Below are 56,553 nucleotides of genomic sequence, written 5' to 3'. Positions count from 1 at the left end.
CATGAGGTCACGTACCAATCTTGGGATGGTATTGATGCAGAAACATTAAAAGAAAACAGAACATACAACCCGGTTGGTGCTTACAAAGATGAAAATGGTGTTACTCAGTTTTATGCTAACGAAAATGATGATTACAAGCAAGATCATTTTCAATTATTGTGGAACGAGCAAATTTCTGATATTTGGTCTACTAACTTGGCGGTACACTATACAAAAGGACGTGGTTTTTTTGAGCAATACAAAGAAGATGAAGATCCTGCAGATTATAATGGTATTGTAGCTGGTTTTAACGGAACAGATGTTACAGATTTAATTAGAAGAAGGTGGTTAGATAATGATTTTTATGGGACTACTTTTTCTGCTAACTATAAAGAAAACGGAGTAAACTTTATTATAGGTGGTGGCTATAATAAATATAAAGGAGACCATTTTGGAGAAGTAATTTGGGCACAGCAATTTACAGCTAATAGTAGTTATGAAGACCGTTATTATGATGATAACTCTACTAAAACCGACTTTAATATCTACACTAAATTAAATTATAATGTAGATGAGAAATGGAGCCTTTTTGGAGATGTACAATTCAGAAGAGTTGGTTATAAGGCTAACGGAGAAGATACAGGTTTGGTAAATGATAGGTTTAATTTTATAAATCCAAAAGCTGGGGTAACTTTTAACTTAAATAAAAATAATAATTTTTATGCTTCTTATGCTGTGGCAAACAGAGAGCCTAACAGAAATGATTATGAAAGCGGTAGTCCTAAGCCAGAAAAATTAAATGATTATGAGTTAGGTTGGCGCTATGTAACTTCTGCCGTACAAGTAAACACAAACTTATACTATATGGGTTATAAAGATCAACTGGTTGTTACGGGTGAGTTAAATGATGTAGGAGCTCCGCTTAGAGAAAATGTTGGAGATAGTTACCGTTTTGGTTTAGAAGTAGATGCAAATATTGTTTTTAATGATCAGCTCTCTACCAGACCAAACATTGCCGTAAGTAGTAATAAAAATAAAGATTTTTTCACGGATAGAGATGGAGATATACAAGACTTAGGAGATACAAATATTGCGTATTCGCCAAACGTTGTTGCCGGAAATATTTTTACTTATGCGCCAAAAGAGAACATAAAATTATCTTTTTTATCTAAATTTGTAGGCGAACAATACTTAAGTAACACAGATACAGAAGACTCTAAATTAGATAGCTATTTTGTAAACGATTTTAATGTGGCTTACGAGATAAAATTTAATAAAATATTTAAGTCAGTTGTCTTAACCGGATTAGTAAATAATGTTTTTAATGAAAAATATGTATCTAACGGATATACATATTTAAATAGTTGGGACACTCCTGGCACTACTTTTGAAGTACAAGGTTATTACCCACAAGCAGGAACAAACTTTTTAGTGGGTGCAACATTTAATTTTTAAGATTTGAACACTAACCATGTTTACAAAGGGTGGGCCTTATTTTAGGTTTGCCCTTTTTTTAATTTCTAACAGTAACTATATTACCGTTTATAGATGAGCTGTAAAAAAGCATGTCATGATATCTATTGTCATCATCTGGCCTATTTAAAAATTGACCCGTAAATAAATTGTATTTATAGTCTTCGCATGGGCAAGTAACATTTTGCTTATCATCATCTAAAACCATAGTAGAGCAAGAGCTAGGCTCGTGGTTTGGGCAGCTAGCTTCAAAAGCCATAAAACTATCAAACCCTGTATTTATAACAAAAATACCTTTAGTGCCAACACCTTGACTGCCAACGTAAACGGCATTTCCAGTGTTTTTTAAGGCACTATATGATGGTAAGTTTAGGTTTAAATCTATTCTAAAACTAATCTCTTGTAGGTAAGGATTTCTGTTAGTTCTGCCGCTATCACAAGAAAGTAATAGAAAAACGGCTAAAAATGTAAAAAGTGTTTTCATAATATGTTTTCTTAGTACTAATACAACAGCAAATGTGAACAAAAATTATGTATATTTGTATAAAATCCTCTAGAAATAAGAGGATTTTCTTATTTATAAAATGATCATGTTATGAGTAACGTATCTTATTATACCGCAGAAGGTTTAAAAAAGTTAAAAGATGAGCTTAATCAGCTTAAAGACATAGAGCGCCCAAAGGCGTCACAAGCTATTGCAGAGGCTAGGGATAAAGGAGATTTATCTGAGAATGCAGAGTACGATGCAGCCAAAGAAGCACAAGGTTTATTAGAGCTTAAAATTTCTAAGTTAGAAGAAATTGTTGCTGGAGCCAGAATTATTGATGAGTCTCAGTTAGATACATCTAAGGTACTAGTTTTATCTACGGTTAAACTAAAAAACCAGTCTAACGGTATGGAAATGAAATATACCTTAGTTGCAGAAAGTGAAGCCGATTTAAAAACAGGGAAAATATCTGTAAACTCTCCAATAGGTAAAGGTTTGCTAGGTAAAAGTGTTGGTGACGAAGCAGAAATTGCTGTGCCTAACGGAAAAATTAAACTTACAATTTTAGAAATAACTAGAGCATAATGGCATCTATTTTCACTAAAATAATTAATGGCGAAATACCTTGTTATAAGGTGGCAGAAGATGCTAACTATTTTGCTTTTTTAGATATTAGCCCTAACGCAAAAGGGCATACGCTTTGTGTGCCCAAAAAAGAGGTAGATAAAATTCTAGATTTAGACGAAGAAACTTATATGGGGTTAATGGCTTTTTCAAGAAAAGTGGGCAAAGCTATTGAAGCTGTTATTCCTTGCAACCGTGTAGGTATGTCTGTTATTGGTTTAGAAGTGCCACACGTGCACGTGCATTTAATACCTCTAAATTCTATGGCAGATGCTTCATTTAAAAAGAAAGAGGAAGTTACTACAGAAGAGTTTACGGCTTTAGCAGTAAAAATAGCAGCTAAAATTCAATAATTTTTTGGGTAAAAATGTAAACTGCTATACCAACTATGGCAATTAGTATAAGCATAATTATATAAAATAAAGATGTAAATTTTACACTTGTTTTGTGCGGTATAGCTAACTTTTGGTAGTAGTTAAAAGAGCGCTCTATGTCATCTGTCCAGTTTACTGGGTATATTGTGCAGTGGCATCTTAGGCATTTTATATCATTACTTACCTCACTGGTAGTTTTGTGTATAAATTTGCCAAATTTTTGCTTTTGATAAAAAGTAACCATAAGCTCGTTATGAAAACATTCTGGACAGTTATTTTTTATGTTAGCCTCTTTTAGTACTACTAATTTCTCCTTAGACATAGTTAAATTTTTGTTTTTAACGAAATCTGCATTACAGTGCCATCTTTACTCGAAGATAACACTTTTACTTTACCGTTATGGTATTCTTCTACAATTCTTTTAACTAAAGACAGCCCTAAACCCCAGCCACGACGCTTAGATGTGTGCCCTGGATTAAAAATAGAAGCATAGTTTCCTTTAGGTATTCCATGGCCAGTATCAGACACTAAAATGTTTACAAAGCTTCCTGCAGGGATAATTTCTATGGCAATATGTCCTTTACCTCGCATAGCATCAATACCATTTTTAACTAAGTTTTCAATGGTCCAGTTGTACAAGGGTTTGTTAAGCATAACTGGCAGTTCATCTACTTTACTATCAAAAGAAAACTGAATTAATTTAGAGCTTCTTCGTTTTAAATAATCAAAAGCACTTTTAGTTTCGACAACAATATCTTTTTCTTCAAGCTTAGGTAAAGACCCAATGTTAGAAAACCTGTCTGTAATAGTTTGTAGCCTACAAATATCTTTTTCAATTTCTACAGATATTTCTGGATTTATGTTTTCATCTTTTAACAACTCATTCCACCCCAAAAGAGAGGTAAGCGGAGTGCCAATTTGGTGTGCCGTTTCTTTAGCCATACCAGCCCAAAGTTTACTTTGTTCAGATGCTTTATTGGTTTTAAAGAAAAAGAAAATTACAGCACCAAATAAAAATATAATTAGTAATAGCGCTAAAGGGTAATATTTTAAATTATTTAAAACTTCAGAATTACCATAATAAAGGGTAGCAATTAGTTCTCCTTTATGGGTCATTAAAATAGGTGTATTTTCTTTTTTAAAATCCTCTATCTTTTGTTTTATAAAAGCAGTGTCTTTCTTTTTGTTGCCTTCTATGTTTTTTGCGTTAAAAGTGCCGCTTTTGTTCACCAAAATCATTGGTGTAGAGGTATTGTTTTGAAAAATCTTTAAATGTAAATCTCCTAAATCTTCCGTTTGTGAAGAGTTACGAAACTCGGTTTGGGCTGTGGCCCATATTTCCATTTTGTGTCTTTCTTCTTTCTTAAATTGCTCAAAAAAACTATTTGTATTCCATAAAATAAGGCTCACAATAAAGAAAGCGCCAACCATTAAGGAAATGTTTATAGTTTTGTTTTTTGGATTAAAATTCATTGTTCCAATTCTTGGGTTTAAAGATAACGTAATTTAATGCACATTTGGTATTTCTATCTTGCCATCTTGTTTTAAATAGCGGACAAATTATGTACCTTTGCATTCTATGAAAAAAACAATTTCTATAGTACCAAACGAGGTTACAACGGCTAAATTGCACGGATATCTTTTAGGTGCTGTTGGCCCTAGACCTATTGCATTTGCTAGCACAGTAGATAAAGATGGTAACCCTAACTTATCTCCTTTTAGTTTTTTTAATGTATTTAGTGCAAACCCGCCAATACTAATTTTTTCTCCTGCTAGGCGTGTTAGAAATAATACAACAAAACACACCTTAGAAAATGTATTAGAGACTAAGGAAGTTGTGGTAAATATTGTAAATTATGCAATAGTACAGCAAATGTCTTTGTCTAGTACAGAGTATGCAGAAGGGGTAAATGAGTTTAAAAAGGCTGGTTTAACAATGTTAAAGTCTGATGTGGTCACCCCTTTTAGGGTAGCAGAATCTCCAGTGCAGTTTGAGTGCAAAGTTACTAAAGTAGAGGCTTTAGGTGATGAAGGTGGTGCCGGTAATTTGGTGTTTTGCGAAGTTGTTAAGGTGCACGTAGATTCTTCAGTTTTAGATGAAAACGGAAGTATAGACCAACATAAAATAGATTTGGTTGCCCGTATGGGAGGTAATTGGTATAGCAGAGCTAAAGAAGGTATGTTTGAGGTTCCAAAACCGTTATCTACCTTAGGAATAGGTATAGATAGTTTGCCAGACAAAATAAAAAACAGTAAGTTGTTATCTGGTAATGATTTAGGGTTGTTAGGTAATATAGAAGTTTTACCAACAGCCAAAAGTGTACAACAATTTGTTAATGAAAATGAAGATGCACAAGCAACACTAGCAACTAATGATAGTGTACAGCTGCAATTAAAGGCTAAAGAATATATTTTTAATAACAACCCATTGGGAGCATTAAAATTATTGTTAGCAGGTATAGATATAATAGAATAAGAACTAAATTAATAAACACGCATAAGAAACTAATTTAAGATGGAAGTACAAGGAAAAGTGAAAATGGTTGGGGAAACTCAGACTTTTGGAAGTAACGGATTTAGAAAAAGAGAAATAGTTGTTACAACAGAGGAGCAGTATCCACAGCATATAATGGTAGAGTTTGTTCAGGATAAATGCGATTTGTTAAACGGTTATAGTGTTGGGCAACCAGTAAAAATTAGCATAAACCTTAGAGGTAGAGAATGGGTTAACCCACAAGGAGAAACTAAGTACTTTAACTCTATACAGGGTTGGAGAATAGAAAACTTACAACAAGCTGCTCCAAGCGGAGATGCAGGAATACCACCAGCTGCGCCAGCACAAGCTTTTGAGCCTGCTGATAATTTAAATGAAGAAGATCACGATGATTTGCCTTTCTAGGTTAAATGGTGAATCCAATATATTATTTAACAGATAAGTTAGAGTTTCCTCCAGTACATACAGCTAATGAAGAAGGTTTGTTAGCGGCTGGAGGAGATTTATCTGTAGAACGATTACAACTTGCCTATAAAAGCGGAATTTTTCCTTGGTTTGATGATGATAGATTGCCACTTTGGTGGAGTCCAGACCCAAGAATGGTATTGTTTCCGCAAGAATTAAAAGTTTCTAAAAGTATGCGTAAGCTTTTACGCGATGAAGCTTTTACTGTTACAAAAAATAAAAATTTTGAAGAAGTAATTCACCGTTGTGCTACTGTACCAAGAGATGGGCAGCCAGGCACGTGGATTACCCAAAATATGCAAAACGCATATATAGAATTGCATAAAAAAGGCTTTGCACACTCTTACGAGGTTTGGTTAGATAACCAATTGGTGGGTGGTTTGTATGGCATAGATTTAGGTACTGTGTTTTGTGGAGAAAGTATGTTTAGTGATGTTAGCAACGCATCTAAATACGGTTTTATAACAATGGTACAAGAAATGCAAGCTAACAATTACAAACTTATAGATTGCCAAGTCTATACACAGCACCTAGAGAGTTTAGGTGCCAGAGAAATAGATAGGGATTATTTTATGGAGTTTATTGAGTAGCGTTTAGTTCATATATTTGCCAATCAAGTTTATCTTCTATTGATATAGTTTTGAAAATTTGAAAGGCATAACTAGAAATATATTCTATTGTTTTAAAGAACTTTAAGTAATCTAGTTGTATTAATATTTCTTCTTCGTTAATATAGGAGTAATTAAACAGCATTTCAAAAACTTTAAAATGAGTTTGTGATTTGTTAATTTTACTCTTTTTTATTTGGCATTGAGTATGTGTTATAGCGTGTCTGGTTTCTGAAATTATAGTCCAAAATTCATAATATCCAGTCTTTATAATATTACTTTTTGAGTATTCTTTAAATGTATCTTTACCTGCTTCTTTTAGTAAACTATATAGATTTTTTCCAGTCGGAATATTTTCTCGATTGAAAATAAGCCCTTTTTTTAGCTTTTTGATTACTTTCTGTTTAAAAACGTCATCTTTATTGGATTTAATATAAATAATATCCTTGAGAAAAGTTTCTAAAGCCTCGAAAGATTGAGAGTATAGAAGGCAAAATTTTAGTGATAATACTTTTTCTATTTCATCACTATAAGTTTCTCTGGTTATTAGTTTAAAAGAGTTTGTTGAAATTCGGGCAGCTCTTTTTTTGTCACTCCAATCAACTATTAATAAAGAATTACTAAGACTAAGTGAAGCTTTGTTTTTATTATATTTTTCAACATCTGATTTTAGAACGTCATTTATTCTAAAAGATATTTGTCTATATACTAATAATCTATCATATAAAATATCTAGAGGTTTCTTGTAGGAATTTTTCATTTAATTCTACTTTAAACTACTTGCTGTATGTGGGTTACTTAACAACTCTTTAAAAACTGCCCAACGTTTTTCTGGTTGGTCTACAGTACCTCCTTTAGCTTTTACATAGTCTGCAACTAGGTCTTTACCTAAATTATAATTTATAACATAGCTACGGTACTGGTCTATAAAACGTGTGCGTTGCAATGCTCTATCTGGTGCGTAAAACAAATATTTTTCTAGCCATTTGGCAGCTTCTTCTCTAGAGATTTCTCCGTTTAAATATTGCCTTGCAGCTTCATTACCTGCGTAATTTAGCTTACCTATTAGTCCTAGAATTTTATAGTATTTATCGGCCTTGCTAGCATCTAAACCTGCAATAGGGAAAAGTACTTCTTTTTCAAAAGCAACACGTTCATCTCCTGGGAAAGCTACGTCTATACCATAGTTTGCACTACCTTCTGCTATTAAAGATTGCGGAGAAAATAATGGATATACTGAAAATTCTTTCCATCCTTTAGCATCAACTAAATTTTGTTCTAATAGCGCATTAAATACGTGGTGACCAGGGTAACCTTCGTGGCAAGCTAAGTCTATTGCACGTTGTATAAAAATTGGAAAATCGGTATTTATCTGTATTAAACTTTTGCTTTTTCCTTGGTAGTAATTGTAACCAGACCAGCTTTTATCATTTACATATTCTAACACAAAATCTTCATTCTGTGGTAATTTAAAATGGTGATTAGTTCTTTTTCTTGCTTCTGTAATAGCAACTCTAAAAACAGTATCTAGCTTATCTTTTGGTATTATAAATTGTTTTTCAAAAGCAGCATATCTAGTAGCTAAATCTTCATCTCCTGGTAGCTCTTCTTCTAAAGCAGCAATAAGTTTGTTAAAGTGCTCTTCTGTAAAATGCGGTGGTTCTGCATCATATAAAAGTTTAGCTTCTTCATCAAAACTATAGGTTTTACCTGCTAGCATCTCTAACTTGGTTTTTACAGCAGTTAGTTGCTTTTTAAACATTGTATGTCTTGCTTTGTCAATACCAGAAAAAGTAGTTGTATCTACTAAATTAGCGCTATTTATTAATGTGTTGGCTCTGGCTATAAAATCTGAAGCTGGTATAGTATCTAATTTAGCTGAGGTTGGTTTCCATTCTTCTGGGCCATAATAAGCATCAACAAAATCACTATTATATTGTCCTACTTCTAAAACCAGTTTTACGTAATCTTCTGCTAAAGCATTCATTTTAGGCTTTTCTGGTGGTTTACTACAAGATCCTAATGCTATTACAGCAAATAAGGCTGCTATTTTATTCTTCATAAATGTTATTCTTTAGTGGTAATGTTTAAAAGACTCTCATTAAACAAATTAAAAATACGTGTATATTCATCTGTCCAGCTACTAGGCTCTACAAAACCGTGACGCTCTACAGGATAAACAGCCATTTCCCAGTTCTTTTTTTCTAACTCTATTAAACGCTGAGATAAACGTACCATATCTTGAAAATGCACATTATCATCTACCATACCGTGTAGAATTAATAAATCTCCTTTTAAGCCATCTGCATAATAAATAGGAGAGCTTTTTCTGTAAGCAATGCTATCTGTAACCGGAGTATTTAAAATACGTGCAGTATAACCGTGGTTGTAAGCAGCCCAATCACCTACAGAACGTATTGCAGCACCAGCTTTAAAAGTGTCTGGAGCATTAAACATTCCCATTAATGTTATAAATCCGCCATAAGAACCGCCATAAATTCCGACTTTATCTTTGTCTATACCATATTTATCTACTAATAATTTTGCGCCATCTACTTGGTCCGATAAATCTTTACCACCCATATGGCGGTAAATCCCGGTTCGCCACTTGCTGCCATAACCAGCACTACCTCTATAATCTATGTCTAACACAGTATACCCATTATCTACCAATATGTTATGAAACATATACTCTCTGTAGTAAGAGCTCCACCATTTGTGTGCATTTTGTAAATAGCCAGCTCCGTGTACAAAAATTACAGCAGCTTTGTTTTTTGTTGCTGTTTTAGGTTGATATAACCTTGCGTATACCTCGGCTCCGTCCTCAGCTTTAAAGGTAATAACCTCAGGATCTTTCCAGGTGTATTTTTTAAAACTGTCTGTAAGTGAATTTGTAATTTGTTTTGGAGCTGTTTTAGATCTGTTTTTTATTGGGTTAGGTTGTATGTATAACTCTGTTGGTTTGTTGCTGTACGAATGTAAAATAGCCATTTGGCGCTCATCTGGAGATAAAGTAACCTCGTTATTACCAACCATTGTGGTTAACTGAGTTAATTTACCACCTTTTAAAGGCATTGTATAAAATTGTCTGTCTCCAGGATGATTTTTATTAGCTGTAAAATACCAACGTTTTTTGTCTGTAGAAATGGTTGGTTCATAAATTTCAAAATTACCAGAGGTAAGTGCTTTTGTTTTTTTAGTTAACACATTAGTGGTGTACAAATGAGAATAACCTGTTTTTTCAGACTGGTACCAAATACTATTGTCATCTGGTAACCAACCTAAATTACCCCAACCAATTCCTGGGCCGGCAATCCAAGCTTTATCGTGTTGGTGGTCTAAATTGGTAACGGTACCATCAGCAAGATTTAAAAGAACTATCCAACGGTCTTTATAATCGTTAGAGCTAATGTCTAAAACGGCTTTTTTACCATCTGCACTCCAAATAGGACCAACTATGTAGCCAATTCTGTTGTCGTTTTTATACGTTTTGTTTGGGTAGTCTTTAGTGTACTCAGGCACATAATCTAAACCTTCTAAATTATCTAAAGATACAGGGTATGTTTTTTTGTTTTTAATATCATAAATATGAAGCTCATAGCTGCTTGGCTTGTCACCAACCTTAGAGCGTGTATTTTCATTTTCTACATAGCCAGATTCTGTTACAAAATGCGGCATAGTAGTACGCTTGTTACTTGCATAAGTGGCAGCAATGTAGGTTACATAACTACCATCTGTACTAATACTTTGGCTGCTAATAGACTTACCTTCTGTGTATATAGAAAATAGCTCTTTTTCTTTGTAGCGTTCCATTGCTTTTTTGCGAGCGTCTTCTTTGGCTTTGCGTTCTCTTAAAACATCAAAAAGAGCAAGTTGGTCATTACGTAACCATTCATCTTTATCGCTTAAGTGCTTTTCTTTATCTTTTTTGTCTGTAAAATTTGTGATTTGCGCAGTTGCACCAGTTTTTATATTCCAAGTATAAATATTTTGTCCTTTTTGATATGCAATTTTACTGCCGTTTTCTATAAATTTTGCATTTCTTTCGCGGTCTGTAGTTTGGGTAACCTGTATGGTTTTATTGGTAGTAATATCTGTATAAAAAATATCGCCACGTTTTATATATACATTTTTTGTTCGTTTAGAATTAAAAGTTGGGGTAGAAGGTAGGTTGTATTCGGTTTCAAAATCTACTTTACTAATATTGCCATTAGTGCTGTTGTAAACGTAAAGAGAGTCGCTATATGCATTTTCTGTATTCCAGTTAAAATAAATGCTTTTACTGTCTTGAGACCATTTAGCACTAGAAGGTAAGTGGCCAATAAAGTCACTACCCTGCATAATTTGTTTAATGCTTAAAACCGATTTGTTATTTTCTTGAGCGTAGATTGATAGTGAGCAAAGCAGAATGCTTATGCTAAAAAGGAACTTTTTTTTCATTTTCTTTTGGTTCTTTCTGATGATTTTTGGCTAAGTCAGTGTCAGTATTTTGTTTAATGCACTAAAGTTAGCATTATTTCCAATTCTATGGTAATATATTCCAAGTATCTGTTTGGTCTGTAAACGAGTGGCTGTAGAATGTAAAACTTAATTTAATTAATAATAAAATAGCTAAAATGGATTGTCAATTTAAAAAAAAGAAATAAAAAAAAGGCTGGTAAAAACCAGCCTTACTAATATTATGAGTGATGTAAACTTAATTTACAACCAATACAAAATAATTCTTTTTGCCACGTTGTAATAATACAAATTTGTTGTTAATTAAGTCTTTGCTTGTAATAACGTAATCTTCTTTTACTTTTTCTTTGTTTACAGAAATTGCATTTTGTTTAAGTTCTCTACGTGCAGCACCATTAGAGTCTAAAAACTGAGTTTTAGCAGCTAAGGCACCAATCATATCCAAACCTTCTTCAATATCTGTTTTAGTTACTTCTGCTTGTGGTACACCTTCAAAAATATCTAAAAAAGTTTTTTCGTCTAAGGTTTTTAAATCTTCAGAAGTAGATTTTCCAAATAAAATATTACTTGCTTTTATTGCGTTATCTAAATCTTGTTTAGAGTGTACACTAATTGTAATTTCTTCTGCTAATTTTTTCTGTAAAGCACGCATATGTGGCGCTTCTTTATGCTCTGCAATTAATGCATCAATTTCTTCTTTAGTTAAAAAAGTAAAGATTTTTATAAATTTTTCAGCATCCTCATCAGATGTGTTTAGCCAGTATTGGTAAAACTTGTAAGGAGAAGTACGTTCTGCATCTAACCAAATGTTACCACCTTCAGTTTTTCCAAACTTAGTACCATCTGCTTTTGTAATTAATGGGCAGGTAAGTGCATAGCCTTTACCGCCACCAATTCTACGTATCATTTCTGTGCCCGTAGTAATATTTCCCCATTGGTCACTGCCACCCATTTGTAAGGTACAGTTGTGTTCTTTAAACAAGTGGAAAAAATCATACCCTTGCACTAATTGGTATGTAAACTCTGTAAAAGACATTCCTTCTTTGGCTTCAGAAGTTAAACGCTTTTTTACAGAATCTTTAGCCATCATGTAGTTAACGGTAATATGTTTACCAACATCACGAATAAATTCTAGAAATGAAAATTCTTTCATCCAATCGTAATTATTAACTAAAACAGCAGCATTTTCTTCGTCACTTTTAAAATCTAAAAAGCGAGATAGCTGGTCTTTTATAGCATTTTGGTTGTGTCTAAGTGTTTTTTCATCTAGCAAATTACGTTCTGCAGATTTTCCAGACGGATCACCAATCATACCTGTAGCTCCACCAATTAACGCATATGGTTTGTGACCTGCTAGTTGAAAATGACGTAGCATCATTACACTAACCAAATGGCCAATATGTAAAGAGTCTGCTGTTGGGTCTATACCCACATAAGCAGCACGCATTTGTTCTAGTAAGTGTTCCTCTGTTTCGGGCATAACATCATGTATCATACCCCTCCATTTTAATTCTGCGACAAAATTAGAAGCCATTGTATTTTATGTTTTGTAATAGTAGATGCAAATATAAAAGAAATAGAGAGCTTTGGCAGTAGTCTACAGTAAATTAAATTGCTAAATTTGAACTATGATATTGGTAACAGGAGGCACAGGATTAGTAGGCGCGCATCTTTTATTGCAGCTGCTTAAAACAGAGGGCGCAGTAAAGGCTATACATAGGCCAAGCAGTAACTTGGAGCAGGTAAAAAAAGTATTTTCTTATTATGTAGACAATGCAGATGAGTTATTTACAAAAATTAATTGGGTTGTTGCAGATGTTACAGATATACCTTCTTTAGAAGATGCATTTATTAACGTTACGCACGTTTACCATTGCGCAGCTTTAATTTCTTTTGACCCTAATGATTATTTTAAATTAAGACACGTAAATACAAAAGGCACTGCCAATATTGTAAATATTTGTTTGGCTAATAATGTGCAAAAGTTAACTTACGTAAGTTCTATTGCTACTTTGGGTAAAAATGAAGCAACACCAATTGTTACTGAAGAAACAGAATGGAATGATGCAGATGTAAATGTTTATGCACTTACAAAATATGCAGCAGAAATGGAAGTTTGGCGAGGTACACAAGAAGGTTTAGATGCTGTTATTGTTAACCCAGGTGTTATTTTAGGGCCTGGATATTGGGACTCTGGAAGTGGACAATTTTTTAGTAAAATAGCAAATGGTTTAAAATACTACCCACCAAGTGGTAGCGGATTTGTAGGTGTTGCAGATGTTGCAGATATGTGTATTAAGCTAATGAAATCTGACTTAAAAAACGAACGCTATATTGCTGTAACCAAAAATGCTACGTTTAAAGAGGTTTTAGATAAAATAGCAAAAGAAATTAACAAGCCAAAACCAACTAAGGCTTTAAAAATATGGCAGTTAAATATTTTGTATAAGTTAGACTGGTTGGTGCATTTATTTACCAGAAGAGGTCGTAAGCTGTCTAAAATGCAAGTACACGGCTTAAAAAGTCAAGATATGTACCAAAACGCAAAAATTAAAGAAGCTATAAACTTTAAGTTTACAGATTTAGATACCGTTATTAAAACTACTTCTTCCCTGCTTTTACAGGAGCAACTTTAAGTTTTTCTGGATTCTTTTTTCTGCTAGCAGCAATACTATCTGCTTTTAATTCTCTTTTGCGGTCTAATTGAGTTCTTATGGTGTCTAATTTACGCTGTATTTCTTTATAAAAACCTTCATAAACAACAGGGTTAGCAGCATAATAAATATCGCTATCTGCAAACTGTGTACTATCTATATTGTATTTTTTATAGATATATGGCATTGTTTTTACATTGTTTTCTACCAATACATTGGAGTTGGTATTTTTTGCAGCTGTAATAAGTGCTAAATCATACAAAATATCTACCATTTCCTCTTCACTAATAAGATTATCTGGTTTTTTAATAGCACTCTCTGCACAAGAAGCAACTGTAGCAATCACTAAAAGTAACGTTAAAAACTTTTTCATTTTTTATATGTGTTAATGGTGTAACGCTAATTCTTTAATTACCTGTTAAAGGTTAATCTATGTGCATTTTTTTGTTCAGAAACTACGCCGTTTTCATATGCTAAATGTCCATTAACAAAGGTATGAGAAATTTTAGATTTAAATGTGTAGTCTTCAAACGGAGACCAACCACATTTGTATAAAATGTTAGACTTGCTTACTTGCCAAGGACTATTGGTGTCTACAATAACTAAATCTGCAAAGTACCCTTCTTTAATATATCCTCTTTTTTCAATTTGAAATAAAATAGCAGGGTTATGACACATTTTTTCTACCATACGTTCTATAGTAATTGTGCCATCTAAAACTTTCTCTAGCATAGCAGGTAAAACGTGTTGTACTAACGGTCCTCCAGATGGTGCTTTTGTGTAAACGTTATCTTTTTCTTCAAAAGTATGTGGTGCATGGTCTGTTGCAATAACATCAATACGGTCATCTAAAAGAGCGTCCCACAGCATAGACCTGTCTTCTGCAGTTTTAACAGCAGGATTCCATTTTATAAGTGTTCCTTTTTCTTTGTAATCTTCATCAGAAAACCACAAGTGATGAACACAAACCTCTGCTGTAATTTTTTTGTCTTTTAAAGGAATATCGTTTCTAAAAAGACTTGTTTCTTTTCCTGTAGATAAATGAAAAACGTGTAGTCTGGCACCCGTTTTTTCTGCCAGAGCAATAGCCTTAGAAGAAGACAAATAACACGCCTCTGTACTTCTAATAATTGGGTGATATTCTATAGGGATGTTGTCTCCGTACTTTTCTTTATACGTAGCCATATTTTTACGAATAGTAGTTTCGTCTTCGCAATGAGCCGATATAACCATTTCTGTATTGCTAAATATTTTCTCAATAACCACTTCGTTATCTACCAACATATTTCCGGTAGAAGAACCTAAAAATAGTTTAACACCAGAACAAGCGTTTTTATCTAGTTTTTTTAACTCCTCTAAATTGTCATTAGTACCACCAAACAAAAACGAATAGTTAGCGTAAGAGCTCTCTTTTGCCACAGCAAATTTTTCTTCTAACTTTTCTATTGTTGTTGTCTGCGGATTTGTATTTGGTTGCTCCATAAACGTTGTAATACCACCTGCAACAGCAGCTTTACTTTCTGTAGCAATATTTCCTTTGTGCGTAAGTCCTGGTTCTCTAAAATGTACTTGGTCATCTATAATGCCAGGTAATACGTAATTGCCTTTAGCGTCTATAACCGTAGCATTAGCATCACTAATAGAACTACTTATTTTTTCTATATAATTACCGTTTAAAAGAATATCACAATTGGTAATTGTGCCTTCATTTACAACCTTAGCGTTTTTTATTAGTGTCTTTTTCATTTTAAAATTTGTTTTTTTGAAACAAGCTTATGTATTTCATTTTTATTACTCCAAAAACAGCTTCGCCAATAATTGAAGAACTCATCTTAGATTTTCCGCGTACTCTATCTGTAAAAACAATAGGTACTTCTTGTATTTTAAAGCCTTTTAAATGTGCTCTAAATTTCATTTCTATTTGAAAAGCGTACCCTATAAAACGGACCGTATCTAAACTTAGGTTTTCTAATACTTTTCTCTTATAACAAATAAAGCCAGCAGTTGGGTCATCTACACGCATACCAGTTATCATTTTTACATAAAATGATGCGCCATAAGAAAGCAATATTCTAAACAAAGGCCAATTTACAACATTAATACCTTTTACATACCTAGAGCCAATGGCTAAGTCTGCACCAGCAATACAAGCATTGTAAAGGTTCATTAAATCTTTTGGAGAATGAGAAAAATCTGCATCCATTTCAAAAATATAGTCGTATTTATGAGCAATTGCCCATTTAAAACCGTGTATGTATGCGGTTCCTAAACCTGCTTTTTCTTTACGTACTTCTAAAAACAGTTTGTGTTTAAATTGTGCCTGTAGTTCTATTACTTTTTGTGAAGTACCGTCTGGGGAGTTATCATCTACAATAAGAATATGAAATTCTTTTTTTAATGCAAAAACGGCATTAATAATAGCCTCTATATTTTCTATCTCATTAAAAGTAGGAATTATAACTAAGCTATCTGTCATTCTTTTTTTTAGTATTGAATGCACAAAAGTACTATTTAAATTTTAGTGGTAAAACCCAAAGTGCGTTTTATGATTTATTTACAATAGTATTGCGTCTTTTTTAAGTTTTAACACGTATTAATTAATAAAGTTGGTCTAAGTATTAATTTGTAGTTTTGTGCCAATTATACGTATACAAAAAGAAAAATGGAATCTATAACAAGGGTTTTTAATAATGTAGATTGGGTTACCGCCATATTTGTGGTTAGTCTTTTTGTGTTGGTTTTAAGCAAAACTTTTTTTTACCATAAGTTTATAAATTTTGTAGCGCTACCATTTAATAACAAATACATTTTTTTACATAGTAAAAAACATATTTTATTTAACTGGTTTAATGTTTTATGGAGCGTTTTTTTATGGTTAAATGTAGCTTTGTTTGTTTATTATTTGCTTAGTATTTTTAAAATAGGAGGTACGCTTACTCCTATAAATTACCTTTATATTTTTGCAATTATTAGTTTATTTGTTGTAGTAAAATTAGTATTACAATTTATTAATAGTTTTATTTTTAACGCCGAAACAGCAATAGTTCATATAGTTTTTAATAAAGTTTCTTATCAAAATTACAGCGGATTAGTGTTGTTTGCCGCTAATATTTTTCTTACATATATTACACCATATTCTGAGCTAGTTGCTTATTTGGCGCTGGTTTTGTTTATCGTTGTACTGTGCATTGGTTGGGTTAATCTGCTAAGAATTCATCGAAATTTCATTACAGTTAATTTTTTCTATTTTATTTTGTACCTTTGCGCACTCGAAATTTCACCTTTTGTGATAATAGGTAGTTACCTAAAATATTGATGTCTATGAAGATAAAAACGATTTTGGTTTCTCAACCAGAACCTAAAATGGAGAACTCTCCCTATTCAAGACTTATTGAAAAGGAGAAGTTAAAAGTAGATTTTAGACCGTTTATACATGTAGAGGGAGTTGATGCTAAGACAGTGCGTCAGCAAAAAATTGATTTAAATAACTTTACAGCAATAGTGCTAACGAGTAGAAATTCTGTAGATCACTTTTTTAGAATAGCAGAAGAAATGCGTTTTAAAGTGCCAGATTCTATGAAGTACTTTTGCCAGTCTGAGGCTGTGGCTTACTATCTTCAGAAATATGTAGTTTACCGTAAACGTAAAATATATGTTGGTAAAAGAATGTTTGCAGATTTAGCCCCGTTGTTAAAAAAGTATAAAACAGAAAAATTTCTTTTACCTTCTTCAGATGTATTAAAGCCAATTGTTCCTGAAACATTGGATGGTCTTGGTTTGGATTGGAAGAGAGCTATTTTTTACAAAACAGTAATTAGTGATTTGTCTGACTTAAGAGATGTGTATTATGATATACTTGTTTTCTTTAGTCCGTCTGGAATTGAATCTTTATTAAAGAATTTTCCTGACTTTGAACAGAATGATACTAAAATAGCTGTTTACGGAAATACAACAGTTAATGCTGCTACAGATGCTGGTTTACGTATAGATATACTTGCGCCAACACCAGAAACGCCATCTATGACAATGGCTTTACAGAAGTACATTACTACTGCAAATAAAAAATAAAAACAATACGTTATACGCAAAAGCCTCATTTTTTAATGAGGCTTTTTTTATTGCAATTTATACAATACTAAAATGTTATTTTTTTAAACTATGTAAAAAAGATCTCATTTTTGGTATAATTTTATCTGCATCTTCTTCTAGAGCAAAGTGACCGGTATTGTAGATATTGTAATCTATATTTTTTACATCTTTTTTAAATGCTTCTGCTCCACTTTCAGGAAAGAATGCGTCATTTTTACCCCAAACAATTAATAATGGAGGTTGGTTGTCTCTTAAATATTGTTGCCATTTAGGGTATAGTTTTATATTATTTTGATAATCATAAAACAAATCTAAATTTACAGTATGCGCATTTTGTCTAGATAATCTAAGGTAGTCTAAATGCCAAGTATCTGGATTTATATTTTCTGAATTTCTGGTGCCGTGCGTGTATTGCCATTCTAAACCTTCTAAGGAAAATGATGGTAGTAATGCATTTTCTGTAGTTTCATTTCTGTTAGCCCAAAACTCTTTTGTAGTTTTCCAAGCTTCACCTAAACCTTCTTCATAAGCATTACCATTTTGGTTAATTATGGCGGTTATTCTATCTGGGTTTACTGTTGCTATTCTAAATCCTATAGGTGCGCCATAATCTTGTATCATAATAGCGTAACTTGTTATAGATTTTTGCTCTAAAAATGAATTTATTGTTTTAGCAATATTGTCAAAAGTATACTCATATTCTTTTTGTGAAGGAAAATCACTATTTCCAAAACCAGGATAGTCTGGAGCTATTAAATAGTACTCATTTGATAGCTGGTTTAATACTTTTCTGTATTGATGAGAAGAAGACGGAAACCCGTGTAATAGTACTATTGTTGGGTTGTTACTGTCTCCTGCTTCTCTATAAGCAATTTTTACACCATTTACATTTTCCGTTTTGTATTTTACATTATTCATTTTTTTATTTTTTATAGTTTCTACATTTTTTTTACTGCTTGTTGTTTCTGTTTTATCCTTGCAGGCAGTTATTAACATTAATAATAACAAGGGCACTAGTTGTAATTTTCTCATTTTATATTATTCTTTCGTTTTTATTTATTTGCAAATCATTAATACTTGCATAGCGTTTTTGCATTAATCCGTTTTCGTCAAATTCCCAATTTTCATTTCCGTAAGCTCTGTACCATTGTCCATTATTACTTTGATACTCGTAAATAAACCTAACGGCAATTTTATTTTCATTAAAGCTCCAGAGCTCTTTTTTTAATTTATAGTTATGCTCTTTTATCCATTTGTTTTTTAAAAACTCTTGCACCTCTTTTCTACCATTAATAAAACTGGTTCTATTACGCCATTCTGTATTAAGGGTATATGCCATGGATACTTTAATGGGGTCTTTACTGTTCCAAGCATCTTCTGCTAATTGTACCTTTTGTATGGCTGTTTCTTGGGTAAAGGGAGGTAATGGGTATTTTTTCATAATTATTTATTTAAATTACCGAACATTCGGTAAAGTATTAATTTAATTTTTTTTATCTTTTTAAGTAACTATTTTCTATGTTTTGCATTGTATTTTCAAAAACTGACAAATCACCTAAGCCCTTTGTTACAATTAGGCAACCTTGTATTTGTATTAGTACTTGCATAGCTTTTTTTTCAGCTTCTTCTGATGTAAAGCTTAGGGCAATACCTATTTCTTTAAAAGCAGACAACCACTGTGTCATCCCTTTATTTATTTGCGCTTCAAACAACTCTATACCAGCTTGCATAGATAGTGCTCTAAATATACAAATGGCATCTCCACCATCATACAATTCACGTATGGCCAATAATCCTTTTTTTAAACGGACTGTAGGTGTTAAGTTGGTGTCTAAAAGCGTATGAAAAACATTGGTGTTAATCCACTCTTCTAAATGTACTAAAACAGCGTCTGCCATCTCTTGTTTGCCGTTAGGAAACCTATGGTAAAGACTTGCTTTTTTTAAACCAGTAGCATCAGATAATTCTTTTAAACTAGCACCTTCATATCCTCTAGATCTAAAAATTTTAGTTAAGCCGTTTAATATTTCTTTGTCTAATACTTTTTGTGGTCTCATAGGGCAAATGTAATATATTTTTTTAATTACCGAACGATTGGTAAAATATTTAACATAATTTTAAATATTATCATTGTATTTTTTTGTCTTTCTATTAATGTACTGTCACAAATGTTAAGAACTAAAATTAATTTTATTGGTACAATACATACCTTGGAGGCTTTAATCCGTTTAAGCGCATATAAACTAGCATTTGAGCTCTATGGTGCGTAATATGATCTGTAAGTAGTAATAAAATTTGTCTTTTGGTTCTGTTGGCTCCAAAATAGTCAAGTCTTTCATCTAGCTTTTTTGTATCAAATTCAGAAATAAAAGCACTAGTAACGTCAAAAGTATTGCTAATTGTGGCAATCATTTCTTCTTTAGATTTGTTACCTATTTTAAGCTCTGTATCTGTTTCCCAATTTCTAGCATCTCTACCACCCATTAAAGATTGGCTATGCCAATCCATAGCCCAAGAAATGTGCATTAAATGCTCTGCAAAACTCATAGACTCTGGTGTTGGTTTAAAAGTATATTTATCGTTAGGCATAGTTTCTGCAACAAGAATTAAATACTTTTTAGAAGTTTCTAAACGTTCTAAATATTCTTTTATAAAAGTCTTGTTGGTTTGTGCAAATAAAGGTTTAACAAAACAAGAAATTAGAAGAACAAGAGTGAGAGTTTTTCTCATATTATATAGTTTTTTGATATGCAACAAGTTACTAAATTAATCGGTGTCTGTATATGCTAATATCCAAATTGTTCTTGTTTCCATACAAACTATCAAATACGTATAATCTATAATAAAATCTATAAACCACGTATTCCACGCAGTGCTAGAGGTGTAATACCTAACATAATCATAACTGTATTTTTCATAAAACAACTGCGAGCAAAATAACCGTGCTTTTTCTTTAATTTGCTTAGGCTCTTTTTTGTATTGAGAGCCGTATGCGCCTCCATGAAATAGTAACGCAGCAAGTTCTCCATCAATTACAAAACCATCTTTAGTATCAAAATTTGGTTCTTTATCAATTTTAAAAGCCCTTTTTTTCAGAATTATTTTCATTATTAAAGGTTTTAAGAACTTTATCAGAAAGTAAAAAATTATTATAAAAGTCAATTTCGTCTAATCTTCCGCGAGAGCAAAACCAATCAAATATTTCATTTTCATGAAACTTAAATCCCTTAAAATAAATATCGCCGCCAAGGTTAGCTTTTACTAAGTTTATAAACTCAAATTCTTCGTCAATAACATCAAAAACCAACTCTTGCCACATTTTCTGTATTTGGCTTTCATTAGGCAAATTTATTGTCCAGTTAACTGTAATTGGTTTCATTTTAAATAAGTAAGATATTTACTTAAAACAATAATAGCTATAATCTAACAAATTTATATAGCTAAACTTGGTAAAGTATAGTTTGTTGTTTTCTACAAATGGATTTATTTCTTCTATTAGAACCTCACACCTATTAAATAGGCTTTGTTTAGCTAAAGTATTTCCGTCTAAATTTTGTAGTTCTATGTAGGCTAATTTATGACCGTTTTGACTAGAAAAACCAAAGTGACTAAAGTTGTTTTGTACATAAATAACCACCTGTAAGTCTTTACCTTTTATTATCTCTGTTTTGTAATATGTATAATTTGGTTTTAGAAGAAACCAAATTACTACAACCGTAATTGAAATTGAAAGTAATATATGTATAGTTTTTGATTTCATTTTAACATTATGACTTTCTGTTTTATCCCGGCAATAAAAATCGTTTTAATTCCTTACTATGCATTCTAATAATCTCCTTTTCAATATACTTTAGAAGCTCAGGGCATTCCCTATCAAAATCTTCAGAAACTACTTTTTTTAATTGGTTGTTAAATTTAACCGTAACCGTTAAGTGGCTATTGCAAGTTGTGTTGCTAGCGTAGAAGTTTTTAAGTTTAAAAAAATCATCATTAAGAATCTTTTTTACAAAATTATTTCTGGTCTGTACGCTAATGATTTTTTTAGAAATTTGATTGTAATTACTGTTATCTACGCCTATATTTTCTTTAGATGGATAAAAAGTGATTAAAGTGTCTTTAAGTACAAACTTATCATAATGAAAAGCACCACGTTCTACTGTAATTTCTATGCTAGATGAATCTATTTTAGATTTTTGCTCTAACGCTGCATCAATATTACCATTGCTTTGGTCAGTATTTTTTTTGCTAGATAAGTTACAAGCAAAAAAGCAAAATGGTAGTATGTAAAAAAGTAATTTAAACGATTTCATTTTTAACAGTTTATGCAATTTTTTAAGTGTGTTATTTTTTTATCCAGCCAACAGCGTAGGATCCATTTTGTTTAATAAAAACCAAAAGCCAATTTTTTTCTTGGTTTACAACTATTGCAGACTCATTTTCTACAATTCCTATTCTATTTCCAGTTTTTTCTTTAGCTGTACAAGGATCTTTTTTTGTAACATCATCTACTACTGGTGTACTTCTTAAAATTCCGGATACTGTTTTAGCATATAATTTGTTTGATGCTGTAATAGTTGTTTTGTCATGAAATGATATTGTACTTTCCTTAACAGCAGATGTATTGTTAATAGTTACTTTAATTAAGTTAGAATAATACTCACAACAGCAACTGGGATTGTAACTATTTATTTCTGTACCATTTGTAGTACTTGTTATTGATAGTATTTTACCAGGAGCATCATACACTAACTGAAATCCTTTTTTACTATTTAAAAATATTGCTGTTTGATGATATGGTTGACACGTTCCTGAAAATATAAGGTCTTTTAAGCCATCATTATTTAGGTCTTGTACGTGCCAATTATTTTCTGTGTCATTAGTGTTGCAATAATATGTTGGTATTGGTATTTTAGAAATACCTGTAGAGTCTACCTTAAAATTAGCGGTAGTTTTTAATAAACCAATTCTAGTTTTAATGTCACTAAAATCTTGACTAAATAAACTTAGAGACATTAAAAAAAATACAATTCTAATTACACATTTCATAAAACTAAAATTATTAAAAGTAGTTAATGGGTAGTAGTACTTTGGTTTAATTGATGATAGTTTTATAAGTCTATCTCATACAATTTTGGAAACTTAGGGTAATAAGATAGCCATTGTATTGTAATTGTTCTTCCTTCAAAGGATTTATAAATTCCTATTACAGTTAAATCTTTACCATTTACTGTTTTTTCTTCTATACTGTAGGCTAACTGTTCTTTGTCTTCTATTATTTTTTTAATCAATTCATTTTTAGAATTAACTATATAATTTTCAACCTCAAGATAAAGCTTATCTAAATAATCTTGCGTGTAGTTATTTGTATAAGTGTATTTTATTTCTTTTTTATAAGCCTCTCTAAAGTCAGCAATTTTACCATTTTTAATTTTTTTAGTAGTAACAATAAAATCAGCTAGTTGTTTTCTGTCACCGTCACCAGCAATATAAACAACACCAGTTTCCCATTCAATTTCAATACTGTCTCCTTTTAAATAGCTGCGACCTTCTTCGGTATTAATAAAGCCGTAGAAAGATTTTCCTTTTGAGGCTCCTATAACAGGATAATCAAAATTGTCGTTATAATGAAGAAAATTAAACGTATCCTTTTGTTTTGGCTGGGATAAAAAACCACTAAAAACATAGCCGGTAAGCTCTTTGTTATTATCAGCCTTACCAGATACTTTGTACCATTGTCCTTTTATTTTTTTTCCGTCGTCCGTTACTTCAAAAAATAGGTCTGTTTTATGTAATACCGCTACTTTTTCGGCATAATTAAATTTTCCTATTTTTTTAGCGTCCAAACTAGAATTTTCCCTAACGTTTAAGCCACTCTTGGCAGTAACAAACAAATTGTTTTGAGCGCAAAGAGGTATAATTTGAATAAAAATTATAAAGGTTAATGCAATTTTTTTCATATTTATTCCTCTATTAATTCCCCTTTGTAGTTGTACTTTACTCTACCATAATTAAAGCTGTAAATTCTTTTTTTGTTTTCGTCTTCTTTTAAAAAGTCAAAATCATCTTCTTTAGTGTCTACTAATACTTTTCCATTTGTATCAATAAGCTTATAAGTACCATTTAATTCTACCGCAGTAATACCATCTTCAAAGTCTTTAGCATCAGTATATTTAAAAGGAATAACTAATTTGCCCTTACTATTAATAAACCCTATTTTAGAGTTGGTGTTACTAACCATAATTCTGTCATCAGCTAAGTTTTTATATATATTGTTTACGTTAGGAAGAAGAGTTGCATTAGCATTTTCATCTAACAGGTAGTATTTGTTGTCATAAGTAATTCCAAATAACACATTGCCAACTTCTTTAATTTGCCAGTATAAATTAGACCCTATTGGTTTGTTATCTTGTGTAACAAGCGTATAATAATCATTTTCTTGTTCTGGTAGTATACCAATAAGGCCGTTACTAAAAGCCTCTACACTGTAAACTAAAAGTGTATCTAATTTTTCTTCAGCTTTATTTAAGTGATAAAAGTGATTGTAATCTTCATAAAAATTACCTCCTATATTTTCTAAACCTCCAACCCCTTGTATTGTTATTTTTGGTTCTCCATTACTGTCTATAAATACAATTGCATTCTCTGTTTGCATAGCAACTAGTGCATCATTTTCTTTAATTGGTTGGTAGTTGTATGCTGTAAATGTTGTTTCCTCGGTTTTTGTATTTTTTTTAAAAAATAACTTTACGCTTTTTACAGTACCATAGTAGTAATATTGCTTATGGAAAATACCATCATTATCGTTAAAAAAATCTATACTAGATAGGTTGTCTTTTAAATACTCTTGTAATTCTGCAGTATCTTTAAAATCATCATCGTTTAATTTTTTTTGTAGTTTTTTAAAGTACCCTAACATTTCTGTAAGTATATCTTCTTCATCACCAGGAGCTACGCCATTGTTAGAGTATCCGCTGCGATCTAAGACTTTACCTTCTTCATTATGGCCTTGTACTTTTATAGGCGGAGCAATTGTGTCACTCAATGTAAAATAAACGTAATTGCCTTCTGCTTTTACAAAGTTAATTTCTCCTCCTTTATAGTGTTCTCTTGGGTTGTCTGATGAAATTTCAACTACATCATAATCTTTAATATAATCTACTTTAAATGTAATATCTATGCTGTCTATAGCTTTGGCTTTTCCCCATTTTTCAGTAAAATGAAAATCTAACCCATAATCTTCAATACTATCTGTGCGAACCTCGCCATCATGGTAGTATATTTTTTTAGGTATGAATGTTTGTGTAACACCTTGGCCAAGCTTTATAGGGTTTTTATTATCATTATTAGTACCTACAAATTGCAAATCACTTTTATAATCGCTATACGTTTGTGAAAACGTCACATTTTTAAACTGATTAAGAGCTTTGTGTACCCCTGTAGTATCTACTTTAAAAGGTTCTTCATACTTTTCGTCTTCTTTGTCAATTGTTTTAATATCATTAGAAAAAGAGCCACTAAATAATTTAGCCATAGACTCAAATTGTTTAATATTTGAGTTTACTTCTTCTTTAATTTCATCTAAGGGTTTATTGTCTAAAGCAGATATAAACTCATTTAACTCGGTATTGTTTTTTGGTTGAGTTTTGTTACAACTAACAATAGCTAAAAGTGCCGTAATTATATATAGTATTTTTTTCATTATCGTATTATTTTTAGCTCGTTAGTACCTTTAGGTTGGTATAAAAAATGATTAAAGGCATCATCGTAATTTTTGCCGGTTAAAATGATCATATCAGATTTGTCTTTAGCGTAAGTATAAATTAATTTACCACCAGCATTAAATTCAATATCAAAATCCTTTGCTAACGTGTACTTATACGTATTTAGTAACATAGTTAAGTAGGCTTTCCACTTGGTACGTGCGGTTTCAAAATTAGTATCAAAATCTAGCTGTTGAGTTTCAAAATCTTTTTGATAAAACAAGTCGTTAATAGCTTGCTCATCATTTGCTAAAATGGCATTTCCTAATTTGGTGTATAATGCAATTATTTTTTCTTTTAAATCCTTACTGTTTCTTAAATCTGTACCATTTGTCCAAGCTTCTGGGTAGTATGGTAATGTGGAGTTAAAGTCTATTTTAAGGTTTACTGGAATATTATTTCTAATACTTGTTTTTTCTATACTTTTAACAACTTCATTTGTACTGTTATCTATAATTTGTATTGAAAAACTAGGATCTTCATAATATGTATTTGGTTCTTTTTTTATGGTTTTATCTTCAGTTTTAGCAGTTATTTTTATTGAAGAATTTGGACCAGTAATGTAGTTGTTTAAATTAAAAGAATCTGAGTCTGTACCTGTGGCAATACTAACATCATTTATACTAATATCAAAAACACTGTTGTACGACTTAATATTTAATACGTATTTAGGTGCCGTTTCAAAAACCTTAACCTTGCTGTGTATTTTTGCTAACGGATTATTGTATACAGGGTTGTAAGTAATAGTTAACTTGCCATAATCTTTATTACCAAAAGCGGCTAAATGTTTGCCGTTTACAAAATTAATTTCTAGTTTTTTATTTTCAATTTCATCTTTCCATTCAAATTCAACATCATCACTATAGCTGTTAGTTTGGTTTGTTAATCCTTTTTCAGCTTCCAAAACTTCAAGCAATTTTTTAGCAGATGTATTAATAGTGTCTGTAGTAAGTAGCGTGTAATTATCTGTAATTAAGGCACTTTTTACAGGTACGCCAGCATAGTGCATTCCTTTTAAGGTAAGGTCTATAAAGCTAGATGTGCTATCTATATTTTCTTCTTTGTTTTCTAATATCATTTTAGCAATTAACGCCTTTGTTTGTGAGCTAGATTTAACTTCTGCAAAGTCATATCTAGGAGTAGCAACACTATCACAAGAAACAAGTGTTGTATAAATTGATAAAACTAGAACTGTTATTATGTTTTTCATTACGTGTAATTTTTTATTGGAATAATGTTACTACCAGTTCATCAAATTCTGTAAATAAGCCATCTTCGGTATTAACTCTTAGCATTAGGCTTTTGTTATCCGTTTTCCACTCGTAATAAGCAGAACTACTACTTTGGTTAGTATTAGGATTACCATACAATTCTGTTAGTTTAGTTTTAAGTTTGTTGAAATTAGATATTTCATCAAAAAAATGCATAGTTATTCTTTTGCCTTCATAGCTCGTATTTATTTTTACTTTATCTACAAAAACTCCATAAAAACGTAAAAAACGTTCATCACTAAATTTAATTTCACCATATTCCTCAGTAAACGGTAAGCCTTTAAAATGAGCTTTTATATCAGTTTCTAAAGTAATATCCTCTATATTCTTTACAAGTCCTTTATAGTCTACTTGTGCGTGTCCAAATAGGCTAACAAGCAGCAGAAGTACGGTTAGTTTTTTCATAATTATATCTGTTAATTTTTTTCTTTTGTAAGCTAATTTTAATCAGTGTTATTTTTAAGAGAAAAAGCCTGAAGACTTTTTTACTCAGCTACTTTTGGTAAAAATGATAAGTCTACTACATACTTTTTAGGATTATCGCGGTCTATTAAAACATTTATTTTTTCTGTTTTAATAAAGTCTGTAGGGTCAAACCAAATATTATCACTAGTAAAAATATGAAGTTCAGATGTTTTAGGGTTTAACCATTGTGATACCACAACAAAAGGGTTTTTACCATTAACAGCAATAGAAGTATTTAAGGTTACATTCTGAAAGTCTGTCTCTACTTTAGTACCGTGTAGTTTTAGGTGGTTGTGCATTTTCTTTTTCTTAATGCCAGATATTATAATACCAAAACCAATTAATGCAAAAACTAAACCCATACCGCCAAGTATAGTGCTTAAACCCCAAAGAGAGAAAAATCCTTTTATTTTAGCTTTGTTGGGCGCATCTGGATTGTAAATTACATCTACTTTTTCATTAACACTGTAACTAGGAGGGTTGCTGCTTACAGTAGACGTAAACTGAAACTGTTCTCCATTTTTATCTGTAAATTCTACTACAGGTTTGTATGTTATAGAATTGTCTGACGAGCTGCTAGAGCGCGACTCTAACATTTGTATAACAACACCTTGTGTTTCTGTAGCATTTTGTAAAAAACTGTTGGTACTTTGGAACGCAAAAAATGCTCCTACAAGCATACCAATACCTATTATTGTAAATACATACTTAACAATGTTTATTGCTTTCATTTTTTGTGGTTTAGTTATTTATTACTGTTTAGTTGCAGCAAGTGTTATTGCAACAACAAATTGCTGCTAACTAAAGCAAACTTAGTACTTAATATGAGTGCTTTACTATGTAAATATATATTCGTGTGGGTTTAGTATATATTTGATAAAGTGGAAAGTATTGTCAGTTGGCTGTGTAGCTTTTAGTGTGTAATACAAGTCTTAGTTCTGTATTTTTTAATTGTATTTAACAGTGCTAATATAGGTCCAGATGATAAATAAAAATTGTAATGGAACTCTAAACCATAAATAACTAATACCATTTCCATCAAATGTTCCTTTTTGATAGTTTACCTTGTTTAAAGAAGCGTAAATATTAGCAGGCAACATTAACAAAAGAAAAATAATTAATATCCATCCAGAAATATATTTATATCGGGGAATAAGAAGGCTTATGGCTAGTATAATTTCAAATACTCCTGTTAAATAAACAAATGTTTCTTTATAGGGAATATATTTGGGTATCATTAAAGACATTCCTTTGGTAAATGCAAAATGCCCAAGAGCAGTAAATAGTAACATTACAGACATTGCTATGTTAGCTGATAATGCAAAATCATATTTATTATATATAATTTTTATAACCAACAAAATTATTGTAAAACTAGATAAAAGTACAATTAAAGGTTTCATATTTTTTGCATTTTCTTCAAACACAAAGATCAGAAAAGAGCTAATAAAAATACTGAACTTAAGTTAAGTAATACGTTTTCTTATTCTACATTTAAAATCATCGTAAAATAAACTCATTAACAACACAATTGCTGGAAAAAATAAAGTATTAAGTTTAAACTCCATTTTAGAGTACAAAAAGCCGCCAAATATACCACCTAAAAAGAAAAAGGAAATAATATAAATATGTAGTTTAATAGTTTCTTTTATTTTTATTCTGATGCGGATATGATTTAGAAAAAAACAATTGAGACAATTCAATTCCTAAATCGGTGAATAAGCCTGTAAGGTGAGTAGTTCTTACAACAGCGTTAGAAATTTTAGTTACAAATGAGTTTTGAAGTCCCATTGCAAAAAACAAACCCTCTTGTATTTGGGTAAATTATAAGGTGCAAAGTTTACTTAAATCTATTAATTAAGTGCTCTATGTTCCCTTTCCATTTAGGGGTAAAGTAGTTCATATTTCAAATAATCAAATTTAATTGTATTTTAAAAATCAAGATTTAAAAATGTTTTCGTACCTGTTATTATTTCATCGATAAAATCATATGCAGTATCGTCATCAAATACTCCATAGCCCCAAGCTGCCATATTCTGTTTTTAGTGTAGTTAAATTTTTTACAATCTATAAAAAAATATGTTCTCTATTGTTTTAATCCCACCACAAAAAAAGTTGTTTTTCATCTCTAATTATTCTTTCAAGTTCACTTAATTCCCCAACTCCTTGGTCTACAGAATCCGGACAAAAATCATAAACTTCTGCAGCAAAGGCAGCAGCATCATTAATGTTATTATTAAAAGTTAAAGCAACCCAATCATAATCGGCTCCTAATATTTCAATGCCATAATTCTTGTCCCAAACCTTAAGTTTTTCTATAACATCATTGTTATCTATATCAAAGTTAATTCCATCTGTTTTCTGAACTCTAAGAATATCAAATTTGTCTGTAGATTTAATTACAGATACAGTTGAAGGACTTTGATATCCGCTTTCTGATAAAAACAGTTGATACCCTTTGCTTTTTAATATTGCTTTATTTTCTAGTATAATTTGGTATGCTCTATTTTCTGATATTTTAAATGAAATTCCGTTTAACTGTTCAATTCCAGTTTTGCTTTCTGTTCCATTTTTGTTTATAACATAACCAGGTTCAGATATTTCAAACCGAAAAAAATCTTCAGTAGTTGCTTTTTTCAAATCAATAAAAACCTCTTTGTTAAACCCTATATTTTTAAACAATAATAGCTCAGGTTCAGAAAAAACTGTTGAATTTTGTTTGCAACCAATCAAGGAGAATACGAGTAATGCGTATATAAATTGTTTCATAATTTTATAAATACTGCTTTGTAATGGTATAAAAGTGGTAAGGCCCTATAAATTAAAGCTATTATTGATGCTTTTGTTTTTGCAATTAGCAATTACTAAAAGTAACTTAATATACGCTATTTTAATTTGTACTTGGGTTAAAATTAATACACAAATTAAATGTTTTTAGTATCTCTAATCTTATCAATCCAATTTATTACGTGTTCTGGCGGTATGTCATAACCAACAGCTTTTTTTCCGCTCCAATTTATGCCTACTAGTTGTTTATGAGATTTTAATATTTTTAACCAGTAATTGTAAAACGTATTTAAATCTAGCTCTACGGGCTCAAAACCTTCATAAGCCTTAACTGTTTTAATAATTATTTCTGCTCTAGATTTGCTAGACCAAAATGGCATAGCTCTAATACCGTCTCTATTTTTTGGCGCAGGAAAACCTCCGCTATCTTTTATAGTCCATACTTTTTTAGATGACTCAACATCTCTATAAAATATTGCGGCTTGTGATGCAGATTGTGACATATTTAATTTTTTAGGGTACTTTAAGGAGAAACGGAATGAAACTTTAACGATTAATGACTATTATGTGGCCGAAAATCAGTTCTTATTTTTCTATCCACCATTCAATTCCATTTTTAAATTCATTTTTAACAAAATCGTAAGCAACAAAGAACCCAGATTGTAGTGATGGATGCTCACTTTGCAGGAGTTCCCTTTCCTGGTTTTTCATTCTCCAGTGTGCATCAAGTCTTTTTAGTTTTTTGAGTTCTAAAATTGGTTTGTAATTTTTGTCTCTTATTGATGCACAGGACATATCAAGTTCAATTAATTCATTTAAGTTTGTAAAAGGTTCAAGACTATGTAGTATTAAATTTTTTGGAGCAAATGTGTCCCCGCCAAGCTCCAAGGATTTTAACCATTTCATTTTTCCAATTAATTCATAATTAGCAACTTTAAAAGACGCGAGAATTGAAAGACTCTCTAATGATTTTAATTCAATTAATGGTGAAACATCTTCTAGTCTTGAAAAATTACTTAGATACAAGGCTTTCAGTTTCGTTAGTTTTTTAATTGATCCGATGTCTGTAACGGTAGAAGACCAAATGTTTAAAACTTCTAAATTCTTCATTTTGCATATAACATCAAAGTAATCTTGGTCTACTTTATGTCTAAGGTTTAGTCTTTTTATATGGCTAAGTTGCGGTAGTTTTTCTTTCCATTGTTCATCAATTTCCTTTCTTCTTTTTAAAGAAGTGCCTGAAGGAAAATCCATAGTTAAAGTGGAGATGAAAATGTTGTTTGTTTCCAAGATTTTATCTCCGCACTCCTTAAAAGTTTGCTCTTCATCCAATTCCGCTATGGTGGGGTAATAGGTGTCAGCTATCTGGTCTTTTCCAACAATTAGTGCCTTCATTTAAAGTTTTCTGTAATTGAGTTCAACGTTGATGTATATGATTAGTTGCGTGTTTTAGCAACTAATTTAGTAAACAAAAACGAACGCGAGAAAATTCCGAAGGAATTTCCCAAGTAAGCACTTGCCAAAGCAATTAATTATACAGGTTGTTACCCAACGTTTTTATTTCCTATTATTATTTCAACTGCTTTTACAGTTTCTTTTTGATATTTAGATTTATTATTCAAAATTTCGTTCAATTCCGTTTCAGATTTTGTTTTAAATTTTTCCACAAACTTTTCCGTTAGACTTTTTTCTTTTTGCTTTTCCAATTCTTGTTTTAAAGTTAAAGCTTCTTTAGAATCAGATTTGTTAATGTATTGAAACATTCTAAATCTATATTTTGTATTCTCCACAATTGGTTCGTCGTGCAGAAAGTCCACAATTAAGTTTGAAATATAATATCTGTCTCCATTATTAAATTCTAAATCCCAGTATGCAAGGTCAGAGTTTATCATTTTCCAACGCATTGCGTTGTCAATCCGATTTTTGTAATAAATTCCTAAATGATAAATTGAAGATTTTATTTCCGTTATTTCATATTGTTTTGATACTCCGTTTTTGACAATTCCGATGCTGTTGTTTTCTGTGTCAATCTTAATTTTCGTATTCTTATTTTCTTTGTAATAGTTAAAATAAATAATGAAATTCGGTAGATTATAGATTAAGAAAAACACAGACATTATTTTGACAAACAAAAAGTCCAAAACAAATTGCTCTACTTTTTTCAGATAATAATAAATAGGTGCTATAATTGTCAAACCAATAACAAAATAAATATTCTCCCTCAAGAGGATTTTTAGAAGTTTGTTGTTATGTTCAAAGGTCTTTTTCAAATGTTTGCCAACGTGATTGTATAAGATTAGTTGCGTGTTTTAAGCACCTAATTTAGCAAAATACAAACCGAATAGAAAATCCGCTAGTCCCGACGCTTCGGGATTCGTAAGTAGGCTAGAACTAGCAATAAATTTTATGCGGTGTTAGCCTTAGTTATTATTCGTTAATTTTTTCAAATATTCCATTTTCATTCCGTTCAAAACTTGTTCCAACTTCAGATTCGAGTAAGTCAATAAAAGAATCATCTCTTGACAAAACCGAACCAACAGAAACCAAACTAATATTTTCTAAATCTTCCATATATTCATCAGATTCGTCTCCTGATAATATTCTCCAACCAGTATCTACATAATCTCTTTCTTTATCCACTTCCATTGGTTCTTCTCTGTAAATGTAGTTGATTGGTGCATTTTCATACAATACTTTATTTGTAGCAAAGCATCTGTCGTAATATTTGTCTACCAAATTCGGTTCAGATAATCCTAAATCGTGGTCGATTATATGCTTATACTCAAATTCTATTTCGTCTCCTGCATATAATTCGTGAAGATAAAATGGATGATTATCCAAAGTTCCTATAAACTTTCCTTTATTAATTTCTGTAATCTCAACCCACATTCTTTCTGCTCCTGGATGCTCAGGATTAGAAGACTCAAATTCAAACGTAAGTTTCACGATATTACCAACCTTAAGGTTATTTAATATTTCTCTGCTTGGTTTGTAAAATGTGTATATATTTTCTTTTGCTAATTTTTCAGAGTCAGTTAATTTCCAACTTCCCATTTTGTACCCAATTGAATTTATTCTCCTTAAATCAAATTCCCATTTTTTGTTTAGTTTACAGAGTTTAATTACTTTTTTTACTAAATCATTTCCTTTTCTATCAACTATAATGTAATGTTCAACTAATTCTGATGAAAGGTTTTCAAAAGCGATTCCCCATTCATTATTTTCTATTAGTTCTAATCCTTTTTTAAGCTGTTTTTTTACACCATTAATGACATCTGAATTTTCTTCATTAGTTAATAATTCAGATTCTACATATTCAAAAAAGTCTTTTACTGCTTGTTTTCTTTTTATATTATTGAATATCATTTCTGGTTTTTTCTCTAATTAAGGCTAACGTCTCGGCTAATGTTAGTACGGGAATTAAAAGTAGTGAACTTTCTATTAAGCACTTAGCCAAAGTTTATGTTTTCTTTTTATATTTTTTAAAATACTAAATTTAAATCTTTGGCGACAAACCAAATAGGCGAGGACTTTTTGATTAATCCCGAAATCCGCATTATCGCATAGATGTTGTTACCACACGTTTTTTTTTAAGCTAATTCCTCTGAAACTATTTCTATTTTATTTCCATTTTTGTCAATACCCCAGATTTGTAATGTGTCAAATCCATTGCGTTTTACCTTTTCAAAGTCAACTTTTCGTCCGTTAACTAATTCTATTTCTCCATTTAAGTCAACTTCATCTCTAAATTCGTCTTCATAGTCAATTCCGTTATAAGTTGAAATAAACAATTCGAATTTGCTATTTCCTTTTTCGTCATTGTATATTTTATCAGGAATTCTATTATTTACTTGTTCGTCAGAATATTTGTCACAAAACATAGCGTTATATCCGTGTTCGCATCCGTCAAATAATAAGTATTCCATTTTGTCACTTATATTAACTGCAACAATTTTAGCAGGAGCAAAGTCAGTTTCTACGATTAAGTTTTTGTAATCAGAGTGAAGTTGTCCATAATACTTGATTTCGAAAAATGTTTCTCCAGTTTTTGATTTAAGTTTACGTCTCCATTCGTGAGAATGTAATTCCTTTGGGTTAGAAATATGTTCAACATTTTCTTCAAGAAAAGTAGGTCCTAAAATTCCATTTTCAGTTGTAGAGTTTGAGTTTGATTTTTCTTTTTTAAAGATGTCAAATATTCCCATTTTATCCTTTTTGTAATGTGTGGAAACGGTTTTGTATATGCTGCGTTGCGTGGTTTAGCACGTAATTTAGCAAATAAAAACCGAATAGAAAATCCGCTAGTCCCGACGCTTCGGGATTCGTAAGTAGGCTAGAACTAGCAATTAATTTTATGCGGTGCTGTAAGTCGTTTTATTCTTTTCTATTTATCAAATTCAAAACTTCGTCTGCAACAAACTTTCCACTATTAGCAAAAGAAGCAGTTATCAATCTGTTTTCAGAATCTACAATTTCATAATTTATTTTTCTTTCGTGATTATACACTTTTAAGTTTGCACCTTTTTTTAGCAATTCCGTTTCCATATCATAAGGCAATAACTTTCCAAAGTCGGATTGTTCCATAATGTTCTTTTCATTCCACGTAGGAAAGCTTGTCATTGTTTTGTTTTTTACTAAATATTCTCCTGAATTCAATTTCACATCAATAAGTGTCGCTGTTCCGTGGCCTATTGTTCCAATAATTCCTCCATTATCATATATTTCTGATATCACTCTAAGAATATCTACATCTTTATGCGTATCCCAAAATTGTCCATATCCGCCAGGAATAATTATACCTAAATATTCTTTTGGATTAATTTCGGTTGGTTTTAAACTATTCTTTGTCTTATTTTGGAATAATTCACTTTTGATAACTGCTTTTACTAAACTGGTTGTGTCTCCGCTGTGGTATATTGGAATTTCACCACCTTTAGGTGATACAATATCAATTTCAAATTTTTTTTGAGAGAATTTATTAAAGGGAATTGCTAATTCAATTAGGTAAGTTCCATTTGGTTCATTTTTCATTTCATTGACATTCGTAGTAATGAAAAGAATTTTCTTTTTTTCGTTATTCTTTTTACAGGAAATAACTAAAAAAAAGATTAATAATATGGTCAAAATTTTATTCATAGTTCTTTTTTTCTCAAATGGCCTAACGGTATCGGATATGAGTAGTTGCACCGTTTTTCAGAAGTAGGCGAGAACAAGTAATTACTTATAGACATTGTTTTGCGTTCGTTATTTTTTAGTTCCTTCTAATGTTTTTTGTAATTCAGAGCTGATTTTTTCATCTATAATGTCTGTCAATTTTCCACTATTAAAATCAAATCTTTTTATTAAAGTTGGTTCATTGTATTCTTCAAATTGTCCATCTTTATTTTTATCAACACCAAATTGAATTGTCAAGTTCTTTTCGTTATTAAGGAACTTAAAATTGAAAACGTCCATTCCTTCAATTCCTACTTTTTTCAATTCCTTTTTTGTCAAAGAATAAACATAAAGTGATTTAAAATCTTTGAGATTGATTACGCCATCTTTGTAAGTATCCTTTTCGGAAACGTTCATTAAGAGTAAAATATCGTCTTCAAAATATTCGGTCTTGATTAAATTGAAATTCACTCTTTTGTCAAAGAGTTTTTTATTCATTCCGTTTTTTGGATTATAAACAATCAAATTATTAAATGCTCCGTAATATTGTCGTGAATATCTCGTATCTGATGGTTTATAACTTGATGATGATTTATTTAAATTCAAAAGTCCGCTTATATCTTCTTGTTCATTCAATGTTTTATGCGATACTGGAATAATATAAACAGAATTGATTGTATCGATTAATCTTGGATTTTCATATGAGATTACTTGTTCTCGTTTATTTTCTTTTTGTAACTCTTCAATTTTTTCATCAGATAAAATTCCAGTTTCAACGTCATCATCGTATCTTCGATGTTCCATAATCGTTATTGATATAAAAGCTATTAAAGCAACTATCAAAAAAATCACTCCTACTGTTCCTAAAACAGCGAGAAGTCGTTGGTTATATTTCTCAATTTTCATTTATTTCTGGATTTTTTCTTAATGACGCATAACTATAAAATAAACGCAACTTACAATATTTATTCCGCCAATTTAGTTAGATAAGTGCATATATTATATCTTCTTACAATTTTTAAAAAAAATCCTGCACTATAACTATGTTAAGCCATAATTTCTCTAGCCCTAGCTATTCTTGTTAATGTAGGTTTTTAATTGTTTAATCCAATCTGTTTTAATATCTAACAAAACATTTGGTTTAATTCCTACAGATTCATATTCAATATATTTTGAATGTTTTTTGGAGGTTAATGAAACTATAAAATTGGTACAAGGTAAGGTGTAATTGCTATCTTTTATTTCATAAGCTAGTGTTCCATTAGTTCTTTGGCCAAATAGTAGGCAATTTTCTAACTTACTAAGTTTATGTGCAAATTGCTCTGCATTACTCACAGTTTTATGATTAATAAGTACATAAACTTTATTTTGTTTAGCATAGTCTTTTACTAACTCATATAAAATGTTAGAATTTCTGTTGCCGCCACCTCCATTGTTTCTTAAATCAATAATTAAGTGTTTTTTGTTTAAATTTCCTTCTAAAGATTTGTAAAATTTTTCTGCATCAATAAGGGTTTTGTTCCAAGAGCTAAAACTCCCAACTCTTAAATACGTAATTTTATCTGATAGTTCTTCACGGTAGTAGGTATCTTCAGATAGCGTTTTTTGGTGATAATTTTTTTCTGCTATATTTTTTTTAAAGCCCATAAAATAAAAAAAACCATCTTCTATTCTTTCGGTATATGCAATTAGTCGTTTAGATGAAATGCTTCCGCCAATGTTTAATAAATAATTATTTCCAAAAGGTATTAGCGTATAAATAACCTCACCTATTTGCCAAACATCAGATTCCGAATTTAAAATAATGGCGTTATAGTGTCCATTAATTTTGTAGACACCAATAGTCATATAATTTTCTCTGGTATATATACCTTCTACATTCATTTTTGTTTTGCTGCTTAATGCTACTTGCAAACTGTCTAAATCTATATTTGGTTGTGGGTAGCTATTATAGAGCGCTGTTTTTTTAAATTCTAATAACTTTTCAGAATTTAATTTTACTTTATCTGTTGCTCCAGGGTTAGCGCTATAAACTCTGCTATGGTTATCGTTTAAAGAAATTAAAAGTTTATTAAGTAGTAAATGGCAATCAAAAATTGAATTTATGGAGGTTACCTCTTTTGCAATTTTTGAATAGGAAGCGTGGTATGCCTTTTTGTTAATTTTATAAGCCGGTGTTTTTCTTATTTTGCTGTCCAAAAAAGTTAAATCAGTCTTGCAACTGCAATCTTTGTTTTGTGAAAAACCGGTAGTAATTAAGCTACTAATTAGTACAAATAGTAATGTTGTTTTTTTCATTTTGGTTATTTATAACAAACGTTTTATAAGCTGTTTGTTAGGTGTTTACGTAACTAATATAACAAATATCTTTTATAAAATTACAGCAATACTTTAAAGCTAAACCCAAATAAAAAAACGTATATGGTAAGATATAGTTTTGTGTTTATACTATTAATTATAATTATTTATGAAGTTTGGGGGTGTATTCACCTAATTTTACCCAAATGTTATAGTTAGTAAACTTTATAAATAATAAGAACAATTAAAGTTAACCCTAAACGGTTCTATATTTCTAATTTTTAAGTGGCATTAGTTTTTTATTGCGCTATATACATTGGGATTGTGTTTTTCCATATAAAATTCAGGTTTAGGTATTTCTGTAAACCCAAATTTTTTATAAAGCCACTCGGCTGTATCAGTCAATAAAATCCAACGTCTCAATCCCTGAAGATTTGGATGTTCCATTATTTCATTCATCAGCCATTTACTTAATCCTTTTCCTCTATATTCATTTAGAATATAAACATCTCCTAAATATGCAATAGTTGAATAGTCTGAAATTATTCTAGCAAAACCAATTTGTTTGTTTTCGTGATAAATCCCAAAATTTAAAGAGTTTTCAATTGATGTTTTCAAAGTATTTAAAGGAATTCCGTTAGCCCAATCAGTTTGGTTAGCTAGGAATTTGTGGATGCTCAAAACATCTAATTTATTCTTGTCAGTTGAAATGGTATAATCATTTCTATGTGTTTCTCTAACTTTCAATTTGGTTTGTCTTAATTAATGCCAACGGTTTGGCAATGGTTAATACGTGGTTTAAGCACTAAAGTTAGCAAATAAATTACCAACCAATAAAGTCCGCTAGTCCCAACGTTTCAGGGTTTGTATGTAGTCTGGTACTAGCAATTAATTATACACGGTGTTACCCACAGTTTTTTATTTCAACATCCAATTTATTAAATCTTTTTCATTTACTATCGACCAAGAATGTGGGTGCCTTTCTCCATTTGCTCGATAACCTCGATTTTCGGTGTTTATTAATTCAACATTGTTTTCTCCAAATTCGATTTTTAATTTGTCTGATAATTTTTGAATGTAAAAAGCATTTAAATCTTCATATTCATTTTTTGCATATTCTTTCCACCATTTTAAATCAGGTTCTGTATAAAACCTAATTTTTAATTTTTCCAATCCTTTTAGATTGTCAATATTTTCCGTTTTAAATGTATAAGGCGAATTCTGTTCGTAAGTATTAATTCCATTAGATGGATTTCCAAATTCTTTATCAAACATATTCTTAATCCAAGTAGATTCTTGGATAGATGATTCTGAAAAGTTAAGTTTTAAATTCTTTTCGGCAGTTCCATAAAGTTCAAGAAGGTCAATAGGTGAATCCACTATAAAAACTCCTTTCGGTTGAATTTGACTTTCATTCTTTACAAGATAATCACTAATTAATAGACTTACATTTCCACCACTTGAAAATCCGCCAATAAAGATGTTTTCTAAGGATAAGTTTTTTTCCTTAACTATTCTTGTTAATTGTTCCGTTAATTCTTGTTTTTCTTTTTGGCTTAAATATAATTTTTGGTTTAAGTTCATTGCTAAAACTGAAAAGTCATTTTTTACACTTATTTCAGCAATTTTAAATTCAGACAATGTGTTCTCCGCATCACAAGAAAAACAAGGGAATAAAATCAATAATCCTTTTTGATTTTCGGCTTTTATTAATTTAAATTCGACAGTCTTTATAATTTCAGGTTTTGGTTTTTCAGTCCGATTTATTTTCTCGGATTTTCCTTTGCAAGAAGTTATAATTAGAAGTAAAATTATGATGTATTTGGTCATTTTTTAAATTGTGGGTAACGTCTCGGCTAAGCGTAGTGCGGAGGTAAGGAAACCTTTTCGTTTCCGTCTACGCACGAAGCTAAAGCTTATTGTTTTGATTTATTTTTTCTATTCTAAAGCTAAATCCATAAGATTTAGCGGACTTAGTAAACAAGCCCAAGCCCTTAAATATAGCACTTTTCGCCCTATTTGCTATAGGTATTGTTACCTGTAGTTTTCATTTCCGTTGGTAAATTGAATGCATTTGTCCATCCCAATTTTCACCTCCAATTTCTAGTTCCATTTCTTGCTCTGTCAAACGCACGATACGGAAGGTCCTGAACTTTTTACCATAAAGAAAAATTAATCCTCCAGACCCGCTGAGTTCCCACTTGCTTGTAGAATTCTGCCCTATACTAGTAATTTTAATTGAATCTTTAGAAACAGTAATATGTTCAATATAATTTCTCCAAAATGGGTCAATAATTGGAGTCGGTTTTTTTAGGTCATTTTGCTTTATGACTTGCCATTTCCCAATTAACTTGTCCAATTTAGTTTTTGCTTGCTCAACAAATACATAATTTTGAATTTTATCGTCGTATGTAGATAGATAAACTTTTTCATTGATTGCTGAGTCGATTTTTATGGGAATTGAATAAAGATTATTGCTAAATAAAAGGAACTTTAAATTTTCAAAACTTTCGATAGACCATTCGTTTTTGGATATTTTTTCATTATTCCCGTCATAATGAATCATCATAGTATCATTAACAAAATCTGCATTCATAATTGATTTATTACCATTATACCGATATGATTTACCTACTGGATTCCAACTCACATCTTTAAATTGCTTAGGTATTTTTTTAAAAACAGAATATGATTTTGAAGACTTAAAGTTATTAAAAATGATACTGTCTTTCGCAAAGATAAATTGCCCCTCTATTTGTCCGATTTGATCCTTAAATATTAGTTTTTGGGTTTTTGGTTGCAAATCTAATACTGTGTCCAATTGTACGAATTGGTCTTGATTGGTTGGGAATTCTATTATTCTTATTTTATTGTTCTTGATGTTTAACAATATTCTAGATTCCAAATCAAGATTCTGTATTTGCCCATTTTCATTTGAATAGTAGGTGTTTATCCAGTTTCCATTCAATTCAAGTTCATTCGAGCAGGAAATAGTACCAATAAAAATGAGAATTGCAATTGGGACAAAGTTTTTCATAAATTACAGGTAACGTTGATGTTTAAGAATAGTTGCGGGTTTGTATGCGAGGATTTTCCGAAGGAAAATCAGACGTTACAAAATTGCACTAACCTTTGATTAAGCACCTAATTTAGCATTATTTTTATACATTGTTGGGCACAGTATTTTTATTCATATTATTTAATTCAGCATCTTTTTTCCAAATGAAGAATAAACTTGAAATGAAGTTGAATATTACTAAAAGCCAAGTCCATTCAGTTTTTGTTTTTTTCTCTACATTTTTATAATTCCAAAGTCGATAAATCAGATACCCGATTTGTATTAAAATCAGTCCGTTAACAATTGGTCCTTGATATTCAAATCCGACAACATTATTCGTAATCCATTTGAAAAAATCAACACTCAAAAAAGTGAACATATAAACAATTCCGACAATCGATGGAATTGACAATAATATTTTAATCGGTTTCGTCATATTTTATAAATTCCCAAGGTATTTCTTTTTTAAAGGTCTGAATACATTCCTCCATTAATTCAAGTGATATATTTTCTTTAAATATTCGGATTTTTCTAGTTTTTTCTGTGTCGTCTCTGAAAATTTCCGCAATCAATTCGTCATTTCGATAGTTTTCAATTCCGATTCCGTCACGTTCATTTACGTCACTTGCGATTATCACTCTATCTTTATTTTCTTTCATTTGCGTTCTGTTCAGATATTGTGCCCAACGTTTTAGCTAAGCGTAGTGCGGAGACAAGGAAACTCTTCGTTTCCGTCTGAGCACGAAGCTAAAGCTTATTGTTTAGTTTTATTTTTTTCTTGTTCAAAGCTAAATCCATAAGATTTAGCGACTTTATAAATATACACAGACCTTTCGATTTTGACCTAAAGTCCGCATTACGTTTAGGTGTTGTTGTGAGCAGTTTTTATTTCAACTCGAGTTGGATTTTCTTCTCAATCTTCTCTAGGTAATCAGATTCATTTTCCGCATTTCTAAATCCTTCCCATTCCGATTCAAACAAATCATAATATCTTTCGTTCATTTCTTTAAAATCCGAGGGTTTATAATAATCAACACTTCCTGCTCTTAGGCTATCTACTTCTCTTGCCATTTGCCTCCGGTAGATTTCTAGTAGGTCAAATTTGGCTTGTGAGACTCTAAGATTAAAACTGTCGGAGGTATCAGATACATATGATTCTTTAGGTATAAAAACTGTTTTGGACCTAAATAAAATGGGGTCGTCTACATTGTAGCGGGATGAAAGTCCGACTTTAGCATAAAGCCCTTCTTTATCTATAGTATTTGAGAAATCCTCCCAACTCAATTTATTTGATTCGGTCCAGACTATCTTATCTCTCAAAGTCCAATATTCAAGAAAATCGTAGTAATAGCCCATTAAAAAAATTCTGAAAACTATAAATCCAGAAATTATTAAAAATCCAATTATTAGGGTTTTCTGAATCCTATTCATATTATTTTAAATTGCTCACAACGTGTTTGTATATGGTTTGTTGCGTGTTTTAAGTACCTAATTTAGCAAATACAAACCGAATAGAAAATCCGCGAGGATTTTCGTAAGTAGGCGAGTACTAGCAATTAATTTTATACGGTGTTGTAAACAGTTATTATGTCAAATCTTTTTCATTTACAAAAACATCTTCATCTTTCAATTCTCTTACTATTCTTATTAAATAATCAAAACCACCGTGTTCAAAATCTGTATCGATATAATTATTTGGAAAATCACATTTTCTGTGGATAATATGTCCTGGATATTGTTTTCCAGTTAAAGTTGTATAGATTATTTCCTGTCCTTTTTGAAATTTCATTTTGATTTTATTTATTTAATAAATCTGCAAATCTTATCTTTCCTGTTATGGGTTGAGAATTATCACAAAATATTTCCCATTCTAATATGTTTTCATAATCGAAAGGGTAATTGGTTAGTTTTATTTCAGTTAACTTAAATCTTTGTCTTGGCAAAATAGGTTCGTATCTTGAAGGACCGTATTTTTCGCTGACATTACCCATTCCTGAAATTTGTACGTCAAGTACATCTCTTACGGTGTTGTCAGTATTTATTTGAAAAATTTCGTGGTTATAAGAATTATAATATTGTTCCTCACAAATCTTTTTTGGAATTCTAAATTTTACATTTACATATTTGGCATAAACAGAGCCTGAATTTATTGCATAAATAATGATTTCCTTGTGTTGATTTTTGAATTTAAAATCTAAAGAAATTACAGGATTTTTAGTTCTATTTAGAATATCTCTAACTTCATAGTCATACATTGCTGTAGATTGGAAGTTAAAACGTTTATAGTATCTTTTATCGTCTGCTTGATGAGCAGTATTACTTTTTTCGACTTCAACAACATAAACAACTTTATTAGGTTCGATATCGATTGGATAAATTTTAAAATTATTCAATCTAGGTCGAATCTTACTTTGAATTATTTGCTCTAACCATTCATTAGAAAACTGTTTTCGGTCAATTGCGTCAATTTCTTTTGGAAGGTGGTTATTGTTATCCTCTGCAATTCCATAGATTATAATTCCGCCGTCAGAATTCGCAAGAGAACTAACGTCTTTAGAAATTTCTGTTGTTTTATTATTTTGTTTCCCTAATGCACCAGAAGATTTATATTCAAGATTAAGACTTTCCTCAACTTTATTTTCAATGAGAGAATGTAGATATTCTAAATTGTATTCAGTCAAATTATTATGCTTTTTTTATTGATTTCAGAGTGTATTTGTCATATGCCATAACATCAAAAACTTTAGATTGACCAGTTTTCAACCATTTCTTGTAAATCAACTTTCCATTCATAAAAACGTAAAGTTCATTTTCTTTTGTTTTTTCTGTAAATACCATTCGGTTTTAATTGTTTACAACTATATATAAACTCAATTAATTGCGTTTATTCCGCCAATATGGGTGAGTAAACGCACATTTGGCTTTCTAGTTGTTTTATTTTCTTACAATATATATTAATTTTTTATACTGTAATAATGGAAATGTGTAATTGGTATATTTTTTAGTACAATTGGTAATTATGCATAAAAAATTCTAGAGATGTAAGTTCCCTATACTTTACTTATGTAGTGGTTTTTTATAAGAATAGTTGCGGGTTTGTAACGCCTTTTGGTTAAGTACTAAGTAGCAATTATTTTATATGGTATTGGGCACAGTTTTTATTACTGGTTGTAATTTCCTTTTGCCCATTTTATTGTCGGTTCAATCCATTCCTTTAATGGTTTAAATAAAAATCCGTGTCCCATTCCAGAATTCAGTTCTATTTCTTTAAAGTGTTTTATTTCACAATTCGAGATTTTCTTTCGTTCCAATGCGGAAACTCCAAATGGGTCGGATTTTTCGTAAATAGTTAAAATATTTCCGCAAAAATTAATTTCAGGTATATTTTGAATATCACTATTCCTAAAACTTGCAATAAATACAAAATTTAAATCCTGATTATTTGCTAAAGTCGAAACATATTGAGCTATATAACCACCTTTTGAGGTTCCAACAACAGTTATTTTTCTCGGTTCTACTCCATTTTTTATTAAACTGTCAATTTGGGTTACAATTCCAATTGCGTATTCTCTTGCGTTAATATTTCCACTCCGTTTTTCGCTTATTACTTTAAGTCCCCCTTTTTTAAGTTCAGCAATAATTTCGCTGTATTCAGTTCGTCCAAATTCGGGATGCAATTCATTCAGTTCGTGTTCTTCTAAAAATCGGTTATGAAGGAAGAAAACAAATCGGTCATCATTCTTGTTTTCGCATACAAACAAAATTGAGCAAAAAAGAATTCCAATTAATGTGCTTGTTTTCATCTTTTTTTTCGTTTCCTGAGGTTGCTTACAACGTTCTTGTAATTGGTTTGTTACGCCGTTTATGCACCTAATTTAGCAAATATAAACCTAATAGAATATTCCGCATAAAGATTCTAATGTAGGTTAAAACTAGTAATTAATTTTATACGGGTTGTAGCCAGTTTTACTCCGCTGCGAGCTTGAACAGGGTAAATGCGTCTGCTTTGGGTCTATACCCAACTTTTTCTTTCGATTCAGTAATATCCAATCGTTTATACCTGTTATCGGAAATAGCGTTCAGAACCTCATATTTAATATTTTCTGTTTCGATACACCCAATCAATAATTGATTAAAATCATCAGGATGCAGAAATGCACTTAAATCCCTCGCATTCATTTCAGTAAAGTCTTTTGGGAATTCGTACGCACCGATTCGCAGGCAAATGGCAGAAATTCCATTATTATAAGAATGGAAAGCCGCTAAAGCTTCTCCAAAACATTTTGATACTCCATAAATATTTTTCGGCTTAACGAGCATATTCTTGTTAACTTGGATATCCGTCGGATAGCTTTCTATGGTCTGGGCACTACTCGCAAAAATCAGTCTTTTGCATTTTGCTTTTACTGCTGCTTTAAAAATATTCTGTGTGGTTTTTAAGTTAGTTTCTAAAATCTCGTCCGATTCAGAAATCGGGTCTACTATTCCGGCCAAATGAATTACGGTATCGATTCCTACGCATAGTTTTGAGCAAATTGAAAAGTCCATCAAGTCTGCTTTTTCAATTCGCACATGGTTCGAAAAAGTACTGCTGTCCGTTACAATGTCTGCAACGGTTATTTCATATTTGTTGCTGAAGTTATGAACGAAATGTTTGGCTATTTTTCCAAATCCGCCGGTTATCAAGATTTTTTTCATTGAATGTATGGTGTTTCTTTAAATGTCTAGTCCTGAAATATGGCTATAACGTTCTTGTAATTGGTTTTTTACGCCGTTTATGCACCTAATTTAGCAAATATAAACCGAATAGAAAGCCCGATAGTTCACAAGCTTAGGGATACGTAAGTAGTCTAGAACCTAGCAATTAATTATACACGGTGTTACCCAACGTTTTTTATCATTTCGCTAATTCTATTTTCCGCTTCTGTTTTTAAAATTCCGCTGTAATAATCTCGAACAAATTGATGGTCAAAATCTTCGTGAGGAAATATTTCAGGTCTGTCATTTCCGCTTTTTGTCATTACATCGCAAGGAATTGAAGATGTATCTCCATATTCAGGAACATTGTTATATAACCAACCAAAGTATCCCGTTTCGTGATTCGGATTATTGTAATTCTTTTTATAGTCTAAATAACTTTTTTCGCTTAATGATACCCAAAGTCCGTATTCCAAAGTTTCGCAAGCGTCTTTTACTTTCTGAGTAAGCGTTACTCTTATAAAACGGTCAATTTGGTCTTGGTAATGAATTTCGCAAAAGTCCGATTCTAATTTTCCAAGTTCAGTTTTTTCTTTATCGGACAGAAAGTCGTAATTCGCAGGTGATTTAAACGCTAAAGCAGGCCATTCCGAATGGACATTTCCACATTCAAAGCATTTAAATTCCGTTGATTTATTTTTCTTTCTTTTCCAGAACATTATTCAAGAGTTTGATTCATTGCGATTGTCATCATTATTCCAATATATAAAAATGGAATTGCACTTAAAAAAATCCAAATCAGATTATTTTTCAAGTCAGATTTATGTTTTGAAAACAAAAGTATTGTGTTAACCAACGACCATAAAATTCCGCCATAGAAAACAAACAAGGAAATTAAACTACCATATTGGTAAATCCAAGTTCCTCTGTAAGGTTGAACCAAATATTTTAAAAGCATTGCACTTAAACAAATTCCGATAATCAGAATTCCGCTTTTTTTAGTCCAATTTATATTTTTAAGCATTATGTTCAATGGTTTGGTCAAATGTTGGGTAACGGCTGGGCTAAGGTTCGTTGCTGTGATTCGTCCGAAGGACAATCCAACCGAACCTAAAGATAGCTTTTTGCGCGTTTCGTGAGTTTCTTAAATTATGCACAACGGTTGGGCTATGATTTCGTTGTGGAATTTCACGTAGTGAACATTCCGCCCGAAATCCAACCTTAGCTTAAAAGTAAGGATTTCCGTTTAGGAAATCTGCAAGCAATGAATTTTAGCCATTGTTAGGCACAGTCTTTTTTTTAGCTTTCCGATTAAGTTTTCTCATATCCCTATTCTCCAGACGCACGGCTTTTTTGTCCCTTTTCAGATGGTCGTTCTGGGTTAAATAATGTATTGCAAATACTATTTGAACTCCTCTATCCTCAATGTTCATAGATTGAGGAAATTCTATAATATTACTTGCTATAAAATTTGTATTTCCCAGTCCACCCAGCTCAAGGGTTTCTCCGTATCTTGATAAGTATCCACTTGTTTTACCCAGCTCAAGCACGAAAGCCTTAAATTCTGGGTTAAAACTATAACAAAGACTTTCGTACTCGTACTTTGGTTTTTTAGACCTCCAAGATTTGCATAGAGCCCATATTTTTTGGAATGTATTTTTAGAGATTTTACGGTATAGCTTTTTTTGCTTTCTATAACTAATATTCTTTTCTATATAATTATTTTCCAAGTCTATAATGTCAGGCACCAAATTCTTAATACATTCTCCAAATTCAGTACTTTCCTTAGTCCCGCAAAGTTCACTTTGAAAAAAGTCCGCAATTGCATTCAAGTCCTTGATTTCATTTTCATTGAAATAAGTTTTAAAGTCCACCTCCGAACTTTGCCCTAAACAAGGCCCGAATATCAAAAACAAAAAATAGAGTGGAAGGGATTTCATTATTTTAGATTGTGCCTAACTATATATAAACTCAATTAATTGCGTTTATTCCGCCAATAGCGGTAAATAAATGCACATTTAGCTTACTAGTTGGTTTTTTTTTAGTTGTTTAATTTTCCTACAATGTATAACTATTTTTTATACTACAATTAAAGAAATGTGTAATTGGTATATTTTTTTAGTATAAATGGTAATTATAAGCACAAAAAAAAATCTAGAGAAACAAGCTCCCCTAGATTCTTAACTACTATAAAAATGTTTTAAATGTGTGTTACATATTGTATACGCCGCCATTTATGTCTAGTGTAGCTCCTGTGTTTATAAAATGTTTGGTTATAGCTTCTCCTATACCTTGTGCACCTGCAGTTGTAAGTATGTTTCTACTTGTATTTTTGGTTGTACTTATATTTAAATTAATATACTTTACCACTTTCTTCAATAATTGTATGTAAAGAAGGACTGTTAAGCTTATGAAGATCTATATGGTTATTATCTAAAAAATTTGTTAAATGAGTTAGTACATCTGCTTGTAAAACACCTATTGCAGCGGTTTTGTTTTCCTCAATGGCTTTTTCTTTAGCACCTCCAAAAAACTGACTAAATTTTGAAGTTGGTACTATTTTACACGCCCTAAATTCTACAACTAGTTTAATTTCTTCTGGTTGTACACGTGTGCTTGGGTAAAGGTGCGGGTGAATATGAAGAATATCTTCTTTTTTTATCATTTTTAAATGTAACCGAAAAATTCCAAGAATTGTCATCAACTATATCAGAATCGTTTTGGTTTTCTGGTGTAGCTTTGGTTAGTAAATTAAACCAGTTTATACTTTTGTATTGTTCTATTACCTCTTTGGTAGAAGAAACTGTAGTGTCTATTCTCTTTTCGTTAGACATATAATTTTCTATAGAAATTATGTATTTTTCCATAGTAACTTACTTCATTTTTTATTAGTTAATGTACTAAATGATTATAGCTTTTATATTATTTCCCTATTACTAGTTTTCCTTGGTTAAACCAACAGTAATAGCCCATTTCCCATATTTTAAAGTATGGCTCAAAAACATCAAAATTTATTTTTTCTTTGTAAGACGGATATTGAAAATAATACGATAAGTTATAATCACAATTTATAGCGTAGTATGCCTCGCTTAACACTTCAATAGTTGCTTCGTAATCTGTATTGTCTATAAACCAATCAGAAATTGACTCATAAACTATAGCGTTGGTATCGTTTTTATTTGTTCTAACATCTAGATCTGAAATTTCTACAGTTTTAATTTGAGTCATAGTGTCTATAAACTCCTGGTCGGCTGTAATTTTAGAGAACAATGTTAAGTTTTCAATGTATTTTTCTCCATACAACAGTAATAACTCTTTGTTTTTTGTAGGAGCCGGACAAAAATACGCGGGAGTTTTTCCTTCTGCAGCTAATTCATTAAAGATGCCTTTAGTAGCGTTAAAAATTTGTAGCAATCGTTTGTGATAAAGGTTTCCTTCTTTAATAGGTTTAAACACCTTTTCAATATTAGTTCCGTTGGGCATAAATGCTTGGAAATACTCATAAAATTGATGTCTCAAATCATCAGACTCAACATCTAAATCTATAACTTCATCTATAATATCTCCTAAATACTTAGCGTATTCTCTTTTTGTCATTTTAAGGTAGTTTGTGTTGCATAAATTTTATATCTAATAAATTTACATCTACGCTATAATTTTTTATAAAATTAAATGAATTGCTGTGTTTTTGTGCCAGTAAATGTTTTTTTGCCTAAAAACAGTTTATATCTGTAAGGTTTAATCTTACTTATTATAAAAAAAAGGGTTTGCTTGCTATACTCTCCGTTAGGAAAAATACAAACAAGCAAACCCCAGTTACTTTTATTATGCGCTAAGTAATACTACTTGCTTAGTTTTAGTTGGTTTTAGATTTTAAACGCTCAATTATTTGTAAGGCAACATCTTTAGATGATAAATAATTTTGTCCAGTTATTAAGTTTCCTTGTACTTCTACTTGAGACGTATTTCTTTTTGAAAACTGAAAAATACCGCCTCTTTCTTCTATGGTTTTTTGAATTAAAAAAGGCCAATGTTTAAAATATTCCGCATCTTTTTTCTCAAAAGAATCTGGATACCCATTAACAATTTTACCTTCATAAACATAGCGGCCATCTTTAGTTTTAAGGTTTACAATACCAGCTGTACCGTGGCAAACGGAAGATATAATTCCGTTATGCTCCTCGTAAATTTCCATAGCAATTTTTTGGATATCCTTGTTTTCTGGCACGCCATACATAGCACTACCACCACCAATATAGTGTACAGCTTTGTAATTTTTAGCAATAATTTCTATTGGTTTTTTAGTGTGTTTTAGTGCGTACATAAAGTCTTTGTTGTACACAAGGTTTTTTTGTAACGGGTCTAATGTGTCTATATACGTTAACGGAATGCTTCCGCCGTTAGGACTAACAAAATCTACAGTATAACCAGCATTTTTAAAAGTAGTATAGGCATTGGTTATTTCAGAAAAACTATTGCCTGTAGCAATATCAGAATCTCCATAAAATGATGCGTTAGATACTATAAATAAAATTTTATCTCCTTGTTGGTTGCTGTTTTCACTAGCTGCAGATTTGCTAATAATTTCCCATTGGTTTTTAATTTTTTTAAGGAGAAACATATCTATGTACCTAGAGTTGCTCTCAGGAAAAAGAATTTCTGCCTTAGCGGTAGCTATACCTTCAAAATTATCTATAGATATTATGTTACCAATTCTCCCATTAAATTCTCCTTGTTTTTTTGTTTTTATACCAGCCAATATATTCTTTTACAGGAACTACCCATAACGTTTTTTCTTTGTTTTCTAAATATAAATTGGCATTAACATAAAATGCTTTTTCTATTAATTTTGGTTGGTTGTAAGATGTGCCGTTTATGTAATTTAAAATGGTGGTTTCTATTTTAGACCTGTCTGTTTGTGCAATAGTTATATTGCTTACTATTAAAAAACCAATGGTTAAAAAAAAATGTTTCATAAGTGCATTATTGTTTATAATTAATGCAGCAATAATAATAGCTATCTTCTTTTTGGTTGTTACAGATTTATACCATAAAACTCCTAAAGTATACATTAGGAATTTTGTAACACATTAATTTTTAGTGTATTTGGTTGGTGTTGTGTTGGTTACTTTTTTAAAGGCGGTGTAGAACGTGCTTTTAGAATTAAAGCCACTTTGCTCTGCAATTACCTCAATTTTTAAGTTTGTTTTAGATTTTAAAAGCTGTTTAGCTTCTTCAATTCTATACTCATTAATAAATTGTGTAAAGCTTTTGTTTAAATCGTTATTTAAAACTTGCGAAAGTAATTGTGGTCTAATATTTATTTTTTTGGCCAATATTGGTAACGTTAAATTTGGGTTTTTGTATAATTCTTCTTCTTTAAAAGCAAATTTTATTTTGTTTACAATTTGTTGCACTTCATCTTTTTGCAATTGTATAGCGCTGTATTTTTCTTTCTTTTCTGATGTAATAAAATCTTTTTTTCTTTTATAAAATAAAAGTAATCCAGACAAGTAAAAGGCAAACGTAAATGAAAAAGCACCCAAAATGTACGATGTGTAATTAGCGGTATAGTAAGCAATCCAAATAATAAAAACGCCAAAAAATACGCTTAGCATCCAAACATCATCATAGTTTAGTTTTTCTTTTTTGTTTGTTATTTTTTTAAAGGCACTTTTTAGTAAAAAAGCAGAAACTACTATATATGCCAACCATTGATAGTTAATTACGGTATAAAAATGAGTAGTCCAAAGCTTTACGTTAGTAGTATAAGGGTATAGCAAGCCCACACCAAAAATAAGTAGTATTAAAAGCGATATTTGAAAAACTAATGATGTACTATACTGCTTGTAGGCAGTTGTTTTAGATTTAATATAAAAATATAAAAAGGGCCCTATAAGAAAACAGGCCGATAGGCCAATTTGCAAGTAATTTTTAGATAAATCTGGATTGTAATAAAAGAATAAAGATTTCCAAACTCTAATACTTAAAGCAGCTAATAACAAGCCCAAAAAGTAATTAGAATTATTTATTGGTTTACAAAAAAATAAAAAATATAGACTTAAAACTAAGCTATTAAAAGCCCCCAGTGCACTAAAGAAAAATATTAAATTATTATCTAAGTTCAATTTATTGTTCTGGTTTTACAGCAAGTAAATATAACATTCTGTTTTAACTTTTTAGCTGTTGGCACTAAATTTTATACTTGGCGCGTAGCAAATGTCTTTATAACTAAATATTAATTTTCTAAATAAAATTTAAATCTTCCGGATGCTAAAACTAGTTCGTTATCAGTTAATTTTAAAATATTTAATTCTTTTTTCTCTTTTTTAGTATAGATGCTTATGGTACTATCATTAATATGCCATGTACCTTGCATACTAGATCCCATTTGTGTTATTAATTTAACCTTATTTTGGGGCAGAAAGTTGTAACACATTTTAGAGTTTATATCAATCTTTATAGGAACGTACTTATTTAAAGTTAAGGGTGTCATTTTTTCCATTTTTTGTACTCTCCAATTTTTGATAATTTTTTCTTCCAATTTGTTGGTACAAGAATAAAATAGAGTAATACTAGTTACAGTAAGTATTTTTAATATATTTCTCATTTAGTTTATTTACTAATGGCTCTTGTTAGATTATATTAATTGCAAGGTTCTTGTAATTGGTTTGTTACGCCGTATATGCACCTAATTTAGCAAATATAAACCGAATAGAAATTTGCTAGTCCACAAGCTTCGGGATTTGTAAGTATACAGGAATAAGCAATTGCCCATAGCCATTATAACCAGTTATTTTTAATAGCCAACAGCCCTTCCTCCTTTGTTTAATTTACGAACTGTTGAGCCGTGTAAATTGCCAGCATCATCTCTCTTAATTCCTATCCAATACCCAGGCATAGTGGTATTATGTTCAAAACCACCATCACTAAGTTCATTTGCTTTATCAATGACGTTTAGTTTAAACTCTGTTGAATCAATAGTACGTGGAAATCCATTTTGTGGTTTTGCGAAATTAACAAATCCTAAATTGGGTATTTCTATTGCTTCTTGCGGTGTCATTTGATAATCCATTACTGCTAATAAACTGGTAATGGTTTTGGCATGAAGTCCAGCTCCTATTGAGGCAAATCCTAATATTGGTTTGCCATCTTTGAATATAATTCCTGGATTAGTTGGGTCAGGTAATCTTTTACCAGCCCCAGCTTTTGCTACTTCTTGTTGTTGAAAAGAAGCAGGGTCGGGTATAGAAACACCGTCAATAAAAATTCCTGTTCCTCCCCAACTAACTGCATTAATACTATGTGTCATAGCACAGATGTTTCCTTTTTCGTCTATAACAACAACAGCGTCAGAGTGTTTAGGTGTGTTTTTTGTTTCTGGTGATGCTCCAAATAATTGTCCTTGTTTAATAATTTCGTAAATAACTGTAGCATTTTCTTTTTTCAATCTACCTTCTGATGAAATATCAAGATTAGGGATAGCATTAAGTACGTTTTTTACATACGGAAAAAGTTCACCGAATTTGATAATATCAGATAACTCTTTGAGCACTTTAGGGTCTTCGTAATATCTTGGTTTTTTAGAAAATTGAGCTTTTTCTATTAAGTTTAGCGCTTCAATAGTATTTACTCCTCCAACAGCTGGAAGACCGTGAACAAATAATTCATGATTGTTGTAGTTCTGATTAAGTGGTTCGTTCCATTCTACTTGATAATTTTTCATATCATCTAGTGTTAGTTTTCCTCCTTCAGATTGTACCACACTTACCATTTTTTTTGCCCAATCGCCATTATACATATAATTGCTACCTAATTTTACAACCTTTTTTAGAGTTTTAGCCAACTCTGGCTGGGTAAAAGTATCGCCTATTTTGTAAAATGTTCCGTCACTTTTAGTAAACACAGCTTTTGTTTCTGGTAATCTTGATAGAATTTCCTTACGGTAATTAAACTGTTTTTGTAGACCTGAATTCCATTCGATTCCATTTTCTGCAAGACCAATAGCGTTTTCAAAAATATCAGCAAAAGGTAGGTTGCCAAATTTTTGGTGTGCGGATTCAACTCCAGCCATAAATCCGGGAACTAATACCGAGCGTCCATCTGAACTGGGTGCCTTTTTGGTTAAATCAAGACTAACACTACCAGGAATACTTAATGGGTCTTTTTCGTTTTTAACGGTGTTAAAAGAGGCATTCATATTATAAACTTTTCCTGTTTCACTGTCGTAATAGACGATATTCATAAGTCCTGCATAACTTACCCAAGAACCAGCAGCAAGCGTTATTTGTGATAGCGCTGTGCTCAAGGCTGCATCCATAGCACTACCGCCTTTTTTTAATATTGTAACACCTCCGTTTAATGCTTCTGCACCTGTAGTGCCACAAACCATTGCTTTATTAGACGGAATTGCTTTTTTTTCTGTTTTCACCACTTTGTTTTTTGAAGAACAACAGCACATTAAAAAAAATGTTGATAAAATGATAACGTATTTCATATTTTTAAATATTAATTAGTGGTATCTAATTCATACCTTTTTAGAAACATTTCTTTGGTAGTTTTATAGAAATAATCTCCTACCTCTTGCGTGTGTATGCAGTAAGACATTTCAGCACCCATAAGTGTGGTATTAAATAAAATTAATTCACTCTCTGCATTTTCTACATTTCTACTTTCATAAATTGAATGCAAACACGCAAGCATTTTTTTGTAAACCTCATTATTTTCTAAATTCAGTTTAGATATAAAATTTGGTTCGTTTAGCATAATACTGAAATACAGTTTATATTGTGACTTTTGCTTGTCTAGTCCAGTTTTTGAGAGTTCAAAAATCTTTTCAATACACTTCTTTAATGGCAAATTCTTCAGGTCAAGTGCAATCATTAATTCCCACTTAGGAATTAACCAATCAAGCATTATTTCACTTATTAGGCCTTCCATATTTTTATAATGGAAAAATAGCAAGCCCTTAGAAACCTTTGCTTCATTTACAATCATATCTGCAGTAACTGATTTATAACCGTATTGTTGAAATAGGGCTATGGCACACTTTTTTATATTCTCTTTTTTAGACATTTAGTACTATTTAAACAAAATGACTGACTAGTTAGTCAGTTAGCAAAACTATATATTTTATACATCATTACCAAATAGAAATTTGCTAGTCCAGATATTTTAGAGTTCTTAAGCAGAGATAAACAAAACTCTTCTATGGTAAAATCAGGACTAATATATGATGATTCTTACAGAAGCACTCTAGCTAAAAATTAATGATTTTTTACTTGGTTTTTACCATAGTACTTTGTTGTGCGTTCGTATTTTATTTTTCAGAACATTTTCTCAAATGATTTTCCGTTTAATCTATAAACTCCTCCATTCGCCATTCCAAAAAGTAAATTATTACTATTGTCATTATAGATAGTCCAAATCATTGATTTAGATAATGAGCTATCAATGGTAAAGTTTGTCAAAGTCTTGCCGTCATATTTCCAAGCTCCTGAATCCCTATCTCCAAACCAAATGTTTCCTTCTGAATCTTCTTCAATAGCAAAAACTGATTGTAATCCTGTATTTTTATCTAATTGTTGTGATTTAATGTTCGCTTCAAACTCATTCAATGGAATTAGTTTTCCTTGTTCTTTTGAGAAATGGGTTATTCTTTCTCCATTTATTAGAATTAAGCCAATTCCATTGTTTCCTATCCAAATTCTTCCTTTTGAATCTGCTAAGACACTTCTTATGTGTATTAACTCATCATTTTTTAGGTTTAACTTTTTTCCGTCATAAATATCTACCTTTTTACCGTCATAGCTAAATAGTGCAGAGTAGGTTGCAATCCATAACTTTTCGTTTTTGTCTTTTGATATGCCTGTTACGCCAAAAGATTTGTTAGGATTAATGTTTTTTGGTTTCGGAAATATCAGGGAATACATTTCCTTTCCGTCAAAACGATTGATACCATCTTCTTCACCTGCATAAAACCATAAGTTTCCTTTTGTTAAATTCCAATCTAGTTCTGGATTGCCAATTTCAGTTGGGTAATTTGTAATTTTTAGCCCATCATAACTACACACTCCATTAGCAGTTACAATCCAAATTATTCCATTTTCATCTTCTTGAATAGAACGGATTTGATTGTTTGGTAGCCCGTCATTTGTTGTTATATATTTAAACAATTTCCCATCATAAACACTTACACCTTCGTTATGACTACCAAGCCAATAATTGCCTTTACTGTCTTGTAAAATAGCACGGATTCCAGAGGTTAATTTTAAGGTGTCATTTTCTGAAATCCTTACAAATTCAGAATTATCAGTTTCCTTATCTGATTTCTTATTTTCAGCACAAGAAAGGTTCAGAGTCAATATAAATAGTAAATAAATTAATTCTATTTTTATGTTCATTCGGGTTTTTCTTATAAGACGAACAACGTTAAGTATAAGAAAAGTTGCGTGTTTGTGTGCGAGGATTTTCCGAAGGAAAATTAGAAGCTAGCAAACGAGCAACTAACTTTGGTTTAGCTAAAACTAGCAATTTTTTTATACGGTGTTGTGGTTAGTATTTTATTTATTTCTAATATTTTAAGTCAGATAAAATGATTATTTATCCTAATCCTAATTGATAGTCCAAATCTAATTCTCTAATTACTTCTCCTTTAGAATTTGTTAATATTTTTAGCCATTCTGCAAAATTTTCAACTTTAAAATGTAGTTTTTTGTCACTTAAACTATAATAAGCTAAGGGCCATTCTCCATCCTTGGTGTCTTCTGAAGTCAACCAACACCAAGCTCCTCCATTTGAATCTTCAGACATTAAACATAGTAATGAGTTCACTTTTATTTCTTTATTATCTAATTCTATTTTTTCATTCAATTCATTTCTATAATCAGATAGCCAAGACCTATTTCTGATACTGTCTATTGAATTTGTATAAATCCAAGTTCCACCGTCTCCAAAATATTTTAAAAACAACTTATATGATAGAGGTAAAGTTAAATTTATTTGCTTTTCAATTTCAATTATTTCTGTTTCTGTTAAAGTCGGTTGAACATCGTCGTGAAACTGAAACTCTTCTAACATTTTAATAAGTAGCCTAGATATTTTATGTTTATTATGTGAAGATTTGTTAATAGCTTGTATTCTTTTAGCTATTTTAGCCCTTTCCAACATTTTAGTTTTTATTTCATTAGATTTTTTTTTGTTTTCAAGATGTAAAAACCTAATTATTAATGAAGCAAAAAATACAATAGCTAAAATTCCAATTTTCATTTTATTTCATATAGGTTTTATGTTCTACGTATTGTTTGGATATTAACCACAACGGTTGGGCTAAGGTTAGTACGGGATTAAATTAGCAT

69 protein-coding genes and 1 pseudogene (1 of these 70 only partly in view) are annotated in these 56,553 nt (G+C 31.0%); 9 read left to right on the top strand and 61 right to left on the bottom strand.

The features are described 5' to 3' along the window. Positions 1–1,434 carry the 3' portion of a TonB-dependent receptor gene (locus tag KLA_RS11215; protein WP_034645912.1) on the top strand. 792 nt of this gene lie to the left of the window's left edge, so the window shows 1,434 of its 2,226 coding nt (coding positions 793–2,226); the start codon falls outside the window, past its left edge; the stop codon is at positions 1,432–1,434. A gap of 58 nt (positions 1,435–1,492) precedes the next feature. Here the strand turns inward: KLA_RS11215 and KLA_RS11210 are convergent, their stop codons facing one another. Beyond that, entirely contained in the window at positions 1,493–1,936 is a 444-nt protein-coding gene (locus tag KLA_RS11210) for a Rieske (2Fe-2S) protein (protein WP_034645909.1), read from the bottom strand. Between the two features lie 111 nt (positions 1,937–2,047). Here KLA_RS11210 and greA point away from each other — a divergent pair, with 111 nt between their 5' ends. Together greA and KLA_RS11200 are read left to right on the top strand one after the other, a co-directional pair. After that, on the top strand, positions 2,048–2,524 hold the full coding sequence (gene greA / locus KLA_RS11205) for a transcription elongation factor GreA (RefSeq protein WP_013620582.1): 477 nt from the start codon (positions 2,048–2,050) through the stop codon (positions 2,522–2,524). Beyond that, on the top strand, positions 2,524–2,916 hold the full coding sequence (locus KLA_RS11200; protein WP_034645907.1) for an HIT family protein: 393 nt from the start codon (positions 2,524–2,526) through the stop codon (positions 2,914–2,916). The genes greA and KLA_RS11200 overlap by 1 nt, the downstream gene beginning before the upstream one ends. Here KLA_RS11200 and KLA_RS11195 read toward each other — a convergent pair. Both KLA_RS11195 and KLA_RS11190 read right to left on the bottom strand, forming a co-directional pair. Next, entirely contained in the window at positions 2,903–3,259 is a 357-nt protein-coding gene (locus tag KLA_RS11195) for a hypothetical protein (RefSeq protein ID WP_034645905.1), read from the bottom strand. The genes KLA_RS11200 and KLA_RS11195 overlap by 14 nt on opposite strands. Positions 3,260–3,261: 2 nt before the next feature. Beyond that, on the bottom strand, positions 3,262–4,410 hold the full coding sequence (locus KLA_RS11190) for a sensor histidine kinase (protein WP_034645903.1): 1,149 nt from the start codon (positions 4,408–4,410) through the stop codon (positions 3,262–3,264). 106 nt (positions 4,411–4,516) lie between these two features. On the opposite strand from KLA_RS11190, the gene KLA_RS11185 reads away from it, so the two are divergent. Genes KLA_RS11185 through aat form a run of 3 tightly spaced genes read left to right on the top strand, consistent with a single transcriptional unit; the run spans position 4,517 to position 6,486 of the window. Beyond that, entirely contained in the window at positions 4,517–5,413 is an 897-nt protein-coding gene (locus KLA_RS11185) for a flavin reductase family protein (RefSeq protein WP_034645900.1), read from the top strand. 39 nt (positions 5,414–5,452) lie between these two features. Next, complete coding sequence (locus KLA_RS11180; RefSeq protein ID WP_013620577.1) at positions 5,453–5,836, top strand: DUF3127 domain-containing protein; 384 nt, start codon at positions 5,453–5,455, stop codon at positions 5,834–5,836. 5 nt (positions 5,837–5,841) lie between these two features. Continuing rightward, positions 5,842–6,486 (top strand): leucyl/phenylalanyl-tRNA--protein transferase, encoded by a 645-nt coding sequence (aat, locus tag KLA_RS11175; protein ID WP_034645898.1) that lies wholly within the window; start codon positions 5,842–5,844, stop codon positions 6,484–6,486. Here aat and KLA_RS11170 read toward each other — a convergent pair. The 4 genes from KLA_RS11170 to tyrS form a co-directional block, all read right to left on the bottom strand. Beyond that, positions 6,476–7,264 carry a hypothetical protein gene (locus tag KLA_RS11170; RefSeq protein ID WP_034645896.1) on the bottom strand — a complete coding sequence of 263 codons (789 nt, stop codon included), beginning with the start codon at positions 7,262–7,264 and terminating at the stop codon, positions 6,476–6,478. The genes aat and KLA_RS11170 overlap by 11 nt on opposite strands. A gap of 6 nt (positions 7,265–7,270) precedes the next feature. Continuing rightward, a complete protein-coding gene (locus tag KLA_RS11165; RefSeq protein ID WP_034645894.1) occupies positions 7,271–8,566 on the bottom strand; it encodes a hypothetical protein in 1,296 nt (431 codons plus the stop codon). Between the two features lie 5 nt (positions 8,567–8,571). Then, entirely contained in the window at positions 8,572–10,944 is a 2,373-nt protein-coding gene (locus KLA_RS11160) for a S9 family peptidase (protein WP_034645892.1), read from the bottom strand. Between the two features lie 256 nt (positions 10,945–11,200). Next, a complete protein-coding gene (gene tyrS, locus KLA_RS11155) occupies positions 11,201–12,496 on the bottom strand; it encodes a tyrosine--tRNA ligase (RefSeq protein WP_034645890.1) in 1,296 nt (431 codons plus the stop codon). A 94-nt stretch (positions 12,497–12,590) separates the two neighbouring features. Between tyrS and KLA_RS11150 the strand changes: the two genes are divergently transcribed. Continuing rightward, entirely contained in the window at positions 12,591–13,598 is a 1,008-nt protein-coding gene (locus tag KLA_RS11150; RefSeq protein WP_034645888.1) for an NAD-dependent epimerase/dehydratase family protein, read from the top strand. On the opposite strand, the gene KLA_RS11145 is transcribed toward KLA_RS11150, so the two are convergent. The 3 genes from KLA_RS11145 to KLA_RS11135 are packed head-to-tail and all read right to left on the bottom strand — an operon-like array spanning position 13,564 to position 16,092. Then, positions 13,564–13,989, bottom strand: coding sequence for a DUF4296 domain-containing protein (locus KLA_RS11145; protein WP_013620569.1), 426 nt, complete (start codon positions 13,987–13,989; stop codon positions 13,564–13,566). The two genes, KLA_RS11150 and KLA_RS11145, sit on opposite strands and share 35 nt — an antisense overlap. Before the next feature lie 38 nt (positions 13,990–14,027). After that, positions 14,028–15,362: a dihydroorotase gene (locus KLA_RS11140; protein WP_034645886.1), complete on the bottom strand. Its 1,335-nt coding sequence runs from the start codon at positions 15,360–15,362 to the stop codon at positions 14,028–14,030. A 1-nt stretch (position 15,363) separates the two neighbouring features. Next, positions 15,364–16,092, bottom strand: a complete 729-nt coding sequence (locus KLA_RS11135; RefSeq protein ID WP_034645884.1) for a polyprenol monophosphomannose synthase — start codon at positions 16,090–16,092, stop codon at positions 15,364–15,366. A gap of 186 nt (positions 16,093–16,278) precedes the next feature. Here KLA_RS11135 and KLA_RS11130 point away from each other — a divergent pair, with 186 nt between their 5' ends. Together KLA_RS11130 and KLA_RS11125 are read left to right on the top strand one after the other, a co-directional pair. Then, on the top strand, positions 16,279–16,932 hold the full coding sequence (locus KLA_RS11130; RefSeq protein WP_034645882.1) for a DUF4271 domain-containing protein: 654 nt from the start codon (positions 16,279–16,281) through the stop codon (positions 16,930–16,932). A 5-nt stretch (positions 16,933–16,937) separates the two neighbouring features. Continuing rightward, on the top strand, positions 16,938–17,684 hold the full coding sequence (locus tag KLA_RS11125) for a uroporphyrinogen-III synthase (RefSeq protein ID WP_034645978.1): 747 nt from the start codon (positions 16,938–16,940) through the stop codon (positions 17,682–17,684). 75 nt (positions 17,685–17,759) lie between these two features. Here the strand turns inward: KLA_RS11125 and KLA_RS11120 are convergent, their stop codons facing one another. From KLA_RS11120 to KLA_RS10895, 51 genes and pseudogenes are all read right to left on the bottom strand, one after another. Further along, a complete protein-coding gene (locus tag KLA_RS11120; protein ID WP_084470718.1) occupies positions 17,760–18,737 on the bottom strand; it encodes an alpha/beta fold hydrolase in 978 nt (325 codons plus the stop codon). A 1-nt stretch (position 18,738) separates the two neighbouring features. Beyond that, positions 18,739–19,146: a nuclear transport factor 2 family protein gene (locus tag KLA_RS11115; protein ID WP_013620563.1), complete on the bottom strand. Its 408-nt coding sequence runs from the start codon at positions 19,144–19,146 to the stop codon at positions 18,739–18,741. Between the two features lie 52 nt (positions 19,147–19,198). Next, a complete protein-coding gene (locus KLA_RS11110; protein ID WP_034645878.1) occupies positions 19,199–19,762 on the bottom strand; it encodes a TetR/AcrR family transcriptional regulator in 564 nt (187 codons plus the stop codon). Positions 19,763–19,895: 133 nt separating this feature from the next. Beyond that, a complete protein-coding gene (locus tag KLA_RS11105) occupies positions 19,896–20,435 on the bottom strand; it encodes a DinB family protein (RefSeq protein ID WP_034645876.1) in 540 nt (179 codons plus the stop codon). 36 nt (positions 20,436–20,471) lie between these two features. Beyond that, the gene (locus KLA_RS11100) at positions 20,472–20,813 is read right to left on the bottom strand and encodes a hypothetical protein (RefSeq protein ID WP_034645874.1); all 342 of its coding nucleotides are present in this window, start codon (positions 20,811–20,813) and stop codon (positions 20,472–20,474) included. Continuing rightward, on the bottom strand, positions 20,782–21,084 hold the full coding sequence (locus KLA_RS11095; RefSeq protein WP_034645872.1) for a hypothetical protein: 303 nt from the start codon (positions 21,082–21,084) through the stop codon (positions 20,782–20,784). The genes KLA_RS11100 and KLA_RS11095 overlap by 32 nt, the downstream gene beginning before the upstream one ends. 18 nt (positions 21,085–21,102) lie before the next feature. Beyond that, positions 21,103–21,465: a hypothetical protein gene (locus KLA_RS11090; RefSeq protein WP_034645870.1), complete on the bottom strand. Its 363-nt coding sequence runs from the start codon at positions 21,463–21,465 to the stop codon at positions 21,103–21,105. 22 nt (positions 21,466–21,487) lie between these two features. Continuing rightward, positions 21,488–22,015 (bottom strand): hypothetical protein, encoded by a 528-nt coding sequence (locus tag KLA_RS11085; RefSeq protein WP_034645868.1) that lies wholly within the window; start codon positions 22,013–22,015, stop codon positions 21,488–21,490. Between the two features lie 31 nt (positions 22,016–22,046). Then, positions 22,047–22,751 carry a hypothetical protein gene (locus KLA_RS11080; protein ID WP_034645866.1) on the bottom strand — a complete coding sequence of 235 codons (705 nt, stop codon included), beginning with the start codon at positions 22,749–22,751 and terminating at the stop codon, positions 22,047–22,049. Positions 22,752–22,813: 62 nt separating this feature from the next. After that, positions 22,814–23,662, bottom strand: a complete 849-nt coding sequence (locus KLA_RS17630) for an SH3 domain-containing protein (protein WP_051456095.1) — start codon at positions 23,660–23,662, stop codon at positions 22,814–22,816. 2 nt (positions 23,663–23,664) lie between these two features. Then, positions 23,665–25,404, bottom strand: a complete 1,740-nt coding sequence (locus tag KLA_RS11070) for a WG repeat-containing protein (protein WP_034645864.1) — start codon at positions 25,402–25,404, stop codon at positions 23,665–23,667. Beyond that, positions 25,404–26,675, bottom strand: a complete 1,272-nt coding sequence (locus KLA_RS11065; protein ID WP_034645862.1) for a hypothetical protein — start codon at positions 26,673–26,675, stop codon at positions 25,404–25,406. Before KLA_RS11065 ends, KLA_RS11070 begins: the two co-directional genes overlap by 1 nt. A gap of 13 nt (positions 26,676–26,688) precedes the next feature. Beyond that, positions 26,689–27,141, bottom strand: a complete 453-nt coding sequence (locus KLA_RS11060; RefSeq protein WP_034645860.1) for a hypothetical protein — start codon at positions 27,139–27,141, stop codon at positions 26,689–26,691. Between the two features lie 80 nt (positions 27,142–27,221). Then, positions 27,222–27,932 carry a DUF3592 domain-containing protein gene (locus tag KLA_RS11055; protein WP_034645858.1) on the bottom strand — a complete coding sequence of 237 codons (711 nt, stop codon included), beginning with the start codon at positions 27,930–27,932 and terminating at the stop codon, positions 27,222–27,224. A gap of 216 nt (positions 27,933–28,148) precedes the next feature. Next, positions 28,149–28,604 carry a membrane protein gene (locus KLA_RS11050; protein WP_034645856.1) on the bottom strand — a complete coding sequence of 152 codons (456 nt, stop codon included), beginning with the start codon at positions 28,602–28,604 and terminating at the stop codon, positions 28,149–28,151. A gap of 279 nt (positions 28,605–28,883) precedes the next feature. Then, positions 28,884–29,004: pseudogene (locus KLA_RS17975) on the bottom strand (DUF1275 family protein); the annotation flags it as partial. Between the two features lie 128 nt (positions 29,005–29,132). Continuing rightward, complete coding sequence (locus KLA_RS17835; RefSeq protein ID WP_084470716.1) at positions 29,133–29,234, bottom strand: DUF4259 domain-containing protein; 102 nt, start codon at positions 29,232–29,234, stop codon at positions 29,133–29,135. A gap of 61 nt (positions 29,235–29,295) precedes the next feature. Next, positions 29,296–29,970 carry a DUF4253 domain-containing protein gene (locus KLA_RS11045; RefSeq protein WP_034645853.1) on the bottom strand — a complete coding sequence of 225 codons (675 nt, stop codon included), beginning with the start codon at positions 29,968–29,970 and terminating at the stop codon, positions 29,296–29,298. Between the two features lie 155 nt (positions 29,971–30,125). Beyond that, positions 30,126–30,491, bottom strand: a complete 366-nt coding sequence (locus KLA_RS11040) for a DUF2750 domain-containing protein (protein WP_034645851.1) — start codon at positions 30,489–30,491, stop codon at positions 30,126–30,128. Between the two features lie 82 nt (positions 30,492–30,573). Then, a complete protein-coding gene (locus tag KLA_RS11035; RefSeq protein ID WP_034645849.1) occupies positions 30,574–31,383 on the bottom strand; it encodes a leucine-rich repeat domain-containing protein in 810 nt (269 codons plus the stop codon). Positions 31,384–31,532: 149 nt separating this feature from the next. Continuing rightward, positions 31,533–32,258 carry a hypothetical protein gene (locus KLA_RS11030; protein WP_034645847.1) on the bottom strand — a complete coding sequence of 242 codons (726 nt, stop codon included), beginning with the start codon at positions 32,256–32,258 and terminating at the stop codon, positions 31,533–31,535. A gap of 157 nt (positions 32,259–32,415) precedes the next feature. Continuing rightward, the gene (locus tag KLA_RS11025) at positions 32,416–33,354 is read right to left on the bottom strand and encodes a DUF2185 domain-containing protein (RefSeq protein WP_051456094.1); all 939 of its coding nucleotides are present in this window, start codon (positions 33,352–33,354) and stop codon (positions 32,416–32,418) included. 224 nt (positions 33,355–33,578) lie between these two features. Further along, positions 33,579–34,193 carry a hypothetical protein gene (locus KLA_RS11020; RefSeq protein WP_051456093.1) on the bottom strand — a complete coding sequence of 205 codons (615 nt, stop codon included), beginning with the start codon at positions 34,191–34,193 and terminating at the stop codon, positions 33,579–33,581. Between the two features lie 169 nt (positions 34,194–34,362). Then, entirely contained in the window at positions 34,363–35,124 is a 762-nt protein-coding gene (locus KLA_RS11015) for a DJ-1/PfpI family protein (protein WP_034645845.1), read from the bottom strand. Between the two features lie 108 nt (positions 35,125–35,232). Next, positions 35,233–36,048, bottom strand: a complete 816-nt coding sequence (locus KLA_RS11010) for a hypothetical protein (RefSeq protein WP_034645844.1) — start codon at positions 36,046–36,048, stop codon at positions 35,233–35,235. A gap of 162 nt (positions 36,049–36,210) precedes the next feature. Then, the gene (locus tag KLA_RS11005; RefSeq protein ID WP_034645843.1) at positions 36,211–37,440 is read right to left on the bottom strand and encodes a S41 family peptidase; all 1,230 of its coding nucleotides are present in this window, start codon (positions 37,438–37,440) and stop codon (positions 36,211–36,213) included. A gap of 291 nt (positions 37,441–37,731) precedes the next feature. Further along, a complete protein-coding gene (locus tag KLA_RS11000; protein WP_034645842.1) occupies positions 37,732–38,187 on the bottom strand; it encodes a GNAT family N-acetyltransferase in 456 nt (151 codons plus the stop codon). 171 nt (positions 38,188–38,358) lie between these two features. Then, complete coding sequence (locus tag KLA_RS10995) at positions 38,359–39,270, bottom strand: hypothetical protein (protein WP_034645841.1); 912 nt, start codon at positions 39,268–39,270, stop codon at positions 38,359–38,361. 217 nt (positions 39,271–39,487) lie between these two features. After that, a complete protein-coding gene (locus KLA_RS10990) occupies positions 39,488–40,477 on the bottom strand; it encodes a hypothetical protein (RefSeq protein ID WP_034645840.1) in 990 nt (329 codons plus the stop codon). A 124-nt stretch (positions 40,478–40,601) separates the two neighbouring features. Further along, the gene (locus tag KLA_RS10985; RefSeq protein ID WP_034645839.1) at positions 40,602–40,934 is read right to left on the bottom strand and encodes a hypothetical protein; all 333 of its coding nucleotides are present in this window, start codon (positions 40,932–40,934) and stop codon (positions 40,602–40,604) included. After that, positions 40,918–41,157, bottom strand: coding sequence for a hypothetical protein (locus KLA_RS10980; protein ID WP_034645838.1), 240 nt, complete (start codon positions 41,155–41,157; stop codon positions 40,918–40,920). The genes KLA_RS10985 and KLA_RS10980 overlap by 17 nt, the downstream gene beginning before the upstream one ends. A 226-nt stretch (positions 41,158–41,383) precedes the next feature. Further along, positions 41,384–41,929, bottom strand: a complete 546-nt coding sequence (locus KLA_RS10975; RefSeq protein WP_034645837.1) for a hypothetical protein — start codon at positions 41,927–41,929, stop codon at positions 41,384–41,386. Positions 41,930–42,083: 154 nt separating this feature from the next. Then, positions 42,084–42,287, bottom strand: a complete 204-nt coding sequence (locus KLA_RS10970) for a hypothetical protein (protein ID WP_034645836.1) — start codon at positions 42,285–42,287, stop codon at positions 42,084–42,086. Between the two features lie 7 nt (positions 42,288–42,294). Then, on the bottom strand, positions 42,295–43,179 hold the full coding sequence (locus KLA_RS17625; protein WP_051456092.1) for a helix-turn-helix domain-containing protein: 885 nt from the start codon (positions 43,177–43,179) through the stop codon (positions 42,295–42,297). A gap of 480 nt (positions 43,180–43,659) precedes the next feature. Continuing rightward, positions 43,660–44,301, bottom strand: coding sequence for a hypothetical protein (locus KLA_RS10960; RefSeq protein WP_034645835.1), 642 nt, complete (start codon positions 44,299–44,301; stop codon positions 43,660–43,662). 163 nt (positions 44,302–44,464) lie between these two features. Then, positions 44,465–45,196, bottom strand: a complete 732-nt coding sequence (locus KLA_RS10955; RefSeq protein WP_034645834.1) for an NAD-dependent epimerase/dehydratase family protein — start codon at positions 45,194–45,196, stop codon at positions 44,465–44,467. Positions 45,197–45,378: 182 nt separating this feature from the next. Continuing rightward, the gene (locus KLA_RS10950) at positions 45,379–45,915 is read right to left on the bottom strand and encodes a DUF2199 domain-containing protein (RefSeq protein ID WP_034645833.1); all 537 of its coding nucleotides are present in this window, start codon (positions 45,913–45,915) and stop codon (positions 45,379–45,381) included. Next, positions 45,915–46,220 carry a hypothetical protein gene (locus KLA_RS10945; RefSeq protein ID WP_034645831.1) on the bottom strand — a complete coding sequence of 102 codons (306 nt, stop codon included), beginning with the start codon at positions 46,218–46,220 and terminating at the stop codon, positions 45,915–45,917. The genes KLA_RS10950 and KLA_RS10945 overlap by 1 nt, the downstream gene beginning before the upstream one ends. Positions 46,221–46,467: 247 nt before the next feature. Next, a complete protein-coding gene (locus tag KLA_RS10940; RefSeq protein ID WP_034645829.1) occupies positions 46,468–47,136 on the bottom strand; it encodes a hypothetical protein in 669 nt (222 codons plus the stop codon). Positions 47,137–47,407: 271 nt separating this feature from the next. After that, on the bottom strand, positions 47,408–47,575 hold the full coding sequence (locus tag KLA_RS18100) for a hypothetical protein (RefSeq protein WP_161633464.1): 168 nt from the start codon (positions 47,573–47,575) through the stop codon (positions 47,408–47,410). Next, on the bottom strand, positions 47,550–47,861 hold the full coding sequence (locus KLA_RS10935) for a hypothetical protein (RefSeq protein WP_034645827.1): 312 nt from the start codon (positions 47,859–47,861) through the stop codon (positions 47,550–47,552). The genes KLA_RS18100 and KLA_RS10935 overlap by 26 nt, the downstream gene beginning before the upstream one ends. Beyond that, a complete protein-coding gene (locus KLA_RS17970; RefSeq protein WP_152536845.1) occupies positions 47,785–48,063 on the bottom strand; it encodes a hypothetical protein in 279 nt (92 codons plus the stop codon). Before KLA_RS17970 ends, KLA_RS10935 begins: the two co-directional genes overlap by 77 nt. Positions 48,064–48,118: 55 nt before the next feature. Beyond that, positions 48,119–48,793: a hypothetical protein gene (locus KLA_RS17620; RefSeq protein ID WP_051456091.1), complete on the bottom strand. Its 675-nt coding sequence runs from the start codon at positions 48,791–48,793 to the stop codon at positions 48,119–48,121. A gap of 259 nt (positions 48,794–49,052) precedes the next feature. Beyond that, positions 49,053–49,955: a type 1 glutamine amidotransferase domain-containing protein gene (locus KLA_RS10925; protein WP_235183549.1), complete on the bottom strand. Its 903-nt coding sequence runs from the start codon at positions 49,953–49,955 to the stop codon at positions 49,053–49,055. Further along, positions 49,918–50,268, bottom strand: a complete 351-nt coding sequence (locus KLA_RS18335) for a hypothetical protein (RefSeq protein ID WP_235183545.1) — start codon at positions 50,266–50,268, stop codon at positions 49,918–49,920. The genes KLA_RS10925 and KLA_RS18335 overlap by 38 nt, the downstream gene beginning before the upstream one ends. Before the next feature lie 18 nt (positions 50,269–50,286). Next, the gene (locus KLA_RS10920) at positions 50,287–51,207 is read right to left on the bottom strand and encodes a helix-turn-helix domain-containing protein (protein WP_152536844.1); all 921 of its coding nucleotides are present in this window, start codon (positions 51,205–51,207) and stop codon (positions 50,287–50,289) included. Positions 51,208–51,434: 227 nt separating this feature from the next. Then, positions 51,435–51,806 carry a lipocalin family protein gene (locus tag KLA_RS10915; protein ID WP_034645825.1) on the bottom strand — a complete coding sequence of 124 codons (372 nt, stop codon included), beginning with the start codon at positions 51,804–51,806 and terminating at the stop codon, positions 51,435–51,437. A gap of 189 nt (positions 51,807–51,995) precedes the next feature. Further along, complete coding sequence (locus KLA_RS10910) at positions 51,996–53,627, bottom strand: gamma-glutamyltransferase (RefSeq protein WP_034645823.1); 1,632 nt, start codon at positions 53,625–53,627, stop codon at positions 51,996–51,998. A 77-nt stretch (positions 53,628–53,704) separates the two neighbouring features. Further along, the gene (locus KLA_RS10905; RefSeq protein ID WP_034645822.1) at positions 53,705–54,271 is read right to left on the bottom strand and encodes a TetR/AcrR family transcriptional regulator; all 567 of its coding nucleotides are present in this window, start codon (positions 54,269–54,271) and stop codon (positions 53,705–53,707) included. Positions 54,272–54,522: 251 nt separating this feature from the next. Next, positions 54,523–55,599 carry a two-component regulator propeller domain-containing protein gene (locus tag KLA_RS10900; RefSeq protein WP_034645821.1) on the bottom strand — a complete coding sequence of 359 codons (1,077 nt, stop codon included), beginning with the start codon at positions 55,597–55,599 and terminating at the stop codon, positions 54,523–54,525. Between the two features lie 199 nt (positions 55,600–55,798). Next, positions 55,799–56,464: an SMI1/KNR4 family protein gene (locus KLA_RS10895; protein ID WP_034645820.1), complete on the bottom strand. Its 666-nt coding sequence runs from the start codon at positions 56,462–56,464 to the stop codon at positions 55,799–55,801. Positions 56,465–56,553: the final 89 nt, after the last annotated feature.

Source organism: Cellulophaga geojensis KL-A, assembly GCF_000568425.1.
In the GTDB taxonomy this organism is placed as follows: domain Bacteria; phylum Bacteroidota; class Bacteroidia; order Flavobacteriales; family Flavobacteriaceae; genus Cellulophaga; species Cellulophaga lytica.
Note: the sequence above shows the minus strand (reverse complement) of the source record. Positions and strands in the feature narration are given on the sequence as shown.

Coding starts and splice junctions, on each gene's coding strand:
- KLA_RS11085 (WP_034645868.1), bottom strand. CDS start 22,015: ATGAAATCGTTTAAATTACTTTTTTACATACTACCATTTTGCTTTTTT.
- KLA_RS10905 (WP_034645822.1), bottom strand. CDS start 54,271: ATGTCTAAAAAAGAGAATATAAAAAAGTGTGCCATAGCCCTATTTCAA.
- KLA_RS10950 (WP_034645833.1), bottom strand. CDS start 45,915: ATGTTCTGGAAAAGAAAGAAAAATAAATCAACGGAATTTAAATGCTTT.
- KLA_RS11100 (WP_034645874.1), bottom strand. CDS start 20,813: ATGAAAATAATTCTGAAAAAAAGGGCTTTTAAAATTGATAAAGAACCA.
- KLA_RS17970 (WP_152536845.1), bottom strand. CDS start 48,063: ATGGAAAAATACATAATTTCTATAGAAAATTATATGTCTAACGAAAAG.
- KLA_RS11080 (WP_034645866.1), bottom strand. CDS start 22,751: ATGAAATGTGTAATTAGAATTGTATTTTTTTTAATGTCTCTAAGTTTA.
- KLA_RS10900 (WP_034645821.1), bottom strand. CDS start 55,599: ATGAACATAAAAATAGAATTAATTTATTTACTATTTATATTGACTCTG.
- KLA_RS11055 (WP_034645858.1), bottom strand. CDS start 27,932: ATGAAAGCAATAAACATTGTTAAGTATGTATTTACAATAATAGGTATT.
- KLA_RS11090 (WP_034645870.1), bottom strand. CDS start 21,465: ATGAAATCAAAAACTATACATATATTACTTTCAATTTCAATTACGGTT.
- KLA_RS11125 (WP_034645978.1), top strand. CDS start 16,938: ATGAAGATAAAAACGATTTTGGTTTCTCAACCAGAACCTAAAATGGAG.
- KLA_RS11185 (WP_034645900.1), top strand. CDS start 4,517: ATGAAAAAAACAATTTCTATAGTACCAAACGAGGTTACAACGGCTAAA.
- KLA_RS11165 (WP_034645894.1), bottom strand. CDS start 8,566: ATGAAGAATAAAATAGCAGCCTTATTTGCTGTAATAGCATTAGGATCT.
- KLA_RS11040 (WP_034645851.1), bottom strand. CDS start 30,491: ATGTCACAATCTGCATCACAAGCCGCAATATTTTATAGAGATGTTGAG.
- KLA_RS10995 (WP_034645841.1), bottom strand. CDS start 39,270: ATGACCAAATACATCATAATTTTACTTCTAATTATAACTTCTTGCAAA.
- aat (WP_034645898.1), top strand. CDS start 5,842: ATGGTGAATCCAATATATTATTTAACAGATAAGTTAGAGTTTCCTCCA.
- KLA_RS10960 (WP_034645835.1), bottom strand. CDS start 44,301: ATGAAAACAAGCACATTAATTGGAATTCTTTTTTGCTCAATTTTGTTT.
- KLA_RS11065 (WP_034645862.1), bottom strand. CDS start 26,675: ATGAAAAACATAATAACAGTTCTAGTTTTATCAATTTATACAACACTT.
- KLA_RS10935 (WP_034645827.1), bottom strand. CDS start 47,861: ATGATAAAAAAAGAAGATATTCTTCATATTCACCCGCACCTTTACCCA.
- greA (WP_013620582.1), top strand. CDS start 2,048: ATGAGTAACGTATCTTATTATACCGCAGAAGGTTTAAAAAAGTTAAAA.
- KLA_RS11050 (WP_034645856.1), bottom strand. CDS start 28,604: ATGAAACCTTTAATTGTACTTTTATCTAGTTTTACAATAATTTTGTTG.
- KLA_RS10945 (WP_034645831.1), bottom strand. CDS start 46,220: ATGCTTAAAAATATAAATTGGACTAAAAAAAGCGGAATTCTGATTATC.
- KLA_RS10915 (WP_034645825.1), bottom strand. CDS start 51,806: ATGAGAAATATATTAAAAATACTTACTGTAACTAGTATTACTCTATTT.
- KLA_RS17630 (WP_051456095.1), bottom strand. CDS start 23,662: ATGAAAAAAATTGCATTAACCTTTATAATTTTTATTCAAATTATACCT.
- KLA_RS11095 (WP_034645872.1), bottom strand. CDS start 21,084: ATGAAACCAATTACAGTTAACTGGACAATAAATTTGCCTAATGAAAGC.
- KLA_RS11170 (WP_034645896.1), bottom strand. CDS start 7,264: ATGAAAAATTCCTACAAGAAACCTCTAGATATTTTATATGATAGATTA.
- KLA_RS11160 (WP_034645892.1), bottom strand. CDS start 10,944: ATGAAAAAAAAGTTCCTTTTTAGCATAAGCATTCTGCTTTGCTCACTA.
- KLA_RS11025 (WP_051456094.1), bottom strand. CDS start 33,354: ATGATATTCAATAATATAAAAAGAAAACAAGCAGTAAAAGACTTTTTT.
- KLA_RS10975 (WP_034645837.1), bottom strand. CDS start 41,929: ATGAATAGGATTCAGAAAACCCTAATAATTGGATTTTTAATAATTTCT.
- KLA_RS11070 (WP_034645864.1), bottom strand. CDS start 25,404: ATGAAAAAAATACTATATATAATTACGGCACTTTTAGCTATTGTTAGT.
- KLA_RS11195 (WP_034645905.1), bottom strand. CDS start 3,259: ATGTCTAAGGAGAAATTAGTAGTACTAAAAGAGGCTAACATAAAAAAT.
- KLA_RS11010 (WP_034645844.1), bottom strand. CDS start 36,048: ATGAAAATTGAGAAATATAACCAACGACTTCTCGCTGTTTTAGGAACA.
- KLA_RS11105 (WP_034645876.1), bottom strand. CDS start 20,435: ATGAGAAAAACTCTCACTCTTGTTCTTCTAATTTCTTGTTTTGTTAAA.
- KLA_RS17835 (WP_084470716.1), bottom strand. CDS start 29,234: ATGGCAGCTTGGGGCTATGGAGTATTTGATGACGATACTGCATATGAT.
- KLA_RS10990 (WP_034645840.1), bottom strand. CDS start 40,477: ATGAAAAACTTTGTCCCAATTGCAATTCTCATTTTTATTGGTACTATT.
- KLA_RS10955 (WP_034645834.1), bottom strand. CDS start 45,196: ATGAAAAAAATCTTGATAACCGGCGGATTTGGAAAAATAGCCAAACAT.
- KLA_RS11135 (WP_034645884.1), bottom strand. CDS start 16,092: ATGACAGATAGCTTAGTTATAATTCCTACTTTTAATGAGATAGAAAAT.
- KLA_RS11190 (WP_034645903.1), bottom strand. CDS start 4,410: ATGAATTTTAATCCAAAAAACAAAACTATAAACATTTCCTTAATGGTT.
- KLA_RS10940 (WP_034645829.1), bottom strand. CDS start 47,136: ATGAAATCCCTTCCACTCTATTTTTTGTTTTTGATATTCGGGCCTTGT.
- KLA_RS11060 (WP_034645860.1), bottom strand. CDS start 27,141: ATGAAAAAACTAACCGTACTTCTGCTGCTTGTTAGCCTATTTGGACAC.
- KLA_RS11120 (WP_084470718.1), bottom strand. CDS start 18,737: ATGAGAAAATTACAACTAGTGCCCTTGTTATTATTAATGTTAATAACT.
- KLA_RS10970 (WP_034645836.1), bottom strand. CDS start 42,287: ATGAAATTTCAAAAAGGACAGGAAATAATCTATACAACTTTAACTGGA.
- KLA_RS11140 (WP_034645886.1), bottom strand. CDS start 15,362: ATGAAAAAGACACTAATAAAAAACGCTAAGGTTGTAAATGAAGGCACA.
- KLA_RS11110 (WP_034645878.1), bottom strand. CDS start 19,762: ATGAGACCACAAAAAGTATTAGACAAAGAAATATTAAACGGCTTAACT.
- KLA_RS11150 (WP_034645888.1), top strand. CDS start 12,591: ATGATATTGGTAACAGGAGGCACAGGATTAGTAGGCGCGCATCTTTTA.
- tyrS (WP_034645890.1), bottom strand. CDS start 12,496: ATGGCTTCTAATTTTGTCGCAGAATTAAAATGGAGGGGTATGATACAT.
- KLA_RS11130 (WP_034645882.1), top strand. CDS start 16,279: ATGGAATCTATAACAAGGGTTTTTAATAATGTAGATTGGGTTACCGCC.
- KLA_RS11115 (WP_013620563.1), bottom strand. CDS start 19,146: ATGAAAAAATACCCATTACCTCCCTTTACCCAAGAAACAGCCATACAA.
- KLA_RS11035 (WP_034645849.1), bottom strand. CDS start 31,383: ATGAAGGCACTAATTGTTGGAAAAGACCAGATAGCTGACACCTATTAC.
- KLA_RS10895 (WP_034645820.1), bottom strand. CDS start 56,464: ATGAAAATTGGAATTTTAGCTATTGTATTTTTTGCTTCATTAATAATT.
- KLA_RS17620 (WP_051456091.1), bottom strand. CDS start 48,793: ATGACAAAAAGAGAATACGCTAAGTATTTAGGAGATATTATAGATGAA.
- KLA_RS11200 (WP_034645907.1), top strand. CDS start 2,524: ATGGCATCTATTTTCACTAAAATAATTAATGGCGAAATACCTTGTTAT.
- KLA_RS11180 (WP_013620577.1), top strand. CDS start 5,453: ATGGAAGTACAAGGAAAAGTGAAAATGGTTGGGGAAACTCAGACTTTT.
- KLA_RS11020 (WP_051456093.1), bottom strand. CDS start 34,193: ATGGGAATATTTGACATCTTTAAAAAAGAAAAATCAAACTCAAACTCT.
- KLA_RS10985 (WP_034645839.1), bottom strand. CDS start 40,934: ATGACGAAACCGATTAAAATATTATTGTCAATTCCATCGATTGTCGGA.
- KLA_RS11015 (WP_034645845.1), bottom strand. CDS start 35,124: ATGAATAAAATTTTGACCATATTATTAATCTTTTTTTTAGTTATTTCC.
- KLA_RS10980 (WP_034645838.1), bottom strand. CDS start 41,157: ATGAAAGAAAATAAAGATAGAGTGATAATCGCAAGTGACGTAAATGAA.
- KLA_RS11045 (WP_034645853.1), bottom strand. CDS start 29,970: ATGAAACAATTTATATACGCATTACTCGTATTCTCCTTGATTGGTTGC.
- KLA_RS11145 (WP_013620569.1), bottom strand. CDS start 13,989: ATGAAAAAGTTTTTAACGTTACTTTTAGTGATTGCTACAGTTGCTTCT.
- KLA_RS18335 (WP_235183545.1), bottom strand. CDS start 50,268: ATGTATACTTTAGGAGTTTTATGGTATAAATCTGTAACAACCAAAAAG.
- KLA_RS11005 (WP_034645843.1), bottom strand. CDS start 37,440: ATGAAAAAAACAACATTACTATTTGTACTAATTAGTAGCTTAATTACT.
- KLA_RS11210 (WP_034645909.1), bottom strand. CDS start 1,936: ATGAAAACACTTTTTACATTTTTAGCCGTTTTTCTATTACTTTCTTGT.